Source organism: Terrabacter sp. C0L_2 (assembly GCF_036352015.1).
GTDB classification, from domain to species: domain Bacteria; phylum Actinomycetota; class Actinomycetes; order Actinomycetales; family Dermatophilaceae; genus Terrabacter; species Terrabacter tumescens.
This window is the reverse complement of sequence record NZ_CP143557.1, coordinates 1241475-1298209: the sequence shown is the minus strand read 5'-3', so window position 1 is coordinate 1298209 and position 56735 is coordinate 1241475. Positions and strand designations below refer to the sequence as shown.

Genomic DNA, 56735 nt, shown 5'->3' with positions numbered 1-56735 from the left:
CCTCAACGCGCCGCGCCACCCGCTCGGCAAGTCCGGCACGTTCAGCGCCACGCAGCGCTCGCACATCCGCTCGATCCTCAACTCCTGCAACGGAGTCGTGCGCTGGGGCGGCGACTACTCGGGGCGCAAGGACGAGATGCACTTCGAGATCAACGTGCGCCCGGGTGACGCCCGGCTCGCGGCCCTCGCCAAGCGCATCGGCGGCGGCGGTGGCACTCCGGCGCCGGCCCCGATCGCCTGGACCACGGTCAAGCGCGGCGCGAGCGGCTTCAGGGTCACGGCGATCCAGCACCTGCTGCGCCAGCGCGGCTACAGCCTCACGGTGGACGGGTCGTTCGGCCCGACGACGCAGAGCCGGGTCATCTCCTTCCAGCGCGCCAAGGGCCTGGCCGCGGACGGCATCGTCGGCGCCAAGACGTGGTCGGCCCTCGTCGTCAGCCTCAAGCGTGGCTCGAACGGCCAGGCGGTGGTCGCGGCCCAGAAGCTGCTGACCCACCGCGGCTACTCCCTCACCGCCGACGGGGTCTTCGGAGCCATGACGGCGACGAAGACGCAGGCCTTCCAGCAGTCCCGCGGCCTGACGGCCGACGGCATCGTGGGCACCCGGACCTGGGCCAAGCTCACCGCCTGACCGGGAGCCCCACGAGGCGACCCTCGAGTGCCAGGACTGCCACTCCGTCCAGGCGCACCCCGACCGAGTCGGGCAGAGGAGTGCCCACCGCCGTCGACACGGCACCGGCGACGAGCTGCTCGTCGACGGTGCCGTGTCGCTCGAAGACCGTCTGGTAGTGCGAACGGAAAGGCACGTCGCCCTCGAACGTGAGGTCCTTGTCGCGCCAGGTCCGGTCGGCCGGGGTGGCAGCGCGCACGGAACCGTCATCGAGTCGCACGGCAGTCGCGGCGCCTCCCGTGGCAGCCACGGCGAATCCCCGACCCACGCCGATGTCCGGCCTCTCCCACGTCGTCATGGACGGCTTGCCGACGTCGGCACTCCAGCGGGTCCGCCCGGTCCGCGGGTCGATCCGCTCGAGGGCATACGCCGCATCCTTCACCGGTGGCTTGGGCGTCTCGACCGTCGCCGTGCCAGCCGTCCAGCGACAGGCGACGAGCGGGTCCCCGGGCCGTCCGGTGAAGTCCCGGTCGCAGAACAGGTCGATCCCAGATCGCCTCCAGACCACCGTCCCCGACGACCGCCGGATCGCGACAGACAGAACGGATTTCCCAAGGGCGAGCTGGTCACCGAGCTCGACGTCGGGGCCGACGGACCCGATGAACGTGTCCGACGCGGGGTCATGCTCGAACGTCCACCCACCGCCCGTCGTGTAGTCGGTGCCGAAGAGGTCCGCCTCGGAACGCGACCACAGCAGATCGGCGCCGCGGACGACACCGATGCGATTGCCTCTTCCACCGAGGGGGATGTAGCGGACGAGCCCGTCAGGTCCGATGGACTCGAGATGGGTGGCCTTGATGTGAGTGACCTGCTCCAGGCGCTTCATCCCGGGACGGAACCGGAAGGTGGCCGCCAGCGAGTCGGACTCTGCGTCGGCACAGACGTACGTGTCGTCCTCGCATGACCGGGGGTAGGAGAGGAAGCGGAACTCGTCGGACCGGGCGACGACCCGCCCCGATCCGCGCGGATCGACGACGACGAGGCGTGCAAAGCCGGGCAGCGATCCCGGCTCGAGCCATGCGACATGCCGGCCAGCAAGCACCGTGAAGTCCACGGAGATGCCTGGGACGACAGCCGACGGCGTCGCAGGCCGGCTCCAGAGTGTCGTTCCACTCACAGGGTCCACTGCCGTCACCGACAGAGCAGCTTCGTTTCGCGTCATGACGACCGCGACCCCGTTCGCTGCCTTGACGCGCGAGACGGGGATGAGGTCTGCACGTCCCCAGACCGGCGTCACGCCACCTGGCCCGGGTGACCCGGGCGCCGACGATGTCGCGGGTGCGTTGGCATTCGTCGTCGTAGCAGGACTCCCCACCGGAGACGCGGTGGAGCAACCAGCCAGGAGCAGGGCGGCGACGAGGCCGGCGACGACCTTGGGGCGGAGAGGCATTGCGCCACGCTAGCCATGGCGCCGATGTGACGATTCCGTTCATCCACAGGCGCGCGTGCCTGTGGAGTCCCTGAACTTCGCGTCGCACCCCTTCTCATGGACGGCGTGCGGGTTTAGCGTCGCTCGTGTTCCAGCCAATCAACGAAGAGGGGCACGGCACATGGCAGAAGACTGGGCAGCAGACGTCAAGAAGTACTCCCCCGACGCCGACGACGCAGCGATCAAGGGCATCGTCCGGCACTGCGGCATCGCCTTGCAGAAGCGCGACTCGGCACTCGTGTCGTTCAGCGACAAGAGCGAGACCGACCGCGTGCGTGACGGATTCATGAAGAAGAAGCTCGGCCTCACCGACTCCGACGCCGAGCTCGACGCCTCGCTGGCCGAGGTCGGCCAGACGCTCAAGGGTGACCGCACGAAGAACCGCGTCACCGTCTACTACTTGCTCGCCGAGAAGCACGGCAAGCTCGACCTCTTCCGCTGACCCCGTCCCGTCGGGACGCGAGAGCACGTATGCCGCCGGGCCCAGCCCGGCGGCATACGTGCACGGGGCGGCCCGCCGGGCCGCGACCCTCGACAACGCCCGAGCGCCCCTTCCGAGGACGGCAGTCGTGTGCGCAGGATGGGGAATGGACACTCACACGCCCAGCCCCCATCCCCGACCACAGCCCCACCCCACCCGCCGTGCCGTGCTGACGACAGCAGCGGCCGGCGCCCTCGTCGCCCTCACCGCCCCGGCGGTGTCTGCCACCCCGGGTCGGCGCTCGCCGGCGCCCGAGACGGTGGCCCTGCCCGACGGCATACGCCCCGAGGGCATCGCGTCCGGTCCCGGGACGACCTACTACGTCGGGTCGCTCGCCGACGGCCGCATCGTCACCGGTGACCTGCTCGCGGGCACCGTCGCCACCCTGCTGCCGGGGGCCGCCGGTCGCGCCCTCCGCGGCCTCTTCCACGACGACCACTGCGGCGTCGTCTGGGCGGTCGGTGGCGTCACGACCGGCTCGGTCACCGAGGGCCACGTGTGGTGCGTCGACGCGACGACCGGCGCGGTCATGCACGACGTCGTCGTCCCCGGAGCGGGCTTCCTCAACGACCTCGTCGTCACCGAGTCGGCCGTCTGGGTGACGGACTCGCGGGTCGACCGGCTGACCGTCATCACGCACGACCACGCGACCATGTCGGTGAGCGGACCGAGCTTCGTGCCGCTGAGCGGCGCGTGGCCCGCCGGTGACGGAGTCGCCAACAACGCCAACGGGATCCGACTGCTGCCCGACGGCGACATCGTCCTCAACAACAGTCGCGTCGGCGGGCTCTGGCAGGTCACGCCGGCCACGGGCGCGACCCGCGAGATCCCCGTGCGCGGAGGCCCCGGCATCATCGGTGGCGACGGCCTCGAGACGGACGGCTCGGTGCTCTACAACGTGCGCGGCAGCGGGCAGTACGAGGTCTCGGTGCTGCGCCTCGCGCCGACGGCCACCGGGTGGTCGGCGAAGTGGACCGGCGCCCGCACCGACGACACCCTCGACATCCCGTCGACGGCGACGCTCGCCGGTGGCTGGCTGTGGGCCGTGAACGCCCGCTTCGGCGTGGCCTCACCGGGCACGGCGAGCTACTGGATCACGCGCCTGGCGGCCGTCTGACGAGGGCGTATGCCGTCACGTCCCTCCCCGACGTCGACCCACGTCGAGCGTGGGCTGACGTAGGGCGAGATCAGCTCGACGAGCACCGGATCTGCCTCTCCCGCAAGGACGTGCGAGGCGACCCGCCGTGCGGCGCCGGCCAGGAAGTCGGCCAGCTGCACGCGCGGGTCGTCCTGCGAGTCGACGAAGCTGATGCCCTCGAGGGAGTCGGACCACCCGTCGGCGCTCGACCCGACGGCGGTGCGGATGGCGGCATCGGTGAGAGTCGCCTGCACGTCGTGCACGACCCAGAGCGGCCGGCCCGAGCCTCCCCAGTGGCGCAGGACCTCGGCGAGCGCCGGCACGATCGGGTCGAGCGCACCGCGTCCGCGTGCCACGAGGGCGAGCAGGCCCTCCGGGTCGTCGGGAAGGGCCGCGACCACGGATCGCACGAGCTCGCACGAGTTCGCCGGGAGGCCGGGCACGTCCGCCAGACCGACGAGGCCACGACGCAGCGCCGACGCGCTCGCCGCCGCGTCGTCGAGCGAACGCGCCCGCACGACGTCGTTGAAGTCCGCCAGCACCGCCTCCCACCCCGCCGGGCCGAGGCGTCGCACCGCCGATCGGTGCAGCAGCTCCACCCGGCGGGCGACGTCCCGGTCCGACGCGGCCCCGTCGCTGCCCTCCCCGCCGCCGAGCAGCGCCACGAGACGGCCGGTGAGGTGCAGCGCCTTGTCGGTCAGGTGCACGTGGGCACGACCGAGCAGCGGGCCGTCCTCACCGAGGAGCCACTCGAGCAGCCTCCGGTTCTGCGGTCGCAGGACGACGCTCGCCTTGACCTCCGTCGCGGGCGAGCGCGCCTCGACGCGCACGCGCTCGATCGTCGCGAGGGCGGCGCCGGTCGTGACGTCGACGCTCGCGTGGGCGAAGGTGTCGGTGCTGCCCCGGACGAGCTTCTCGCCCTCCGAGCCGGACTCGTCGCACGCCACCTCGAGGAGGACGGCGGTGCGCGAGGGCGCGGCGGACGGCATACCTCATCCTGTGCCGCGGGCGACGGCTCGCCAACCGACTTTGCCCGGAAGGGCACGATTCGGTCACGACCGTGGGCAGATCGGCTCGAACGGGTACGACGCGTCAGTTCTGACCCCGGACCTCGCGGTCCCCGACCCGCGGAGAGGAGCCCGACCATGACCACGTCACCCGCGCCGACTCCCGACGACTGGCGGGACGCCCTCCAGCGCACGCTCGAGGCGTTCGACGAGGCCGGCGGGCACCGCGTCCTCAGCCAGGTCTTCGAGCAGCTCGGTGTCGAGGACGCCCTCTCACTCGTCGTGCTCCCCTACCTCCATGACGTCGGGGAGCGGTGGTCCGCCGGGTCGATCGGCGTGGCCCAGGAGCACTTCGCGAGCAACGTCCTGCGCTCGCGACTCTCCGTCCTCATGGGCGCCGACGAGCGTCCCCACGGTCCGATGGCGGTGCTCGCGTGCATGCCCGGGGAGCACCACGAGTTCGGTCTCATGGCGACCTCCATCGTGCTGTCCCGACTCGGCTGGCGCACCAGCTACCTCGGCGCCAACACCCCGACGGCCGAGCTCGCCCTGGCGGCGCGGACGCTCCAGCCGGAGGCCGTCGTCGTCGCCGCGCACCGCCCCACGGCGTTCGCGGCCCACGCGCCGGCGCTGCGCCGGGTGGCACGGTCGACGACGGTCCACCTCGCGGCCCAGGGCGCCACCGACGAGGTCGCCACCCTCTGCGACGCGGCCCGACTGGACGGTGACCCGGTCTGGGCGGCCCGCGCCCTGCACGAGGCGTTCGGGGACATGGGGACGCCGGATCTCGCCGAGGACACCCCCGCCTGAGACGCGACATCCCGGACCCTGCCGGGCCACCGCCCGCGCTGCGTGACCCCTGCGGCGATAGGCTCGTTTGCCGTGCCCACGCACCGTGATCCGCAGGACCCGACCGATGGAGCCCTCATGACCGCAGGACCGACCGGACACCCGGACCGCATCGAGCAGGTCGAGCCCGTCGAGCAGGTCGAGCAGGTCGAGCCCGTCGAGTCCGTCGAGTCCGCGGACCAGGTCGAGCCGCTCGGCTCGGGGCTCATGGAGGGCAGCGGGCGCAAGCGGCGCGACGCGCGCCTCGGCCTCGTCATCGCGGGCATCGCCGGCGCGGCGCTGCTCGTCGGTGGCCTCATCGCCCTCGTCATCACGATGGCCGGCTGAGCGCCGCCAGCGCGACCGACCGGCCCGAGCGGGCCACGAACTCCTCGAAGGCCGCCACCGTCGGGTCGTGGGCGGGGTTGCGCACCATGGCGCCGATGGTCCGCAGCGCCTGCGAGTGGTCGAGCCCGACCGGGACGACGTCACCCTCCGGCGCGAAGGACGGCAGGATGGCCACGCCCAACCCTGCGCCGACGAGTCCCCTTGCGGTGTGGACGTCCTCGGCCTCGAAGCCGACGCGCAGCGGCACTCCCGCGTCGGCATAGATCTCCTCGACGCGGCCGCGCAGCCCGAAGCCGGTCTTGAGCACGATGAGCTCGTCCCGCGCGACGGCGGCGAGCCGCTCGACCGAGACCGAGCCGGAGCCCGCGACGGGGTGCGAGCGGTGGACGGCCACGACGAGGGGCTCGTCGTAGAGCACGGTCGTCGAGGCTCCGGCGACCTCCGGCGGGGAGGCGACGAGCGCGACGGTGCAGCGGCCGGCCTCGAAGTCGTCGAGCGCCTTCTGCCGCGAGCCCTGCGCGAGCTCGAACCGCACGCCCGGGAACCGGTCGCGGAACCGCCGGATCAGGGCCGGGACGACGGTCTCGCCGAGCAGGGTCTGGAACGACAGGCTCACGGTGCCGTGCCCGACGACGCTCGAGCGCGTCACGACGTCTACCCCGCGCTCGAGGGCGCCGACACCCTCTTGGGCGAAGGGCAGCAGGGCGCGGCCGGCCGCCGTCAGCGCGATCCCGCGCCCGTCGCGCTCGACGACGGGCGTGCCGAGGAGCTCCCCGAGCCGGGCGAGGGCCCGACTGACGGTGGGCTGCGGCATGCCGAGCACCGCGGCGGCCGTCGTCACCTGGCCGACCTCGGCGACGACGACGAAGACCGGCAGCAGCCGCACGACGGCCCGGAACTCCGTAGGTCTCATGCCTCGATCGTATGAGTCGTGGCCGTGACATGCATTGGTGCGATGCATCGCGCCGACCTAGCGTCGAGCGCATGACCTGGGCCGGACACCTCCCCGCGAGCCGCGAGTACCGCCGCATACTCGTCGGGCTCGGGGCGGCCGGCGTCGCGACCTTCGCCCAGCTCTACTCGCCACAGGGCCTGCTCCCGACGCTCGCGCGCGGCCTCGACGTGAGCCCCGCCGACGCGGCCCTGTCCGTCTCGCTCGCGACCCTCGGCGTCGCGCTCGCCGTGCTGCCCTGGTCGTGGGTCGCCGACCGGGTCGGCCGCCTGCGCGCCATGCAGGTCGCCACCATCGCCTCGACCGTGCTCGGTGTCCTCGTCGCCCTCGCCCCCGGCATCGAGGCGCTCCTCGCGCTGCGGCTCGTCGAGGGCATGGCGCTCGGCGGCCTGCCCGCCCTCGCGGTCACCTACCTGCATGACGAGGTCCACGCGCGGCACACGGCTGCGGCCGCCGCGGCCTACATCTCGGGCACGACGATCGGCGGCGCCGCCGGTCGGCTCATCGCCGGACCGCTCGCCGGCCTCGTCGGCTGGCGTCCCGCGCTGCTCACCGTCGCCGCCGTCTGCGCGATCGCCTCGGTCGTCTTCCTGCGCCTCATGCCCCGTCCGCGTGGCTACCGACCGACGACCGCGGCGACCGTGCGCACGGTCGCGGACGGCATACGCACCAGCCTGCGCGACCCCGCGCTGCTCGCGCTCTATGCCCAGGGCGCGCTGCTCATGGGCGGCTTCGTCGGGGTCTACAACTACCTCGCCTTCCGCCTCGAGGGGCCGGAGTTCGGGCTGCCCGCGACGGTCGGTTCGCTGATCTTCGCCGCGTATGCCGCGGGCACCGTCAGCTCGCGGCTGACCGGCCGCTGGGTGCCACGCCTCGGACGGCGGCGCGTGCTCGTCGCGGGCACGGCGACCATGGCCGCGGGAGCCCTGCTCACCCTCTCGAGCGCGCTGCCCGTGGTCGTGGGCGGCCTGCTCGTGCTCACGGCCGGCTTCTTCGCGGCGCACGCGACGGCCTCGGCGTGGGTGGGCGCGCGCGCCACGACCGGGCGCGCGCAGGCGACGGCGCTCTACAACGTCTGCTACTACAGCGGATCCGCGCTCGTCGGGTGGCTGCTCGGCTACGCGTGGTCAGGCCCGGGCTGGGGTGCCGTGGTCGGAGCGGTCGTCGCGCTCGCGGTCCTCGCTGCCGGGCTCGCCTTCACGGTGCTGCCCGCCCGCTCCCCCGCTCGTGCCGCCGTTACGCCTCCGACGGGACCCGGCGCGGTGCATGCTGTCCCGCATGACCGACGGTCCGGTGGGGGGACCACGTAGGGCGGACATCCAGGGCCTGCGGGCCGTGGCCGTGCTCGCCGTCATCGCCTTCCACGTCTTCGGCTGGCCCGGCGGCGGCTACCTCGGGGTCGACGCCTTCTTCGTCGTGTCCGGCTTCGTCATCACCGGGGTGCTCGTGCGCGAGCGGGACCGGACGGGCCGGATCTCCTTGCGCGCCTTCTGGATCCGACGGGCACGGCGCATCCTGCCGCTCGCGCTCGTCGTCATCGCCGCCGTCGTCGTGGTCGCGCCGTGGGCCTGGGCGGGGGCCAAGGTCGCGTCCGTCCGCGCAGACGCGCTCTGGGCGACGCTCTTCGCCGCGAACTGGCACTACGCCGCGCGTGCCGACAGCTACTTCGACACCGGGTCGGCGCCGTCGCCCCTGCTGCACTACTGGTCGCTCGGCGTCGAGGAGCAGTTCTACCTCGCGTGGCCGCTCCTCGTCGTGCTGGCCGTCGCCGTCGCCGGTGGCGTGCGCCGACACCGGGCCGCGGTCGCCGTCCTCGCCGGTTGTGTCGGTGCCGCCTCCCTCGTCTGGGCCGCGCTCCAGAGCACGTCGGACCCGACGACCGCCTACTTCTCGACGCTGACGCGCGCGTGGGAGCTCGCGCTCGGGGCGGCCCTCGCCACCCTGCCTGCTCATGCCGTTCGGCTGCGCTCCGCAGCCCGCGCCACGCTGTCGTGGGCGGGGCTCGGGACGCTCGTGACGGCATACGTCCTCGTCTCCCCGGACACGGGCAGCCCGTGGCCGGCGGCGCTCTGGGCGGCGGCGGGGACGGCCCTGGTGCTCGTCGCCGGCATCGGCGCGCCCGTCCCGGGAGCGGTGGTGCTGACGAACCGGGTGAGCGGCTACGTCGGCGACATCTCCTACGGGCTCTACCTGTGGCACTTCCCGCTCGTCGTGCTCGCGCCGGTGGTGCTCGCGACGACGGGCGCCGCCACCACGGGGGTCGTGCTCGTCGGCACCCTGGTGCTCGCCGCCATCTCGCACCACCTCGTCGAGCGCCCGGTCCTCGACGCGCCACGCGTGCGACGGCGCGGCATGCTCGCCGCGGCCATGGCGCTCGTGCTGCTCATCGCCGGCATCGGAGGCGCGGCGGCCGCGCGGCCCGACCTCTTCTCGGGCGGGACGGTCGTGGCGGTCGCGGAGCCCGACGGCGCGGTGCCGCCACCGGTCGGCGAGACCCCCGAGACGACTGAGGCGCCGGCCACGCCCGAGGCGACGCGCACCTCGTCAGCGCCCAGCCCGTCCGCGACACCCACGCCGACACCGACGCCGACGCCGACCGGATGGACCCCGATCCCCCTGGGCGCCACGGGCACCCGCATCCAGGACGGGCTGCGCGGCGCGCTCGCCTCCAGCTCGTGGCCCGCCGACCTCAACCCGTCACCGGACCAGTGGCAGACGACCGCAGACCAGCGGGCCGCGATGAGCGCGTGCACCGCGACCGATGCCGCGGACCCCGAGTCGTGCACGTTCGGCAACCGCGCCGGGCCCGAGATCATCGTCTACGGCGACTCGATCGGCTTCCCGCTCCTCGCGACGGTCGAGAAGGCGTACGGCGCGCGCTACAAGGTGCGCGGGATGACGAAGATCGCGTGCGCCGTCAACGGCGTCGACGCGAACTACGGCAAGGACGAGTGGGCGGTCCCGTGCGTCAACCACCGGAAGATGGTCCTGGACTACGTGCGGCGGGTGAGGCCGAAGGTGCTCATCATGACCGAGACCTACTCGTGGGCGGTGCGGCTCAAGTCCGGCGCCAAGGGGGCCGCGTCGGCGAGGGAGTGGCTCGCCGCCGACCAGAGGTTCGTCGACTCGGTGCGCGGCAGCGTGGGCACCGTCGTCATCGTCGCGCCGTCGATGCCGGGCGTCGCGTTCCTCGACTGCTACCGACCGGGCGGCTCGCCGGGACGTTGCGTCACCGGCATACCGACGTGGTGGGCGCGCACCCGCGACGTCGAGAAGAAGGTGCAGCACGCGGTCTTCGTCGACACGACGCACTGGTACTGCGTCGACGGCCGCTGCCCGATCTTCACGACGACGACCGGCACGGTGCTCAAGGGCGACTACCTCCACACGTCGGTGCAGTACGCGCGGCAGCTCGCGCCCGACCTCACCTATCTGCTGCGGGCCTCCGGCGTCAGGCTGTGAAGGCCGTCGACGGCAGGTCGCGCTCGTCGTCGGCGAGGGCCCGCACGACGCGCTCGGCGACGGCCTCGGGGTCGAGGCCCCGCGGCAGCCGGGGCGCCTCGCCGGCGACCGGACGGGTCGCGAGCCCGGTCTCGGTGTGCGGCGGGCGCACGTCGAGCACGCGGATGCGGCGGCGGCGCAGCTCCGTCGCGAGCGCCGCGTCGAAGGCCGTGAGTCCCGCCTTGGCGGCGCTGTAGGCGGCCATGCCCGGCATCGCCTTCTCGGCGACGACGGCGCTGACCTGGGCGAGGAAGCCACCCTCCGGGATGATGCCGAGCGCGGCGCGGGCCAGGCGGATCGGCGCGACGAGGTCGAGGAGCAGCACCTCGTCGAGCGCGTCGTCGTCGAGGTCCTCGACGGCACCGAACGCGACGACGCCGGCCGCGTTGACGACACCCGTGAGCGGCGCGGCCTCGGTGGCGGCGCTCACGACCGAGGCGGGTCCGTCGGGCTTCGTCAGGTCGATGACCACCGTCGTGACGACGGCACTGCCGAGCTCGTCGGCGAGCGCCGCCAGCCGCGACTCGTCCCGGCCGGAGAGCGTCACCCGGGCGCCCGAGGCGACGAGCCGTCTGGCGATCGCTCCCCCGAGTCCACCTGTCGCGCCGAGGACGAGGACATGGGCTGCAGCGAGATCGGTCACCGGGCCATCATCACCCGGGCCCCGGCTCCTCGGAAGGCGCGCTCGAAATCTGCGAGGGGCTTCGGGCTCTACGGCGGGGGAAGGTGGGTCAGACTGGTGCGAGAGCGTCAAGGGGGCGCGGATTCTCGGGGGAGAACACGATGGCAAGGACGCAGTCGTCGACGCAGGGACACGACCCTGATCTCATGGCGCCGCACGAGGTCGCCGAGATCTTCCGGGTGTCGCCCGCGACCATCACCCGCTGGGCTCGCGTCGGCCTGCTGCCGTGCACGCGGACGCCGGGTGGCCACCGGCGGTTCGAGCGGAGCTACGTCATCGACCACGTGGAGCGCCTGCTGCACGAGACCGAGGACTGAGCGGACCGAAGGCACCTGCGGACCGGGCGACACGGCATACGCCCGTCCGGCCCCCGTTGTGGGAGGCGTCGGCCATGATGTGCGAGTCATGACGCGATGGACTGCCCAGCAGGTGGCCGGACTGGCCCCCGACGCATCGTCGCTGACGGCTGCCCGCAGGCTCGCGCGGCCGGGCCCGTGGTCCGACACCGGGTCGACGCCTACCCTGCTGTGGGGCAAGTGCCAGGGCTCCGGCAAGACGCCGTACCAGGTGAGCATCGACCTCGTCGGCCCGGCGTTCCGCTGCTCGTGCCCGAGCCGCAAGTTCCCGTGCAAGCACGGGCTCGCGCTGCTGCTCCTCTGGGTCGACGGGTCGGGCTCGGTGGCCGACGCCGACGAAGCGGCCGGCTTCGCGCAGGAGTGGGCGGCAGAGCGCTCGGCCCGCGCCGAGGCGAAGGCCGCGGGTGACGCGGCCAAGCCGACGCGGGCCCCCGACCCCGCCGCGGCCGCCAAGCGGCTCAAGGAGCGGCTCGCCCTCATGGACGGCGGCATGGACGACTTCGCCCGCTGGCTCACCGACCTCGCGCGCAGCGGCACGGCCTCCGCGCGGCAGCAGTCCTATGCGTGGTGGGACGGCACAGCGGCTCGCCTCGTCGACGCGCAGCTGCCCGGGCTCGCCGACGACGTTCGCTCGGTCGGCGGTGCGGTGAGTGGTCGACCCGACTGGGCCGAGCGGCTGCTCGTGGCGCTCGGCCGCTGGTGGACGGCGGCGCGCGCGTGGTCTGCCCGGGAGTCGCTCGGCGAGGACCAGCTCGGCGACCTGCGCGCCTACCTCGGCTGGTCGACGAGCACCGAGTCGGTGCGCCGGGCCGACGCCGTGACCGACCGGTGGCTCGTCCTCGGCGCGCACCGCAGCGACGACGGACGCCTCCAGCAGCAACGGACCTGGTTGCGCGGCGACGCCTCCGGCGAGATCGTGCAGGTCCTCGACTTCGCCGCGGGCGGTCAGGTGCTGCCCGTCGCGCGCGTCGTCGGGTCGAGCCTCGACGCGACCCTCGCCCGCTACCCCGGCGCCGCCGTGCGCCGTGCCCTCTTCGTCGACGAGCCGGCTGTCGCCGACGACCGAGGGCGTATGCCGTCCGGCGCGTCCCTCGAAGACGCGCGGTCCGCGGCGGCACAGGCGTGGGGGCGCAACCCGTGGGCGCGCCGGGTGCCCGTCGTCCTCGCCGACGTGCGTGTCGGTGTCGACCGGGTCGTCGACGCCGATGGCGCGAGCGTGCGGCTCACCGACGATGCCGACGTCTGGCCGCTGCTCGCCCTGACCGGTGGCCGGCCGGCGCGTGTCTTCGGCGAGCTCGAGGAGTCGCGGCTGCGGCCGCTCACCGTCATCGTGCACGGTGACGACGGCGACGGCGAGGTCGTGGGCCTGTGAGCGACCTCGACACGTGGTGGCGTGACGTCGGCAACGCGGCGGTCGTCGGCACGGCCCGGCGGCCGGTGCCGCCGCTGCCCGACCTCGGGCCGTCAGGAGTGCAGGCCCGTCCGGCGGGTCAGCCGCGCGAGGAGGCCCTCCTCGACGCCGCCGCCCTCGGCGGGGCCGCGCTGCGCGCCGGACGCAGGCTCGACCACGCCGAGCCTCCGGAGGCCGCACCCGACGACCAGCGGCCCGAGGCCCCGAGGCGGGCAGTCCAGCTGCTCGAGCTCGTCCTCACCCAGCCGCCCGCCGGAGCCGCGCAGCGCACCGGCCTGCTCGCCCACTGGCTGCGCGCCGGCGACGACGCGGGCTGCCGCGTGCCGCACGTGCTCCTCCCGACCCTGCTCACCCTCGCCACGGCGTCGCGCGAGCTGCGGCGCCCGACGGCTGCCGTGCTCGACGAGCGCGGCCGGTGGCTCGCGGGACTGCGGGAGGACTGGTCGTGGGTGACCGACGCCTCAGCGGGCGCCGAGGCGCGCAGGGCGTCACGCGCCGCCAGCATCGCGCCCCCGGCCGACGAGTGGGGGCGGCTGCCCTCGACCGACCGGGTCGCCGTGCTCTCCTCCCTCCGCGCCCACGACCCGGGCGCAGCACGCGAGCTCGTCCTCTCGTCGTGGGCGAGCGACTCGGCACGCGACCGCCGCTCGCACCTCGAGACACTGCACATCGGCCTGGGCCCGGATGACGAGACGCTGCTCGAGGCGGCACTCGACGACCGCGCCGGCACCGTCCGCGAGATCTCGACAGAGCTGCTCGACGGCCTGCCCGGCTCGGCGCGCGCCGCGCGGATGGCCGAGCGCCTGCGCCCTCTCGTCCGACGCACCGGACTGCTCGGCCGTGGCGTGGAGGTCACCTTGCCCGACGAGCCCGACCCGGCCGGCGTCCGCGACGGCCTCGGCAAGCCCCCGCCGCGTCGCTCGGCCCGCGGCTGGTGGCTCGAGCAGCTCTGCGCCGGCGCGCCCCTCGAGGTCTGGGCCGAGCTGACCGGCGCCGACCCGTCCGCGACGGTCAAGAGGCTCACCGACGCGCAGGCGACGGACGCGCTGGCCGGCATACGCCGTGCGGTGCGGGCCCGGCGCGACCCCGAGTGGGCGGCGGCGCTGCTCGAGCGGGGCTGGGACGCCACACTCGTGCCCGCGCTGCCCCGGGAGCGCCGCGAGCGCGTCGTGCTCCAGCGGGTCGACGCCACGACCGAACGGGTGCACGAGATCGGCTCCGTCGTCGGCTCGGTCGACGCGCCGTGGTCGCCGGACTTCAGCGTCGCGCTCGTCTCCCGGCTGCGGGCGTCCAGGTTCGGCTCCGCCATGGTGATGGCCTCGATGCCGCACCTGCTCGCCGGGCTGCACCCGGCGGCCCTCGACCCCCTCGAGCGCTGGATCGAGTCCACCGGCGCCGACCAGACCCTGACGACCAACCTGCGCAACCTGCTCCAGTTCCACTCCGTCAAGCGATCGATCACCGAGGCCTTCAGATGAGCGAATCACCCTCTGCCACCACGGTCCTACGCGCCCACGCCGAGGACGCGTATGCCGCCGAGCTGGCCGCGCTCGCGGCCAGCGACGACCGACCGCGTCCACCACGCTGGCGGATGTCGCCCTGGGCGGTCACGACCTACCTCCTCGGCGGCACGCTCGACGACGGCACCGAGATCACGCCGAAGTACCTCGGCTCGCGCCGGCTCATGGAGGTCGCCGTCGCCTCGCTCGCCACCGACCGGGCTCTGCTGCTGCTCGGAGTGCCCGGCACGGCCAAGACGTGGGTCAGCGAGCACCTCGCGGCCGCCGTCAGCGGCTCGTCGACCCTCGTCGTCCAGGGCACGGCCGGCACGCCCGAGGAGTCGCTGCGCTACGGCTGGAACTACGCGCGGCTGCTCGCCGAGGGGCCGACGCGGGGCGCTCTCGTGCCGAGCCCGGTCATGCGCGCCATGGAGACCGGCTCGCTCGTGCGCATCGAGGAGCTGACGCGCATCCCGGCCGACGTGCAGGACGCCCTCATCACGGTGCTGTCGGAGAAGCACCTGCCGATCCCCGAGCTCGACTCCGAGGTGCAGGCGCAGCAGGGCTTCAACGTCATCGCTACGGCCAACAACCGCGACAAGGGCGTCAACGACCTGTCGTCGGCGCTCAAGCGCCGCTTCAACACCCTCGTGCTGCCGCTGCCCGACTCCCTGGAGCAGGAGGTCGAGATCGTGCGCACCCGCGTCGACTCGCTCGGCCGCTCGCTCGAGCTGCCGCCAGGGCTCGAATCGCTCGCGGAGATCGAGCGTGTCGTCACGATCTTCCGCGAGCTGCGGTCGGGCGTCACGGCCGACCAGCGCACGACGGTGAAGTCGCCGTCGGCCACCCTCTCGACGGCCGAGGCCATCTCGGTCATGACCAACGGCCTGTCGCTCGCAGCCCACTTCGGCGACGGCGTGGTCCGGGCCGACGACGTCGCGGCCGGCCTCGTCGGGGCGGTCGTCAAGGACCCGGTCCAGGACCGGATCGTCTGGCAGGAGTACCTCGAGACCGTCGTCAAGGACCGCACCGAGTGGACCGACCTCTACCGCGCGTGCCGCGAGCTGGGCTGACATGACGCAGGTGGAGGTGCTGGGGGTCCGGCACCACGGCCCGGGGTCCGCGCGGTCGGTCGCGCGCGCTCTCGACGAGCTGCAGCCCGACGTCGTCGTCATCGAGGGGCCGCCCGAGCTCGACGCCCTCGTCCCGCTCGCGGCCGACCCCGACCTCGTGCCGCCGGTGGCCGGGCTCGTCTATGCGGTCGACGAGCCGCGGCGCGCCGCCTTCTACCCGTTCGCGGTCTTCTCCCCCGAGTGGGTCGCCCTGCGGTGGGCGCTCGACCACGGCGTCGACGTCCGCTTCGCCGACCTGCCCGCGACGCACCACCTCGCCGACAGCGACACCGAGGAGGCGCCTCGCCGCCCGGGTCGCCGGGTCGACCCGATCACCGCCCTCGCCTCGGCCGCCGGCTACGACGACCCCGAGCGCTGGTGGGAGGACGCCGTCGAGCACCGCCGCACGTCCTCGCTGACGCACTTCGCACACCTGCGCGAGGCGATGCTGGGCGTCCGCGGAGACCTTGAGGTCGACGACGACGCCCGACGAGAAGCGTTCATGCGCAAGGTGATCCGCGCCGAGATGCGCGCCGGTCGCGAGCGCGTCGCCGTCGTATGCGGCGCCTACCACGCGCCGGCCCTCGACCCGGCCTCGTTCCCGCCGGTGAGCCGCGACAACGCCCTGACGAGCAAGCTGCCGAGGATCAAGGTCGCCGCGACGTGGGCGCCGTGGAGCTCCGAACGGCTGTCGTATGCCAGTGGCTACGGCGCCGGGGTCCGCTCGCCGGGGTGGTACCACCACCTCTTCGTCACCCCCGACGACGACGTCGTGCCGTCGTGGTTCGTCCGGGTCGCCCGCACCCTGCGCAGCGAGAACCTCGACGCGTCGACGGCGTCGGTCGTCGAGGCGACCCGGCTGGCGGGTGCGCTCGCAGCGGTGCGCGGTCGTCCGTCCGTCGGCCTGGCCGAGCTGACCGACGCCGCCCGTGCCGTGCTCACCGAGGGCGCCGACCTCCCGCTGCGGCTCGTCGACCGCACCCTCGTCATCGGCGAGGAGCTCGGCCGGGTCCCGGAGTCCACCCCCATGGTGCCGCTCGCCGGTGACCTGGCCCGGCAGCAGAAGTCGTTGCGGCTCAAGGCCTCCGCGACCTCGACCGTCGTCCAGCTCGACCTGCGCCGCGAGTCCCAGCTCGCCCGCTCGGTGCTGCTGCACCGCCTCGCCGTGCTCGACGTGCCGTGGGGCACGCAGGTCGAGGCCGGCCGCACCATGGGCACCTTCAAGGAGGCGTGGGAGCTCGAGTGGACGCCCGAGCTCGCCGTCGCCGTCATCGAGGCGAGCCTCTACGGCACGACGGTCCGCACCGCGGCCGAGTCCCGCATCGCCGAGGAGGCCCGTGAGGCAGCCGACCTCGGCGTGCTGGGCCGGCTCATCGAGGAGTGCCTGCTCGCAGACCTGCCCGAGGGCCTGCGCGCCGTCGTCGCCGCCCTCGCCGAGCGCACGGCCAAGCAGCACGACACCCGGGCCCTGCTCGAGACCGTCGAGCCGCTCGCCCGCACCTGCCGCTACGGCGACGTGCGCGGCGTCGACGTCGCCGACGTGACCCACGTGCTGCAGACCGTCGTCGTGCGCGCCTCCGTCGGGCTCCGGGCCGCCTGCTCCAGCCTGGACGACGACAGTGCCGCCGCGATGCGCACCGCGGTCGAGGCGGCCCACCGCGGGGTGGCCCTCGTCGACCGCGACGACCTGCGGGAGCCCTGGTCCGAGGCGCTCGTGACGGTCGGCCGCGACGAGGTCATCCACGGCGCCGTCGCCGGACGCGTCAACCGGCTCCTGCTCGACGGTGGCCTGCTCACCCACGACGAGGCGGCCGCGCGCCTGAGCCGCCGCCTCTCCCCCGGCACGCCCGCCCCCGCAGCAGCCGCCTGGCTCGACGGCTTCCTCACGGGCGAGGCGCTGCTGCTCATCCACGGCGACGACCTGCTCTCGATCATCGACGAGTGGCTCGTCGGCGCCACCGAGGAGTCGTTCGAGGACCTCCTGCCGCTCGTGCGCCGCACCTTCTCGCGCTACCAGCCCGCCGAACGCCGCCTCCTCGGGACGCACCTGCGCGACCTGGCCACCGGACGGCATTCCGGCGCAGAGCGCCGGCTCCAGCCATCACCCACCACGGACTCGCTCGACCTCGACCGCGCCGCCCCGGCCATCGCGGCCGTCGCGCGCCTGCTCGGGATGGAGGTGGCGTCATGACCGACCGCGACCGGCTGACCCGGTGGCGGCTCGTCCTCGGCGGCGAGCAGTCCGACGGCATCGGCGAGGCGGCCACGCTCGAGGCCGACGACCTCAAGCGCGACGAGGCCCTGCGCGAGCTCTACGACGGCGAGCGCCGCAGCGGCCTCGGGGCCTCGGCGCCACGGGTCGCCCGGTGGCTGGGCGACATCCGCGGCTACTTCCCGTCGTCGGTCGTGCAGGTCATGCAGCACGACGCGATGGATCGCCTCGGCCTGACCCAGCTGCTCCTCGAGCCCGAGCTCATGGAGGCCGTGCAACCCGACGTGGGCCTCGTCGCGACGCTCGTCGGGCTGAACCGCGTCATCCCCGAGCGGTCGCGGGCCACGGCCCGGGCCGTCGTGCGGGTCGTCACCGACGAGCTCGAGGAGCGCCTACGCGCCGAGACGGTCCAGGCCGTCACGGGCGCCCTCAACCGGGCCTCCCGGACCCGCCGCCCCAAGGCCTCCGACATCGACTGGAACCGCACCATCGCGGCCAACCTCAAGCACTACCAGCCCGAGCACGGCACCGTCGTGCCCGAGCGGCTCGTCGGCCACGCCCGGCGCGCGCACCGCGTCGAGCGGCGGATCATCCTCTGCATCGACCAGTCCGGCTCGATGGCCGAGTCGGTCGTCTACTCCAGCGTCTTCGGCGCCGTGCTCGCCTCGCTGCGGTCGGTCGAGACGAAGCTCGTCGTCTTCGACACGGCCGTCGTCGACCTGACCGACGAGCTCGACGACCCCGTCGACGTGCTCTTCGGGGTGCAGCTCGGTGGCGGCACCGACATCAACCAGGCGCTCGCCTACTGCGAGGGCCTCATCGAGCAGCCCGGTGAGACGGTCCTCGTGCTCATCAGCGACCTCTACGAGGGCGGCATCGCCGAGGAGATGGTGCGCCGGGCCTCCTCGATCGTGGCGTCCGGAGCGACGATGGTTGCGCTGCTGGCGCTCAGCGACTCGGGCCGGCCGAGCTTCGACGCGGGCCACGCCGCGGCGCTCGCGGCCGTCGGGGTGCCGGCCTTCGCGTGCACGCCCGACCGCTTCCCCGACCTCATGGCCACCGCCATCGAGAAGCGCGACATCACCGCCTGGGCCGCGGCCAACGACATCGTCACCACCCACGAGCCCGAGCCGACGACGTGAGCCGCGCCGGACGGCATACTCACGCCATGCGACTGCACCCCGAGGAGACCGAGGCCGGGCCCTGGCGCCGCGTCGACGACGACGAGCTCGCCGCGCTCCTCGCGAGGCTGCTGCCGGACGGACGTGGGGTGCTGCTCGTCGACGGCCGGTCGGGCACCGGCAAGTCCACCGTCGCCGCGCGGATCGCGGACCTGCTCGACGGGGCAGTCGTGCACAGCGACGACCTCGCCTGGCACCACGACGCCTTCGCGTGGGACGACCTCGCGACCACCCACGTCATCGAGCCGTGGCGCCGCGGCGAGCGCATCGACTACACCCCGCCCGGCTGGGTCGCGCAGGGCCGCGAGGGCTCGGTGACGGTGCCCGATGGCGTACGCGTGCTCCTCCTCGAGGGGGTCGGCGCGGGCCGCGCGTCGCTGGCCGAGCACGCCGACGCCGTCGTCTGGGTGCAGTCGGACCGTGACGAGGCGCGCGAGCGCGGGCTGCGTCGCGACGTCGAGCTGGGCCGCACACCGGCCGAGGCGGAGCGCTTCTGGGACGAGTGGATGGCGGCCGAGGAGCCGTTCCTCGCGCAGGACCGACCGTGGGAGCGCGCCGACCTCGTCGTGTGCGCGCTCGAGTCGGAGTGGGCGCCCGGACGCACGACCGTGGCGCGCGGGTGAGGCCGGGCCGAAGGCCCGACGCCCGCCCCGCACGCCACGGTGGTCACGTCGTCGATCAGGACGCGGTGCGGTAGATCCCCCGCCCGTACGTCGCGACGTAGAGGTTGCCGTCCGGTCCCTCCAGCGCCTGGGTGGCGATGGTGACCGGGATGGCGTCACGCGACCACTGGGGAGCGCCGGTGCGCAACGACGTCATAGTCGTCTCGACGACCCCGAGGTCGGTGGCCATGACGACCCGTCCCGTCGAGGTGAGCAGGAGGTTGTCGCCGGGGATGTCCGGCAGGTTGCCGCTCACGTCGGTCCAGGTCGCCGCGGCCTGACCATTCGAGTCGGTGACACCGGTCAGCGTCACCTTCCACAGGTGGCCCGAGCCCGCCAGGTCGCTGCCGGGTCCGTCGACCCAGTTGCGGGAGTAGCCGCCCAAGAGCACGTAGGAGGTGCGCGGGTCGGCAGGGTCGGGCGTCACACCGGTGACCATCCGCAGGGGGACGCCGGCGGTGGTGGCCACCTGCTGGTAGCTGCCGTTGGCGTTGGTCATCAGCCCACGGGCGAAGCTCGCGCCGGGGTTGCACGAGCCGCACCAGCCGGCCCACACCACGTGGTTGCGGCTGGCGAGCGCCGTGATGGAGTGGCCCGCGCCGGTGTCGGCGGCCTTGGTCCAGTCCGCGCCGCTCGTGCTGGCCCACGTCTTGGTGTTGGTCCAGACGTACTCGCCGCCGGCCACCCATGTGTTCGGTTCGGTCTGGTCGGCGCTGAACGGGGCGATGAAGCGGGGCAGCGGGTCGGCCGGCGCGATGGTGACGATGGAGCTGTCCGAGGCCGCGCTGCCGTCTGCGACACCGCAGTTCGTCGTCATCTGCAGCGTCAGGTCGACGTACTCGCCGACCGTGCGGCAGCCGTTGCCGGGGTCGACGAGCTGCTGGCCGCCGTCGCCGCCGTAGGGCGAGACCATGACGCCCTTGTTGGCCGGGTCGAGCAGCGAGACGCCGTTGTCCTGCAGCCCGCCCCACACCTGGACCTTGCCGGGGTGCGCGACGTCCTTGCCGACACCGACCGAGTAGTACTGCAGCAGGTCGAGCTGGCCCGACGCGGACAGCGACCGCCAGGACGACGCCGTGGGTGAGACCGCCCGCTGGTAGAGGCCGCCGTCGTTGCCGACGTAGACCTGGCCGGCGCTCGACCCCGAGCCGAAGGCGATGGTGTGCTGGTCGGAGTGCAGGACGTTGCCGTCACAGGTGTTGTCGGCATCGATGTTGGACCAGCAGGAGAAGCCGAAGTCCCAGTAGCGTCCGATGGTCTTCCAGCTCGCGCCGCCGTCCCACGACTCGTAGACCTCCTCGAGACCCACGTAGACGTGCTTGGCGTTGGCCGGGTCGACCCCGACGAACTGGTTGTACCAGGCCTGCACGCCGGGCGCGTAGCCCTTGCCGATCCGCTGCTTGCGCTCGGCCGAGCCGCTCTGCGCGAGGGTGCTCGGGTTGGCGATCTGGTTGTACGGGCCTGCGGCTGCACCGGTGTTGGACACGTAGACACCGGCGAGCGCGCTCGCCGCCCCCGAGTTCAGGGCCGTCGGCGACTCGAGGACCACGTACAGCTTCGACCCGTCCGCGGAGTACTGCATGGTGGCGTTGCCGACGTCCTTGAGGTTGATGGCCCCGGAGGGGTTGACCTTTGCCCACGTGGTGCCGCCGTCACGGCTGAGGTAGAAGCCGTTGTAGGCCGCGCCGCTGCGCCACGCGACGTTGGCGAGGATGACCTGGCCGCCGGTCCCGGGCTGCACGGCGACGTCGTTGGCGATGTCGCGGTAGCTGGCGTTGACGTCGGTGCACGAGAGCATCCCCTGCGCGCAGGGCGCGAGGGACTGCGTCCACGCGGTGGACGACGACCCCGTGAGGGAGTGCACGTAGAGGCCGCGCGACGCGGCGACGAAGACGCGACCGTTGGCCGCGTCGACGAGGATGCGACGGATGACCTGGCTGTCGAGCTCCGTGCCGCCGACCCTGGAGGCGGCTGTGAAGGTGGCGGTGTCCGGCGAGGCAAGCCGGAAGACGCCGGCACCGACGTACGTGGCGGACCCGGTCGTGCCGTCGCCCGTGGCCACCCACAGGGCGCCGTCCGGGGCGATCGACATGCTGCCGATCGACTGGGTCGGTAGGGCGTCCGCGATCGGCGTCCACGTGGCGCCGTTGTCGCACGAGCGCTTGATGCCACCGGCCGCGCCGCCGGCGAAGAGACAGTGGGCGTCCACGGCGAGGGCCTGCACGCGACCGGTCACGTAGCCGGCGCCGCCGCTGCTGTTCGAGGCGCTCGGGTCGCGGTAGCGGGGGTCGTCCGAGTTGTAGGGGACGTCCGTGATCGAGCTCCACGTCGACGGGGCCGCGGGCAGGGCGGAGAGCTGACCGTAAGCCGCGGCGTACGCCCCGGGCGCGACGAGTCCGGTGGGTGCGGAGCGCGCCTGGGCGAACTCCGTCTGTGAGGCCATCAGCTCGGCCGCCTCGTCCCCTGCGTCGTGGTAGCGACCGCCACCGCCGTCGTGGGGAGTGCTGCTGGCATAGCTGGGGAGCGCCAAGGGGGTGACCGCGAGAGCAGCGCCGGCCACGACGCAGAGCGCCGCGCGGCGCAGGCCGCGTCCCCTTCCACTCGTGGAGACCTTCGGAGCGAGCGTCATTCGTTGAACCCTCCCTGCCCGGGCGCCTGGGTCGGCGCGCACGTCGTCGCAGTCTTCTGAACATGCGACTCCCGTGGCGGTCGACCCCGTTCGGCACGCGGCGCGGGAATGACTGGCAATGTAGACCCGGGACGACCCTCGGGAACCTGCGCGAAGATGTGAGTTCCCTGAGAGCGCAAGGGAGCACGACGCGCGAGAGAGGCTGGTCGGGCCGTTCGCGCGTTGACGATCAGGTAGGCCGCGGCGGCCAGCCACGGTCCGACCCCCGGCGACACAGCCGAACCAGAAGGGTGTCCACCAAGCGCGTTGCCCGCGGACCGGCTGCCCGTCCTTGCCGTGCATCAGACCGTTGTTGGACATCTCCATCAGCCATCCGAACAAGATCATCGAGACGTTGGCGATGCCGAGCCCGATGAGTGCCGCGATGTCCGAAATTCCCAGCACCAAGCTGATGAGGACGACCATCAGCGTCGAGGAGAGGCTGTACTCCACCCAACGGAAACGGTTGCGGCCCTTCGACAGCTCGTTGACGTAGCGCGTGAAGCCCCACGGCGAGGCGATCAGGAAGTGGGAACGCCGACAGGAACAGGAACGAAGCCGTTGCGGGTCCCAGCGGCAGGTCGAAGACGAGGTTCGTGACGCCCTCAGAGAGCGGCGAGCCCGGCGGGCCGTTCAGCGCAAAGGTGGACACCGGCAGCGTGAAGTCGTTGCTGAGCGCCACCATGGCCAATCCGGACACCAGATGCAAGGCCCCCATGACCGCGTTGAGGACCCTCAGGCGCTTCGCGGTGTCGCTGCCCACGTGGACGGACCGGGTCTGAAGCGCCGAGGGATAGGTGCTCATGCCGCAGTGCTGCACCCTTGGCAGGAACGTCATCCTCGCGGACCTCTACGTGCTCGGTGGAGGCGTGCACGTCGAGCAGTCGCCTGCGGTCCTTCGGCGACCGCCGTCATAGACTGCGGCGCGTGAGCAACCCTCCGCGGTACCCCACGATGGAGGATGTCATCGGCGACACCCCGCTGGTGCGTCTACAACGCCTTCCGGGGCCGGAGAACGAACGCCGCGGCAACGTGCTGCTCGCCAAGCTCGAGGGGAACAACCCGGCCGGCTCGGTGAAGGACCGGCCGGCGATCAGCATGATCCGCGGCGCCGAGGAGCGGGGGGAGATCTCCCCCGGCGACACCCTGCTGGAAGCCACGTCCGGCAACACCGGGATCGGCCTGGCGATGGCGGCGGCGATCAGCGGCTACCCACTGGTCATCGTGATGCCCGAAGACGCCTCCACCGAGCGCATCCAGACGATGCGGGCGTACGGAGCCGACCTGGTCCTCACCCCGGCGCGCGGCGGCATGGAAGAGGCCCGCGACGTCGTCGCGCGGATGGAGCGAGAGGGCCGCGGCCGGGTCCTGGACCAGTTCGGCAACCCGGACAACCCTCGTGCCCACGAGCAAGGGACGGGCCCGGAGCTGTGGCGCCAGACCGACGGACGGATCACACACTTCGTGTCCGCGATGGGCACCACCGGCACGATCACCGGGGTCTCGCGGTTCCTGAAGTCACGCAACCCCGGTGTCCAGATCGTCGGGGCACAGCCCGCGGAGGGCTCGAAGATTCCCGGGATCCGCGCCTGGCCACAGGAGTACGTGCCGAAGATCTTCGACCCCTCGGCGGTGGACCGGACCGTGGAGGTCACGCAGGCCGACGCTGAGGAGACGGCCCGCCAGCTGGCCCGCCAAGAGGGCATCTTCGGAGGTGTCTCGGCGGCCGGCGCCTGCTGGACCGCTCTGCAGGTGGCCCAGGAGGTCGAGGAGGCGACGATCGTCTTCGTGGTCTGCGACCGCGGCGACCGGTACCTCTCCAGCGGCGTGTTCCCCGCCTGAGGTTCGGCCCCCATCAGGCACGCATTCGCCATCGCGGCTTGAAGGGCTTCCGCCTCAGGTGCGGGCGGGGCGGACGAAGCAGGAGCGGCAGCGCGCCTCATAGGTGAAGGTGCCGTCGTCGGGCAGCGCCTCGGACCCGCCGAGGTGGTCGAGGAACGGTTCACCCGAGCGCAGCACCTGCGTGTGGGTGGCGCTGAAGTCGCGGCACTGGTCGCAGACGGCGCGCCGGTAGGTCACCGTGTCGGGTCCCAGCTCGAGCAGGGCTCGCACGGGCGCGAAGAGCTCACCGCGGTGGTCGAGGTCGATACCGGCCACGACGACCCGGGTGCCGCGGCGCAGCAGCCGTTCGACGACGGCCACGTCGTCGAGGTCGAACATGTGCACCTCGTCGACGGCCACGACGTCGAGCTGCTCGTCGAGCGCCTCGTGCAGGGTGCTGACCTTCGTCGTCGCGAGCTCGCCGCCGCTGCGCGACGTGACGCCGGAGTCACGGACGTGCCGCTCCGACTGGTAGACGCGGTGGCGGACCCGCGTGAACTGCAGCGGCGAGAGCAGCGAGATGAGCGCGAGGCTCTTGCCCGACTTCATCGGCCCGAGGACGACGTCGAGCGACACCTCGGATGCGGTGCGGTCGGCCTGCCTGACGTCGTCGATCGTGGTCACGGGCGAGAACGCTATCGGCCACCGGTGTCAGTCCCGAAAACCCCTCGCCGTGGACCGCGTGCCCGCCTAGCGTGACCGCAGTGCCGATGCCGATGCACGAGGACGAGGTCCGCGCGACGCCCGACCTGGTCGAGCGACTCGTCCGCGAGCAGTGCCCCCAGTGGGCGGACCTGAGCGTGACCGCGCTGCCCGACGAGCTCGAGGGCACCGACAACGTGCTGTTCCGGCTGGGCGACGAGCTCGTGGTGCGCCTGCCGAAGATCGACTGGGCGCATGAGCAGGCCGAGTCCGATGCCCGCTGGCTGCCCCGGCTCGCGCCGCACCTGCCCGCCGCCGTGCCGGTGCCCGTCCACGTCGGCCGGCCCTCGGGCGGCTATCCGTGGGTGTGGTCGGTGGTGCCCTGGGTCGCCGGGTCCACACCGCCGCGCCTCGGCGTCGACGACGTCCGGCTCGCCCAGGACCTCGCGGCGTTCGCCCTGTCCCTGCGTGGGATCGACGCCACGGGCGGGCCCGCCAAGCCGCCTGGGTCGCGCGGCACCCCGCTCGTGCACTCCGACGCCGGCGCCCGAGCCGGCCTCGAGCGCCTGCGCGCCCACGACGACGGCATCGACCTCGCAGCCGCCGAGCGTGCCTGGGACCTCTGCGTCTCCGCGCCCGACTGGGGCGGCGACCCGGTGTGGATCCACGGCGACCTCCAGCCCGGCAACCTCGTCGTCGACGACGGCCGGCTCGTCGCGGTCATCGACTGGGGCGCCCTCGGGGTCGGCGACCCGGCGCCCGACGTCGCTGCCGCACTCTGGACGTTCACGGGCGAGGCCCGGGACGCCTACCGCGAGGCCGTGTGCCCCGACGACGCCACGTGGCTCCGGGCCTGCGGGTGGGCGCTGGCGCCGTCGCTCACGGGCATCGACTACTACCGGCACACCTTCCCCCGCATGGCCGAGCACGGGCGCCAGATGGTGCGCGCCGTCATCGCCGAGCTGACCTGAGCCCACCTGACCCCTCCCGTGACGGCAAGGTGGCAGGAGCGTGGGGGGACCGTGGGGGTGGCGTGGACCTGCTGTGGCTGGGACCGCGTGCGTGGCCGGTCGACGCTTGAGAGGACCGCACGTCCTCGTCGAAAGGCACCACCGTGAGCACCACGACCTTCAGCACCACGCCGACCACCGACCGCCCGTGGGTCCACGAGATGGTCATCATCCACCGCGCCTTCCGCCGCGAGACGCGCCTGCTGCCGGGACTCGTCCGCGAGGTCGACGACGGCGACGTGGCGCGAGCCGGGGCCCTCGCCGAGGTGCTGCGCCTCGTCCTCGCCGGCCTCGAGATGCACCACACCGGCGAGGACGCCGTGCTGTGGCCGGCGCTGCTCGAACGGGCCGCGCCGTCCACCGGTCTCGTCGAGACGATGCAGGCCCAGCACCACGGGATCGAGGACCACCTCGAGCGCGTCGCGCACCTGCTGCCCGTCTGGGAGGCCGCACCGACCCGAGAGCGCGGCGCCGGGCTGGCCGACGTCCTCGACCGGTTCGCCGCGGACCTCGCCGAGCACCTCGACCTCGAGGAGCGCGAGATCCTGCCGCTGTGCCTGCGCTACGTCACCGTCGCCGAGTGGGACAGCCTCGGCCAGCACGGGATGGAGGCGATGACCCGCTCGCAGCTCCCGTTGCTCTTCGGTGCGCTGCTCGAGGAGTGCTCACCCGAGGAGCGTCGGGCGATGCTCGCGAAGCTGCCCCTGCCGGCCCGGGTGCTCGTGCGCACGCTCGGCGCCCGGCAGTACCGCCGCTTCGTCAGCCGCGTCCGCGAAGGCTGAGGTCCGCGCTGCCCGGGGAGGCGATGTCGGCGACGACGGCGGCCGCGAAGCCGGCGACCTCCTCCTGCGTCGCCGTCCGACCTGCGTCCCACGCGGCGGTGAACTCGTCGGACTCCAGTCGCGTCCGGGCGACGGCAAGCCCGGCGTCCGCGCCGGCACGCGAGGGCGGGTAGTGCGGGTCCACCGCGGTCGTGTCGCCGAGGGTCGCCGCAGCGCCGAAGAGGTATGCCGCGCCCTCGGGGCGACCTGACCGCGCCGCCACCCCGGCGAGCTCGGGCAGGGCGTAGCCGAGCGTCCAGCCGAGCCGTAGCGGGAACGACACCGCCAGGGACTCGCCGAGCAGGGCCGCGGCAGTGGCGTCGTCGCCGGCGACCTGGCGTGCCGTCGCGAGGGTGTTGAGCGCGGTGGCGAGGCCGAACTCGTTGCCCAGCGTCCTCGCCGCCGTGGCCGCCTCCTCGAGCAGTCGCGTCGCACCCTCGGCATCACCTGCGAGCAGGCGCGCCTGTCCGCGTCCCACCTGCACGTGCAGCCGAGCCCACCGGAGGGGGTCGCCCTCGCCGGCGTCCTCGGCGCCGAGGTCCTCCGCCCGCGCCTCGGCCGACGCCAGGAGCCGCTCCCCCGCGGCCAGGTCGCCGGCGAAGAGCGCTCCGAGCCCGCCGAGCAGAGCGGCCTCGACCATGAGGAGCGCGTCGCCGGACCGCTCCGACAGTCGGATCGCCAGGTCAGCGAGCAGGCGCATGCCACCCACCTCACCGACGACGAGCATCAGCCCCATGCGGCCGACCGCCGCCCACGCCACGGCCGTCGTGGTGCCGGTGCCGTTGACGCGCTCGAGCCACTCGTGTCCCTCTCTTACACGTCCGCGAATGGCGAAGTACGGCCAGAGTCCTCCGACGAGCTCGGCGGCCTCTGACACCCGGCCGAGCTCGAGGAGCCGGAGCAGTCCCGACCTCAGGTTGCCCCGCTCGGCCTCGACGCGGTCGAGCACCGGCCCGATGCCGGCCGACCACAGCCGTCGGTGCGCATCCACAGCCATCAGCCGGGCGTATGCCGCGTGGGCGTCGGCCGCAGGCAGCGCGAGGCCCGCGGCGTGGGCCTGCGTGATCGCGTGCTGCCGCACCGGCTCCAGGAGGCGGAAACGAGGGATGCCGTCCGGCGAGGGCCCCGGCAGCACGAGCGCCTGCTCGACGAGGGCGGCGATCCGGGGCAGCACGTCGTCGGCAGGGACCGTCGGGGGCCGCTTCACCGCGGGCTCCACCGCCCGCTCCACGGCGGCGAGCCAGTCGAGCGAGAAGCCTCCGGAGAACACGGCCGTGCGCAGGAACAGGTCGCGCTGCCGGGGCTCGAGCAGCCCGATGCTGCCGTCGAGCACGGTCGCCATGCTGCGCTGCCGCTCGGGCAGGTCGCGCGGGCCGGCGACGCCCACGTCGGTGCTGCCCGCCTCCAGCCGTGCCAGCAGCGCCTCGGGCGGAAGGACGCGCGCCGCAGCCGCGGCCAGCTCGATGGCGAGCGGGAGACCGTCGAGGCGTCGGGCGATCGCGGCGATCGTGGCGGCCTCGGCTGCGCCGTCGTGCACACCGGCCGCCGCGGCGCGGTCGAGGAACATCGCGACGGCGGGAGACGCGGCGACGGCGTCCAGGTCGGTCAGGTCGGTCAGGTCGGTCAGGGCGTCGGGCCCGTCATCGGGAGCCGGCAGGGCCAAGGGCGCCACCGGCACCTCCTGCTCGGCGCGGACCCGCAGCGGAGCGCGACTCGTGGCGAGCACCGTGAGCCCCTGCGCGAGCCCGAGCAGCTCGGCCAGGCGAGGCCCGCACGCGACGACCTGCTCGAGGTTGTCGAGGACGAGCAGCACCCGACGGTCCGCGAGGTGGCCCGCGACCCGCTCCACGAGGTGCACGGTCCCGGTCGGTTCCTCGACCACCCCCAGCGTGGCCGCGACCTGTGGCAGCACCTCGTCCGGCTCGCGTACGGCCGCGAGGTCGAGCAGCCGGACGCCGCCCGGGAAGGAGTCGCCGACCCGCGCCGCGACCTCCGTCGCGAGACGCGTCTTCCCGACGCCGCCGGGCCCGGTGAGCGTGAGGAACCGCGCGCCCCGCGTGGTCAGGAGGTCCACGAGGCGCGTCAGGTCCGCGTCGCGGCCGAAGAGCGGAGCCAGTGACGCCCCCGCGACGGCGCCACCCGCTGCTGCCGACCAGCCCGCAGGTCCGGAAGGTCCGGACGGCTCGGACGGCTCGGACGGCCCGGACGGCCCGGACGGCCCGGACGGCCCGGACTGCACGGGCTCTCCGCCCCGTCGTGGCACGGATGCCACGAGCGCAGCGCGGTCCGCGTCGTCGAGCAGGAGCGCGTCGGCCAGGGCCCGGACGGTGTGCGGGTGCGGGCGCCGCCGCTCGCCGCGCTCGAGGGCGCCGATCGCCTTGACGCTGAGGCCGGAGCGCTCCGACAGCTCCTCCTGCGTCAGCGACCTGGCCTCGCGCAGGGCGCGGAGCCGCGCACCGAACGCGCCGACGCCCGAGGTCCCCACCACGAGCCGACGGTAGCGCGCCGGGCCGCCCCCCAAGGGTGAACGGCTGGCCTGTCTACTCGCCGGTCACCGGGATGGCGTGGAAGGCTGCAGGGTGCGACACCACCCCCGTCCTGAAGGAGCACGCATGATCTCGCGCATCGCCATCGTGAACCGCGGCGAGGCCGCCATGCGGCTCATCCACGCGGTGCGGGACCTCAACGCGGCGGCCGGTCGCGACGGGCACCGCATCGAGACGATCGCCCTGCACACCGAGGGCGAGCGGCGGGCCATGTTCGTGCGCGAGGCCGACGAGGCATACGACCTCGGTCCGGCCTCGGCCCGTCCCTACCTCGACTACGCGGTCCTCGAGCGCGCCCTGCGCGAGACGAAGGCCGACGCGGCGTGGGTCGGCTGGGGCTTCGTGGCCGAGCACCCGGCGTTCGCCGAGCTGTGCGACCGCATCGGCGTCACCTTCATCGGCCCGAGCGCCGACGCGATGGTCAAGCTGGGCGACAAGATCGGCAGCAAGCTCATCGCCGAGGAGGTCGGCGTGCCCGTCGCGCCGTGGAGCCGCGGCGGTGTCGACACCCTCGAGGACGCCAAGGCCGCGGCGGCTCGCATCGGCTACCCGCTCATGCTCAAGGCGACCGCCGGTGGTGGCGGCCGCGGCATCCGCCGCGTCGACTCCGACGCCGACCTCACCGACGCCTACGAGCGCACCCGCGACGAGGCCGAGCGCGCCTTCGGCTCCGGCGTCGTCTTCCTCGAGAAGCTCGTCACCGGCGCGCGCCACATCGAGGTCCAGGTCATCGCCGACGGACAGGGCTCCGCGTGGGCCGTCGGCGTGCGCGACTGCTCGGTGCAGCGCCGCAACCAGAAGGTCATCGAGGAGTCCGCCTCGCCCGTGCTCACCCGCGAGCAGGAGGACGAGGTGCGCACGAGCGCCGAGCGCCTCGCGATCGCCGTGGGCTATGCCGGTGCCGGCACCGTCGAGTTCCTCTACCACCCGGGCGAGCGGTTCTTCGCCTTCCTCGAGGTCAACACCCGCCTGCAGGTCGAGCACCCGATCACCGAGGTCGTGACCGACACCGACCTCGTCAAGCTCCAGATCCACGTTGCCAACGGCGGCCGCCTCGACGAGCTGCCGGACGGCCGTCCCACGCAGCGCGGCCACGCCGTCGAGGCCCGGCTCAACGCCGAGGACCCCGACCGCGACTTCGCGCCGAGCCCCGGCCGCATCAGCCTGCTCCAGTTCCCCGCCGGACCCGGCATCCGCGTCGACACCGGTGTGGGAGAAGGCGACTCGATCCCCGCCGACTTCGACTCGATGATCGCCAAGATCATCGCCCACGGCCGCGACCGTGACGAGGCCCTCGCCCGCCTGCGCCGCGCCATGGCCGAGACGACCGTCGTCATCGACGGCGGCTCGACCAACAAGAGCTTCATCCTCGACCTGCTCGACCAGCCCGAGATCATCGACGGCTCGGCCGACACCGGCTGGATCGACCGCGTCCGCGCCGAGGGTCGTCTCGTCTCGCACCGCCACTCCGGCGTCGCCCTCGTGGCCGCCGGCATCGAGGCCTACGAGGACGCCGAGGCCATCGAGCGCGCCCGACTGCTCGAGTCGGCGCGCGGTGGCCGTCCCCAGGTGCAGCACGCCGTCGGCCGCGCCATCGACCTCAAGCTGCGCGGCACGGCATACAAGGTCATGGTGCTGCGCACCGCGTCGCACCGCTACCGCGTCAGCATCACCAACGGAGGCGACGAGCACGTCGTCGACGCGACGCTCGACCGGATCGACGAGTATGCCGGCCGCATCGTCGTCGAGGGACGTGCGCACCGCCTCGTCACCGCCACCCACGGTCCCGTGCACCTCGTCGAGGTCGACGGTGTGACCCACCGCGTCTCCCGCGACGAGGGCGGCGTCGTGCGCTCGCCCGCGCCCGCGCTCGTCGTCGCGACCCCGGCCGCCGTGGGCGACGAGGTCGCTGCCGGCGCGCCCGTGCTCGTGCTCGAGTCGATGAAGATGGAGACGGTGCTGCCGGCCCCCTTCGCGGCCCGCGTGCGCGAGCTGCTCGTGTCGGTCGGCAGCCAGGTCGAGACCGGCGCGCCGCTCGTGCGGCTCGAACCGACCGGCGACGAGGAGGAGGTCGCCGAGGCGGCGGCCACCGAGGGCGTCGACCTCGACCTGCCCGACTCGAGCGCCGGCACCGCGAGCGTGCGCGAGCGCGTCGACCGCGGCATCGAGGACCTCTCGGCGAGCGTCCTCGGCTTCGACGGCGACCCGAGCGGCGACCGCCGGATGCTCGAGGGCTACCTCGCAGCGCGCGACGAGCTCGCCGCCGGCGGCACGATCCCGCTCGACGAGGAGATCGCGGTCCTCGAGCTGTTCACCGACTTCGCCGAGCTGAGCCGCAACCGCCCGGCGGCCGAGGAGCGCCACACCGAGCTGCTCGTGCACAGCCCGCGCGAGCACTTCCACTCCTACCTCCAGAGCCTCGACGTCGACCGCGCCGGACTGTCGGCCGACTTCCGCGACAAGCTCGCCCGCGTGCTGCGGCACTACGGCGTCACCGACTTCGAGCGCACGCCGGACCTCGAGGAGGCGGTGTTCCGGATCTTCCTCGCCCAGCAGCGCTCCGCGCCCGAGGTGCAGCTCGCGACCTCGATCCTCCAGCGCTGGCTCGCCGAGCCGATCCCGCAGCCGCCCCTCGACGCGGCAGCCCGTGAAGCGCTCGACCGCCTCGTCGTCGCGACCCAGCTGCGCTTCCCCGTCATCGGCGACCTCGCCCGCAGCGTGCGCTTCCGCTGGTTCGACCAGCCGCTCGTCGACGAGGAGCGCGAGAGCGTGCTCGCCGGCGTCCGCGACAAGCTGGCCTCCCTGGCCGCCGAGCCCGACGCCCCCGACCACACGGCCCGCATCGACGAGCTCGCGGCCATCCCCGAGCAGATCGTCCGCTTCCTCACCGAGCGCCTGCACGAGGAGGCGCCCGAGCGGCTGCCCGAGCACGAGCCGATGCTCGAGGTGCTCATCAAGCGGCACTACCGCGAGCACGAGCTGCACGGCCTGCGCACCTTCTCCGAGGGTGGCCGGCCCTTCGCCGTCGCCGACTACACGCTCGACGACCGCCCGACGCACCTCACGTCGACGATCGGCGGTGTCGACGAGCTCGTCCCGGGCAGCCTGCTCGACGCGGCCGTGTCCAACGACGTGTGGTCGCGCGCGACCGGCCTGCACTCCGTCGTCGACCTCTACCTGCGCTGGCCGCAGGAGCCGGACTCCCCCGACGCCGCGAGCGAGCAGCTCGCCGCGCTGCTGCAGCAGCTGCCCTTCGCCCAGGACGTCCGCCGCGTCGCCGTCGCCGTGAGCGCCGGACAGGGCCGTCCCGTCGGCTACTTCACCTTCCGCCCGGTCGACGGCACGCTCGTCGAGGACCGCCTCGTGCGGGGTGTGCACCCGATGGTGGGACGCCGGCTCAACCTGTGGCGCCTCACGTCGTTCGACGTCACCCGCCTCGAGGCCCCCGAGGACGTCCTGCTCTACGAGTGCGTCGCCAAGGACAACCCCGACGACCACCGCCTCGTCGCCCTGGCGCAGGTGCGCCAGGTCGTCGTCGTGCGCGACGAGTCCGGCCAGGTCACGGGCCTGCCGCACGTCGAGCGGGCCATCGCCAACTGCCTCGAGGCGATCCGCCGCGTGCGGGCGAGCCGCGGTGCCAAGGGATCCCGTCTCGACATGAACCACGTCTGGGTGCAGATCTGGCCCACGATCGAGGCCGACCCGGGCCAGCTGACGGCGCTCCAGAGCAAGATCGCCCCCGTCACCGCCGGTGCCGGCATCGAGGAGGTGCTCGTCCAGGCGAACGTCACGGTGTCGCCGGGCGAGGCACCGGTGCCGATCGCGGGCCGCTTCTTCTACCAGCCGGGCTCGGGTGTCACGGGCACCCTTGGCGCCCCACCCACCGAGCCGCTCAAGCCGCTCGACGACTACGCCTCCAAGGTCGTCCGGGCCCGCCGCCGCGGTCTGGTCTACCCCTACGAGCTGCAGTCGATGATCGCCGGCGAGGGCGGCACCGTCGTCGAGCACGACCTCGACGACACCGGCTCGCTCGTGCCCGTCGACCGCCCGGTCGGGCTCAACAAGGCCGGCATCATCGTCGCCGTCGTCAGCACGCCGACGGCGCGCCACCCCGAGGGTGTCACCCGGGTCGTGCTCTCGGGCGACCCGCTGCGCTCGCTCGGCTCGGTGGCCGAGGCCGAGTGCGCCCGCGTCATCGCGGCGATCGACCTCGCCGAGCAGATGCGGGTGCCGCTCGAGTGGTACTCCCTGTCGGCCGGCGCGCGCATCTCGATGGACTCCGGCACCGAGAACATGGACTGGGTGGCCCGCGCCCTCAAGCGGATCATCGAGTTCACCCAGGCGGGCGGCGAGATCAACATCGTCGTGGCAGGCATCAACGTCGGCGCCCAGCCCTACTGGAACGCCGAGGCGACGATGCTCATGCACACCAAGGGCATCCTCGTCATGACGCCCGACAGCGCCATGGTGCTCACCGGCAAGCAGTCGCTCGACTTCTCCGGTGGCGTCTCGGCCGAGGACAACTTCGGCATCGGCGGCTACGACCGCGTCATGGGCCCCAACGGCCAGGCGCAGTATTGGGCCAAGGACCTCGCGGGCGCCCGGGCCATCCTCATGGCGCACTACGACCACGCCTACGTCAGCCCGGGTGAGTCGGGACCGCGTCGGGTCGCGACGAGCGACCCGACGCACCGCGACGTGACGCTCTACCCGCACGACGCGCCGGGCTCGGACTTCAGGACGGTCGGCGAGATCTTCAGCTCGCTGACCAACCCGGACCGCAAGAAGCCCTTCGACATCCGCACCCTGATGCGCGCGGTCAGCGACCAGGACCACGAGCCGCTCGAGCGCTGGGCCGGCATGGCCGACGCCGAGACGGCCGTCGTGCAGGACGCCCACGTCGGTGGCATCCCGGTCACGCTCATCGGCATCGAGAGCAAGTCCGTTGCCCGGCGGGGCTTCCCGCCCACCGACGGCCCCGACACCTACACGGCCGGCACGCTCTTCCCCCGGTCGAGCAAGAAGGTGGCGCGCGCCATCAACGCGGCGAGCGGCAACCGGCCGGTCGTCGTCCTCGCCAACCTGTCCGGCTTCGACGGCTCACCCGAGTCGATGCGCAGCCTGCAGCTCGAGTACGGCGCCGAGATCGGCCGGGCCATCGTCAACTTCGACGGCCCGATCGTCTTCACCGTCGTCTCCCGCTACCACGGTGGCGCGTTCGTCGTCTTCTCCAAGACGCTCAACCCGCGCATGACAGTGCTCGCGATCGAGGGCTCCTTCGCGTCGGTGCTCGGTGGGGCCCCGGCGGCGGCCGTGGTCTTCTCGCGCGACGTCGACGCCCGCACGGCGTCCGACCCGCGCGTCGCCGAGCTCGAGGGTGCGCTCGCGCAGGCCTCCGGCGTCGAGCGGGCCCGGCTCGCAACGGAGCTCGCCGAGCTGCGCACGTCGGTGCGCGCCGAGAAGCTCGGTCAGGTTGCCTCGGAGTTCGACACGGTGCACAGCATCCACCGGGCCGTCTCGGTCGGCTCGGTCGACGCCGTCATCGAGGCGCACGACCTGCGCCCGCGCATCATCGCCGCCGTCGAGGCCGGCCTGCAGGACTGACCACCCCGCTGGCGCGGAAGAGGGCGTATGCCGTGAGCCGAGGCTCGCGGCATACGCCCTCTCTCGTCGGGGTGCGTCAGGTCAGGGGCGACCGGCCGGGTGCGACGACGGCGTCACGGGAGGCGTCGCGGTGGGGGTCGGCAGGACCGTCGGCTTGCCCGCGGGCTGCGTCGTGGGGCGCCCTGTCGGAACGGTGGTGGGCTTGCCGGTCGGAACCGTCGCCGGCTTGCCGGTGGGCACGGTGGCGGGCTTGCCCTTGCTGCTCGGCTTGCCGGTCGCGTGGTCCCCGGAGGCGCCGGGAGCCGTCACGGTGGCGCACCAGGACGCGATCTTGTCCGCGCCACCCGCCGCCTTGGCGAGGTTGGTGAACGCGACCGAGTCCATCGCCTTGCCCCCGTTGCCGTTGCCGTTGGCGGCCACGGCCTTCCGCGCGGTGCACAGCCCGTGGGCGGCGGAGCCGGTGGCGTCGGGCCCGACGGCGGTGCCCTGCGGCGTGGGCGTGCCCGTACGAGCGCCGGACGTCCCGGAGCCGCCGGACGTCCCGGACGTTCCCGAGGCGCCGGACGACGCGGGCGTCGCGGTCGCGCTGGCGTGGCTGTCCGGTGTGTGCGCGACGTTCGAGGACACGTAGACGACAGTGGCGGCGCCTCCGAGTCCGACTGCGATCCCGGCGATCGTGGCGCCGAGCTTGGCGCCGGCGAGGGTTGCGAGCATGGATGGTCTCCGGCGTGATGGGGATGGGGCAGGGGTGACCTGAGCCGCCCGCAGGGCCGACAGCGTCGACGCATAGCCGTCCAGCTCGCGTGCGGAGGGGGGCGCGGTCAGCGCCGCCAGCACGGGAGCGAGGGCGGGGTCGTCGACGGAGGAGGAGGCGTCGGGCCGTGGATCGGTCATGTCACCCCCCGAAGCGTCCCCGGACCCTCTGGCGTTACACCTGTCGGGTCGACCATCTTCTTCAGCGCCTGCAGACCCCGGTGAGCGGCCACGCGGACGGCCCCGGGGCTGCGGCCCACGAGCTCCGCCACCTCGCTCACCGACAGCTCCGCGACGACCCGGAGCAGGACCACCTCGGCCTGCAGCGGCGGCAGGCGTCGCACGAGGGAGATCGCCTCCTCGGTGGAGAGGGCGTCGACGACCTCGTCCGCACAGTCGGCGACCACCGGCTCGACCCACGACGACCGCCAGGACAGCCGGGATGAGCGGGTGCGCTTGCGCCCGGCGTCCACGGCCCGACGGCGTGCGGTCGTGAAGACCCAAGCACGCCAAGCCATCTCGTCACCCCGGAAGGTGGCCAATCCCCTGACGACGGTGAGCCACGTCTCCGCGGCCACCTCGTCAGCGGCGTCTCCCCCGAGACTCAGGTAGCGCAGGAGCGGTGGGTTGAGGTCGCGCCACAACCGGGCGAACGCGGCCTCGTCACCGTTCTGTGCGCCGGCGAGGACGGACTCGAACTCCGCGCCGATCACCGGGTCAGTGTGGACCAACGAGGCCGGCCGTGCGACCCGGAGCGGCCGGGACGTCCCCGTTATAGTCGCCGGACCGCGGTCCGAGCGGGACCCCCGCCAGGGCCGGCTCGACCGACCACGACACCGACACACCACAGGGGAACCGATGCACGATGCACACGAGCTGATGGTCCGCGTCCGTGACGGGGCGAAGGGCACTCCCTACATCGTCGTCGAGCAGCCGTACGGCTTCGACGTCACGGTCGACCTCGCCGACGGACGATGGCTGACCCTCACGGCGGCGCACGGGCTGACCAAGGTCTTCACGCACGAGGTCCACGTCAAGAAGCCCGGCCGCTACGGCATCACCGACGTCGAGCACACCGTGAGCTACGGCGCCGGCGGCGCATCGCTCACGGCCGCCCGCTCGGTCAAGCGCGGACGGGTCTACAGCTACCAGCGCCGGGTCGAGGTCGGGGTGGACGCCGACACCGGCCACGTGGGCAAGGTCGTCGACTACACGTTCCGGGCCGGCGAGGGCAGGCAGCTCATCCGGCGCGCGGCGACCGACCTCGGCTGGCGCGAGCAGATGAACGGCGAGCAGCTCGGTGCGCTGTGGTTCGCCGGCATCACCCTCGTCCTCATGGTCATCGCCTTCGGGGCGGTCGGCATCCACGCCCTGCTGACCTGACCCGACAGCACGTCGAGTGCCCAGTGCCCGACGATGGGAAGTGAGCACTCGACGGGACGGGGGACCCACCCCACTCGAGTGCCCAGTTCCCGACGGACTCGGATCAGCCCAGTGCAGCGGGGACCCGCAGCGACGTGACGCCGCCGAGGTCGAGCCACACGGCGTCGGGGGTGCGCACGACCCGGAGCAGCACGTCGTCGCACCCCGGACACCGGCCGACGAGGCCCGGGTCGGGCCCGTAGACCCGCAGGGTGGCGACCTCGGCGGACGCGCCGCAGCCGCGGCACCGGACGACGGCTGCCGTGACGTCGAGCGCGAAGAGCTCGGAGAGCGGGCCGGCCATGAGGTTGCCGTCCCAGTCGGGCATCTCATCACTCGTCATGGTGGAGCCTCCTCACGGGCCGCTGGGCCCGAATCTCTCTGTCCTGACGTGGTCGGCCGCGTGGCCGAGGCCGACGAGCAGGTCTGCCGCGGTCTCGACGAACCCGGTCGTGCCGCAGACGTAGCAGGTGGGCGCGTCGGCGGCGCCCCACCCGGGGGCGACGAGGTCGTCCTCGCGCAGCCGACCGGCCGCGCGCGGGTCGTCGTCGGGCGCCCGACGCGTGTGCACGAGGAGCACCTCAGCCCCTGGCGTCGAGCCGAGCGCCGCGAGCTCGTCGCGGTAGATGACGTCCTCGGGCTCCCGCACCGAGTAGACGAGGCGGAACGGTGGCGAGTCCGGCTCACGGGCCCGGAGCATCGCCATGAGCGGCACGACACCGGACCCACCCGCGACGAGCAGCACCGGACCGGGCTGGACCGTGCGCCAGACGAACCAGCCGCCGACCGGTCCGCGCAGGCGCACCGTGTCGCCGACAGCGAGCCCGTCGGCGAGGAACGTCGACACCTCACCGTCGGGGACCCGCTGCACCGTGAGCTCGACGAGGCTGCCGCGCTCGGGCGCCGAGACGGAGTAGCTCCGGGTCGCGGTGTAGCCGTCGGGCGCCGTCAGCCGGACGTCGACGTGCTGTCCCGGCAGGTGGCCGGGCCACCCGTCGACGTCGAGGACGAGCGTCACCGCGCTGTCGGTCTCGGGACGGCGCTCGACGAGCGTGGCCTCCCGCCACGCGCGCCGGGCGCTCAGTCCCCCTGGTACCGCTGCTCGCGCCATGGGTCGCCGTAGTCGTGGTAGCCGATCGCCTCCCAGAAGCCGGGCGAGTCCTCGACCATGAGCTCGATGCCGCGCACCCACTTGGCCGACTTCCAGAAGTAGAGGTGCGGCACGAGCAGCCTTGCGGGACCGCCGTGCTCGGGCCGGAGGTCGTCGCCGTCGAACTCGAAGGCGACCCACGCCCGCCCGTCGAGGAGGTCCTCGAGCGGCAGGTTCGTCGTGTAGCCGCCGTAGCTGTGCACCATCGCGTAGTCCGCGCCGGTCTCGACGTCGGCGAGGAGCGTGTCGAGCGAGACGCCCCGCCACTCGGTGTCGAGCTTGGACCAGCTCGTGACGCAGTGGATGTCGACGGTCACCGTCTCGGCCGGCAGCGCCATGAGGTCGGTCCACGACCACGTCTGCCGGGTGCCGTCCTCCGTCGCGACCCAGAGCTCCCACTCGTCGTGCTCGATCCCGGGCGTCGGCCCGGCGGACAGCACCGGGAAGTCACCGGTGAGGTACTGCCCCGGGGGCAGCCGGTCGTCGCGGCCGCGCGGTCGGCCCTGGAAGCCTCGCGTGACGAAGTCCATGCCCCCTGACTGTAGGGGCCGGCGCGTCCGGGCGGAACCGTCCACGACGTGAGCGGTCCCGGCACGGTCCTCCCCATCCGCGCACCGGCGGGGCAGGATGAGTCCCGTGACGACGACGCTGCCGCAGCTGTCGCTGTCGGGCGGCGTGGCCACGATCCGGCTCGCGCGTCCCGACGCCGGCAATGCCGTCGACCTGCCGACCGCGCTGGCGTTGCGCGACGTGGTCGCCGAGATCGCGAGCGCCGCCCCGTCCGTGCACGTCGTCGTGCTCCGGGCCGACGGCCGCCTCTTCTGCGCCGGTGGTGACGTGCGCGCCATGGCCGCTGCACCCGACCGGCCCGCCTTCGTCGCCGAGCTCGCGGGCGTGCTCCACGAGACGCTCGAGGCCCTGCGCGCGCTCCCCGTCCCCGTCGTCGCGGTCGTCCAGGGCCCCGCTGCGGGCGCGGGCGTGGGGCTCGTCCTCGCGGCCGACGTGGTGCTGGCCGCCGACCACGTGACGTTCGTGGCCGCGTACCCCTCGGTGGGCCTGTCGCCGGACTGCGGCGTCAGTGCGCTGCTGCCCGGCGTGGTCGGCGCCCGTCGGGCCGCGCTCTTCCTCCTGACGGGCGCGCCCGTCGACGCCGCGACGGCGCTCGACTGGGGGCTCGTCAGCGAGGTCTGCCCGGCCGAGACCCTCGATGCCCGCGCGGGCGAGGTCGTCGCCGCGATCGCCGCCCTCCCGCGCCAGGCCGTGGGCGAGGCGGCCCGGCTGCTGCGCCGCTCCGGCGAGAGGTCGTATGCCGCGTCGCTCGCCGACGAGGCCGCCACCATCGCGCGCCTCTCGTCCACCGACGAGGCGGGCGCCCTGCTCGCCGCCTTCGCGTCCCCCGCCCGCCCGACCCCCGCCCGTCCGACCACCGGAGACCCCACATGAGTGTCACGACCTCGAGCACCGTCGACGACATCGTCCGCCGCAGCGCGACGCGTCACCCCGACCGGGTGGCCCTCGTCTTCGAGGACCGGACGTGGACGTATGCCGCCCTCGACGACGCCGTGTCACGCGCGGCCGCGCACCTGCTGGGACTCGGGCTGGCGGCCGGCGACCGGGTCGCGACGGTCGGGCTCAACTCCGATGCCTACCTGCTTGCCTTCCTCGGCTGCGCCCGCGCGGGGCTCGTGCACGTGCCGATCAACTACGCCCTGACCGGGCCCGAGCTGACCTACCTGCTCCGTGACTCGGGCGCGCGGGTGGCCCTCGTCGACGTGGCGCTGCGCGAGCCCGTCGAGTCGGTCCGCGCGGACACCGACCTCGAGCAGGTGCTGCTGCTCCACGGCGGCGACGACGCGCTGCTGCCGCGGTGGAGCGAGGGCGAGGTGCCCGTGCTCGACGTGGCGACCGGCGACACCGACCTCGTCCAGCTGCTCTACACCTCGGGCACGACGTCCCAGCCCAAGGGCGCGATGATGACGCACCGCGCGCTCGTCCACGAGTACGTCTCGTGCATCGTCGGGCTCGACCTGCGCGAGGACGACGCGCCCCTGCACTCGATGCCGCTCTACCACTCGGCCCAGATGCACGTCTTCCTGCTGCCCTACCTCGCGGTCGGCGCGACGAACCACCTGCTGACCCGGCCCGACGTCGCGACCATCCTCGAGCGCGTGGAGGCGCACGGCATCGGCTCGCTCTTCCTCGCGCCGACCGTCTGGGTGCCGCTGTCGAACCACCCGGCGCTCGACACCGCCGGCCTCGGCTCGCTGCGCAAGGCGTACTACGGCGCGTCGATCATGCCGGTCCCCGTGCGCGACCGGCTGCAGCAGCGGCTGCCCGGGCTCGAGTTCTGGAACTGCTTCGGCCAGTCCGAGATCGGGCCGCTCGCCACGGTCCTGCGGCCCGAGGAGCACGCCGAGCGACCCGAGGCCTGCGGGCGCACGGTGCTCTTCGTCGAGGCGCGGGTCGTCGACCCCGAAGGCAGCGACGTCCCGGCCGGCGAGCCGGGCGAGCTGCTCTACCGCTCGCCCCAGCTGTGCACCGGCTACTGGAACAAGCCCGCCGCGACGAGCGAGGCGTTCCGCGACAGCTGGTTCCACTCCGGCGACCTCGTGACCCGTGACGAGGAGGGCTACCTCACCGTCGTCGACCGCATCAAGGACGTCATCAACACCGGCGGCGTCATGGTCGCCTCGCGCGAGGTCGAGGACGCGCTCTACACGCACCCCGCCGTCGCCGAGGTCGCCGTCATCGCGACGCCGCACGAGCGGTGGGTCGAGGCGGTCACGGCTGTCGTCGTGCTGCGTCCGGGGCAGACCACGACCGAGACCGAGCTCGTCGACCACGCCCGCGCGACGCTCGCGCCGTTCAAGCTGCCCAAGGCGATCCACTTCGTCGACGAGCTGCCCCGCAACCAGAGCGGCAAGCTGCTCAAGCGCGTCCTGCGCGACGACCTCGCGCAGCACCCCGCCACGTCCTGACCGGGCGGGAGCGCTCAGCCGCGCGGGACGGCATACGCGAAGAAGAAGGCGGTGCCGGCGATCCACACGCCGAGGCCGGCGAGGTTGATCCGCGGGTGCAGCGTCAGCGCCGCGAGGTACTCGCGCAGGAACGCGCTCGGCAGGAAATACCACGCCGTCGGCGCGCCCGTGACGTCCGCGTCGAGGTCGAGCCGGCGGGTCAGCAGGGCGGCCCGGCCGACGTGGTAGCTGCTCGTCACGACGCGCAGGTGACCGGTGTCGTCGATCCCCCGCGCGCGCAGGATCTCGCGCGAGAGCAGCAGGTTCTCCTCGGTCGTCGTCGAGCGGTCCTCGATGGCGAGCGCCTCGCGCGGCATGCCGTGGGCGACGAGGTAGGCCGTCATGGCCACTCCCTCGGCCATCGGCTCGTCGTCGCCCTGGCCGCCGCTCGGGACGACGAGCGGGTCGTGGCCGAGGGCGCGCTCGTCACGCCAGGCCTTTCCCGTGGCGTCGAGGCGGTTGGCGAGCAGCGTCGGCACCGTGCCGTTCACGAGCCCCGACCCGAGGGCGATGATCGCCGCCGGCTCCGGCCGCGCGCGCCGCCGCAGGTAGGCGAGGCAGTAGAGGGCGTAGGAGAGCAGCACGAGCCCGGGATAGCCCGGGAGCAGGAGGACGACGAGACCGAGGACGGCGCCTCGGCTCGTGTTCGTGCCTGGGCTCGCTTGGAGGAGGACGACCGCGAGGACGGTCGCGGCGAGCATCGCGAGGCCGAGCACGAGAGCGACCGCGTTGGCCTGGTTGCGGCTCGCCGGGCGCACCATCCGCACGCCGTTGCCGACGAAGAGCAGCCCGAGCACGGTCGCTCCCACCCAGGGCAGCACGAGGGGCGAGGCCCCCGCCGCGGTCGTCGCCGCCCACAGAGCCCCGGCGAGCAGGACACCCGCCAGCCAGCGCCGCGGCTCGACCCGCACGGTCAGCAGGAACAGGACGAGGAACGCCGCCACGAGGACGAGGTCGACGAGCGGGCGCATGCGACGAGCATGCCTTCCCTGACCCCCTGTCACGAAACCGGCTGGTGGGCAGGGCCGTCCGGGGTGTCGAATCAAGGCATGACCGGCATCGACGCGGACGGGATCCGCAGCGCGTTCATCGACCACCTGGCCGGCCGCGGTCACGCGGTCATCCCGCGCGCCTCGCTCGTGCCGGACGACGACCCAACGACGCTCTTCACCGGCAGCGGCATGCAGCCGCTCGTGCCCTACCTGCTCGGGGCGGACCACCCCGCCGGCGCGCGGCTCGTCGACAGCCAGACCTGCCTGCGCGTCCAGGACATCGAGGAGGTCGGCGACAACCGGCACACGACGTTCTTCGAGATGCTCGGAAGCTGGAGCCTCGGTGACTACTTCAAGGACGTCCAGCTCCGGCAGTTCTGGGAGTTCCTCACCGCCACGGTCGGGTTGGACCCCGCCCGGATCCATGTGTCGTGCTTCATCGGGGACGAGCCACACGGCATACCGAAGGACGAGGAGTCGGCCGCGCTGTGGACCGAGCTCTTCACGGCAGCCGGCGTCGACGCGGGACAGGTCGACCTCGACACCGAGGAGCACGCCGCGCAGGTCGGCACCGGCGACGCGCGGATCGTCTTCTACGGCGCGAAGAACTGGTGGTGCCGCGAGGGCGCGGCGGAGCGTATGCCGGTCGGCGAGCCGGGCGGCCCCGACACGGAGGTCTTCTACCTCTTCCCGCATGTCAAGCACGACCCTGCCTACGGGTTGCACTGCCACCCGAACTGCGACTGCGGGCGGTTCATCGAGCTCGGCAACTCGGTGTTCATGGAGTACCGCCGCACCGAGACCGGGTTCGAGCCGCTGCCGCGCCGCAACGTCGACTACGGCGGGGGCCTCGAGCGCATCGCCGCCGCGGCGATCGACAGCCCCGACGTCTTCCGGATCAGCCTGCTGTGGCCGATCGTCGAGCGGCTCGAGGACCTGTCCGGGCGCACCTACGAGGATGAGACGCTCGCGATGCGGGTCATCGCCGACCACCTCCGGGGCGCGACGTTCCTCGCCGTCGACGGCGTGCGACCGAGCAACAAGGCGCAGGGCTACGTCCTGCGACGGCTCGTGCGCCGCGCCGTCCGTTTCGCCGTCGACCTCGGGATCGAGGACAACTTCTTCCCCCACGTCGTACCGACCGTCGCCGCGACCTATGCCTCCGCCTACCCCGAGGTGGCGGCGGCTGCGGACGACGTCGTCGACGTGCTCGCGCGCGAGGAGCAGGTCTTCCGCCGCACCCTGCGGCGCGGCCTCGAGCGGCTCGAGAGCCACCGCGGCTCGGTGGTGACCGGCGCCGACCTCTTCGTGCTCCACGACACCTACGGCTTCCCCGTCGAGCTGTCGACCGAGGTGGCCGGCGCCGAGGGCATCGCCGTCAGCGACACCTGGCGCGCCGAGTTCGACGACCACATGGCCGCGCAACGGGCGCGCTCGCGTGCTGCCACGCGGGAATCCGGCTGACCGAGCTGACGTGGGGGGGAAGCTCGGTCACTTCGCCCCAACTTCGGCGTTCGTTCCCGTAGCGTGTCCTACTGGAAGGGCCGGGATTGACTGCCACTCCACCCCTCCCTCACGGCTTGGCAGTCAGGTGGGGTCCGGCCCTTCCGCCATCCCCGGCACGCACACGAGGTCGTATGCGGCTCAGCGCGGATCAGTGCGTCACGGCTCAGCGTGTCACGGCGCAGCCGGCGAGGATGCGGGCGATCTGCGCGCCCTCTGCTGGAGTGACCCACAGGTGGTAGCGCTGCTTGACGCCGACCTGGCGGGCGACGTAGGCGCAGCGGTACGCCTTGTTGGGCGGCAGCCAGGACGCGGCGTCGGAGTCGCGCTTGGCGCTGTTGGTCGGTCCGTCCACGGCGAGCAGGTTGAGCGGGTCGTTGGCGAGCGTCGTGCGCTGCTTGGCGGTCAGCTGCTGGGCGCCGGTGACCCAGGCGTCGCCGAGCGCCACGACGTGGTCGATCTGCACCCGTGACGACGTGGACCGGCCGCGGGTGAAGGTGATGGTCCGCGCCGTGTAGGGGTCGGCCAGCACGCCCGAGAGCACGACGCAGCCACGGGTGCCGGGCTTGAGGCGCTCCCCCGTGAGGTCCCGGCGGAGGATGTCGTTGCGGGTGTCGCAGCCGTTGTGCCCGAGGCTGACGTCGACGTCGTCGGTCCAGGCCTGCCCGAAGGCCGCCCGGTCGTAGCCGGTCTTGGGTGCGCGGCCCTTGACCGGGAGGTGGGCGAGCGCCGCGATCGCGTCCGACACCTGCTCACGGGTCAGGGGCGGGACGGCCGTGGCGCTCGTCGTGGCCGTCGTGGTCTTGGTGCCCGACGGGCTGGCGCCACCCTCGACGCGCGTCGAGGCGTGGGGGCCGCCGGCGTCGTGCCCGGCTCCCGGGGACGCGAGCGGCAGCCCGCAGCCCGCGAGCAGTCCGGCCGCGGCGAGCGCGGTGAGGTACCGAGCCAGCTGCGTCCGCACCGGCCGGGATGACGTCTGGGTGGTTCGAGGCACGACGGGAGAGACTGCCACACAATGGAATTGAGGGGACGCGGCGCGCCGGTGGGGTGCGTGAGGGAGCACAAGGCATACGACTCCCCGGCGTCGGTGGCACGAACCGCGCGGACTAGAGTCTCCCGTCGTGAGAGGGGTGGTCGGCGGTGCTCGGTAGGACGCATGCCCTGTCGGGGGCGGTCGCCGTGCTGGCGCTGACGCCGGTGCTCAGATCCCACGGCGTGACGGTCGATGCGTGGGCCGTCCCGGTCGCCGCCGTCACGGCTGCAGGCGCCGCGATCCTGCCCGACGTCGACCACGCGCACGCCACACCGGCGCGCTCCCTCGGACCCATCTCGGCCGGACTCGCTTGGTGCGTGGGCCTGCTCAGCGGTGGCCACCGCAACGGCACGCACTCGTTCGTCGGGCTCGCGGCCTTCACCGGGCTGGCCGCCTGGCTGACCCACCTCGGCGGCCTGCCGCTCGGGCTGTTCCTCTCGTTCCTCTTCGCGATCGCCGCGGCGGCACTGCGCGTCAACATGGTCCGCGCGACCGTCGGTCACACGCTCCTGTGCCTGCTCATGGGGGCGATGCTGACGCGTGGGGCGGTGCTCGACTCGTTCCCCGTCGAGGTCGTGCCGTGGGCGGTGGCCACGGGAGTGACGGTGCACCTGCTCGGCGACATGGCCACGGTGCAGGGGTGCCCGCTGTTCTGGCCGGTGCACCGGCACCGCTACAACTACCTGGCGCTCAGCACCGACCACGCCGTCGAGCGCTACGTCGTCGGGCCGGCCCTCATGCTGGCGGCTGCGTGGCTCGTGGTGACGGTGGCCGGTGGTGTCGATGTCATCGGCCCGGCGCTGCGCACGTCGTGGTGGACCGTGCGGTCACTCGTCCCGGGCTGAGCTCGCCTCCGGGTCAGACGTTGACGTCGAAACCGAGGTCGTAGCGCTTGGCCTCGAGGCTGCGTCCCGTGAAGCAGTCGATGGTGACGCGCGTGTAGGCGTCGGCCTGTCCCGCCGCGAGTCCGTTGACCATGCGGCGCGGCTCGAAGACGGCGAGCCTGATGTAGCGGTCCTGCTGCGGGATCTTGAAGGCGGCCACGAGGGCGTCGTGCACCGCGTCGATGATGGCGACCTCCTGCTCGGGCGAGTAGGACCTGCGGACCTCGATCAGGGTGCTCGGCATGTGCCATGGATATCAGTTGCCCCGCTCCGGTGGGGTTGCGAGCACTTCCGCCGACGATGGTGGTCACCGAGGGGTGGGCCCCGAACGCCGAGCGTGCGCGCCGGCTGCTGGGCCCGCGCGGGGTGCAGGTCGTCGACACCGACGGGCGGTCCGCTCCCGTTCGCCGACGGCACGTTCGAGCTCGTCACGGCGCGTCATCCCGTGCGGCTCGACTGGGCCGAGATCCGCAGGGTCCTGCAGCCGGGCGGACGCTACGTGGCGCAGCACGTCGGGCCGGCCTCGGCCTTCGAGCTGATCGAGCACTTCCTGGGACCCCTCATCGAGGAGCGCAGGGGCCACGACCCCGAGCGGGAGGTCGCCGCGGCCGAGCAGCACGGGCTGGCGGTCGAGAGACTGGAACGGGCCCGGGCCGGATGGAGTTCCACGACATCGGAGCCGTCGTGTGGATCCTGCGCAAGTGCGTGTGGTGGGTTCCCGACTTCTCCGTCGCGAGGTTCGAGGACCGGCTGCGCGAGCTCGACGCCCACCTGCGCGGCGGACACCCGTTCGTCGCGCATTCGACCCGGCACCTCATCGAGGCCAGAGTCCGCCTTGATGCGGGGGCATCCCGTCGCCGCGGTCTGGCAGCATGACGCGATGCTCCACCACCGCCTGTCGCGGTGGGGTCACCGCGCTACTTGTAGGTGAACGTGTACGAGTTGGCGACGGCATCGACCGCGGCCTCGTCGAGCTCCGGATGGTTCTCGGTCAGCCATCGTTCGACGTTGCGCCCCATCTCCTGCAGGCTGGCCGTGTTCCACAGGGGAGGGCTCACCGCGTCGAGGTCGGCCAGCATCGCCCGGATGCGGGGCACGACGTCGTAGGCGCGATCACCCAGCAGGTCCACGACCCGGAGCTCGGGATCCCGCGCGTTCAGCACTCCGGGAGAGCCCAGGTACGTCACCAGGGCCCGGCTCAGCTCGACGTCGACCACCTGCCCAGTCTGCCCGTCCTGTTTCCTCAGCGTGCCGAAACCCGGACGCGTGGCGAGCAGCGCCGGGTCGACTCGGCTGACGCGACGGCATACTGACGTGCGTGAAGGTCACCCGACAGGACGTGCATGCCGCGGCGAACCGCATCGCCGGTCGGGTCAGGCGCACGCCACTGTTGCCACCGTCCGACGCCGATGCCGTGTGGATCAAGTGCGAGTTCCTGCAGCACTGCGGCGTGTTCAAGACGCGCGGGGCCTTCAACCGCCAGCTCGCGGCGCTCGAGGCCGGTGAGGTGGGCAGGTCGGGCATCGTCGTGGCCTCGGGAGGCAACGCCGGCCTGGCTCAGGCCTACGTGGCACGCGAGCTCGGCATCACGGCCACCGTCTTCGTGCCTGAGGGCGCACCGGAGGTGAAGGTGAGTCGCATCCGCGGCTACGGCGCTGACGTACGTCACGTTGGACTCGAGTACGCCGACGCCTACCGCGCGGCAACGGAGTTCGCCGACCAGAGCGGCGCGGTCTTCGCCCACGCGTACGACCAGCTGGAGGTGGCCGCGGGGGCGGGAACCATCGGCGAGGAGATCCTCGAGGACGAGCCCTCGATCGACACGATCGTCCTGGCCGTCGGTGGGGGCGGTCTGTACGCCGGGGTGGCCGCTGCCGCGTTCGGCCGGGCTCGCGTCGTGGCGGTGGAGCCCGAGCGCTGCGCCACGCTGCACCAGGCCATGGCCGCCGGTAGACCCGTGAACGTCGAGGTCTCAGGCGTCGCAGCAGACTCGCTCGGGGCGCGACGCGTGGGCGAGGCGGCGTTCGCAGCGCAGGCTGCAGAGCCACCCGTGTCGGTCCTCGTCACGGACGACGACATCATCAGCGCCCGCAGCGCCCTGTGGAACGACTACCGCATCGCCGCTGAGTACGGGGCTGCGGCCGCATACGCGGCGTTGCTGTCGGGGCACTACGTCCCGGAGGACGGGGAGCGGGTGGCCGTGGTGATCTGCGGCGCGAACACCGACCCGGCCACCCTCCCCTAGGCCTCAGCGCCGGGACAGCGACTACGGTCCCTCCGGATCGAACACGGTCTGCGAGTGGCCAATCTTCCTGAGCGTGAACGAGAAGTCGTCGGAGCGCCTCCCTCCGAGACTCACCGCGGACACAAGTCGCCCCTCGGCGACCAGCCTCTCGACCTCGGCCCGTGAGAGCCGGAGACCTTCAACGATGAGGCGCACCGGCCGGGCGGGGATCCGCGGGGCAAAGCGGACCACGACGTCGATCGGCAGGATCTCCGAGTCCCCGCCGACGTCCACGCCGTCACGATCGCGGCGCGGCGAGCCGGTGTCGAGACGCCAGGCATTCGCCCAGTTGAGCCGGATGTGGTTGCGCCGGCGCACGCCCGGATCCTGCAGCAGTTCGGCCACCAGTCCGATGTCGTTGTGGTGCAAGCGATCCAGCAGCTCGGGCTGGACGGCGCGGACTTTCGTCCGCTCGAACAGGGTGAGCTTGGTGGTGTCTCCGCAGACGGCGCAGAGAGCGAGGAGCCAGGCGTCGAGGAGCTTGTGATTGGCGTTGACGCGGAACTTGCCGTTCGCGTGGAAGCGGTCGGAGGCGCACGCGTGACAGCGCCGGACGATGGTGGGCAGGCAGATGGCACGACGGCCCAGTTCGTGGGCACAGAGAAGCACCGGTTTCCCGTGAGAAGTTCGACAGCGAAAGGTGCGCGGCGCGCGGGGCGCGACGCGTGACGAATCAGCGCTCGAGAGGTCTCACAGGATGTGCATCGGCAGGTCCTCGGCTACGGCGACAAGGTGCGACGGCACCGTAGCAACGCGCACGAGCGCGCTTCCATGAGTTTTCGTGTGCCGTGAAGACCCGAAAGACCTTGCTGCGCATCGGCACACGTGGCCGGCCGATGGTCGACAATCCAGCCATGAGACGCGTCCTTCTGGACCAGGTCATCTCGACCGACTTCGGTCAGCTCGACCTGGGTTGGGCCGACAGCTTCGGCTTCGACGGCCACTTCGACCGCTTCTACGGCGGCCAGGTCAACGGTCTCGTCGGGGCTTCCGACCCGCGAGGGGTGCACGTCAATCTCGCTCGCCGCTCAGGAGGCTCGAAGGTGCGGATCGAGCTGTGCGATCACGTGCCCGATCTCCCCGAGCCCGCATGGGAGGACGTCGTGGAGGTGTCGGTGGCGATCCCGGCCGGCGCGCAACCGCGATGGGCGACGTGGGCCGGGGAGCACGGCGGACCTCTGCCTGTCCCCACCGGCTCGTACCGCCTGAGGGTGTGCGCGAACGGCCGGGATGCTGGTCGCGACTCTGAGTTCGCAGAGAGGGTCGTGGACTTCTACCTGCTCCAGCTCTGGCCCGGTCTCTTCGAGCAGGACGCCGTGATCCGGGTGGGCAGTCAGGACGCGGCCTATTGGCACCGTGAGGTCGGCAGCCGACGCTGAACCGCTCTGCGTGCGAGCCGGAGCGTCGGCAGGTCCGAGTCGGGGACGGACCCGTGCGCCGCCGAGGACGTGGTACGGATTCCAGCGACGGATGCTGAGACCTTACGTGGCCGAGCCGGGCCGCCGCGGCAACGGTAGATGCTTCACTCTCGTGCGATGAGCGCGCATGGGCGTCGAGGCCGACACCGGAGCACTGGACGGGCAGTTGGGTTGCGCCTCCGCGGCCGGCTGCGCCGGCCGGTGGTGCCGGAGGCCACGGCCGGCATCCCGCTGGTCGGTCACGTCAATGAGCGCCACGAAGGCCACGCTCTGTCACCACCAGTAGGGCTTTGGACCCTGCCTCCCGTGGAGGTTGTCCTTCTACTGGTTCAACGTGTTCACGGACTACATCCCCAACAGGATCATACGGACAGGTCCTCCAGCGGACTGGAAGGGACTTGGAGCTACGCTTTCGAGCCGGACGGTACTGGCACGAGGGTCACCGTGAAAAACGAGATGTCGCGTTTGTGGCGGCTGCCTATCTTGGAGCACCTGCTCGACCGCGTCACGGCCAGGACTCACGGGCCTCGGTTCGCCAGGGCGAAGGCGATGCTCGAGTCCGAGGACGACCCCATCCGTGCGCCTCGCAGCCCGTGACGGCGAGGGACGCGAGGCGCCGCCCCGACTCCCACTCATGAGACATCGGCCGTGTTCCGCACCTACCGGCGCGGCCTGATCTTCACGCGTCCTGGCGCCCGATCTGTCACGCTCTGAACCATGGTCCAGTCCGGTAGCTCAGCCGAGTACCTCCAGCCCCCAGGGTGGCGGCGGCGCGGCGGTCGCCGCTCATGGCTCAGGACTGCGAGGCTGAACGTCGTCGGATGGTCGGCGCTGCTGGGCGCGTGCCTCGTTGTCGCCGCACTGGGAATCGCGACGACGACCGCTCTTGGCTGGCCCCGCGCACTTGGCGCAGCCGGCGCAGTCATCCCCGTGGTGGCGGTCGTCTTCGCCGATCGAAGACGCTGGGCTCGGATGGAGACGAGCGTCGACTGGGGCGGCTCAGTGGAGGAGGTTGCTCGAATCGCGGACGAGCTTGCGGCAGAGGAGGTACACGCACGTGTCCGTCCGGACGTCCCCGGGCCGCCATGGCGAGTCAGAGCGGATCCTTTTCACGACAAGGCGGAAGCCAGAACCGCAGCCCTCGAGTACCGCAACGGGGACGTCGATGTGGTGAGGAAGAAGCTACGCGAGCACAACGTCCGTCCACCGGCTCTTCCGTGAACCCACCCTGGCCAGACCGCATCGCATCGTGCTGTCGTGCTGCGTTGCGCGAAGGCACTCCTTGGGTCGATCACCCTTGACGCACTGGAGCGCCCCCGACAGTGGGGCCGTCAGGACTGGGTGCGGAGGTAGCGCCCGAAGTGCGGCACCGTGAAGGCGATGAGGCCGCGCTCGCCGGAGTAGATGAGCCCCTTCTTGATGAGGGCGTCGCGGGCGGGCGACAGCGACTGCGGCTTGCGCCCGAGCACGTCCGCCACGGCCGAGGTCGGGACAGCTTCGCGCTCGGTCACGCCGTCGCGAACGTATGCCGCGACGTCACCTTCCGCTGCACCCTCACCTTCCGAGTCCCCCTCCTGCACAGGCGAGTTCACGAGGGCGGCGTCGGCCATCGCCCGGAGGTACTCGCGCTCCGCCGGCGTCGCGCGCTCGAAGCGCGAGCCGAAGAAGCCGACGGCCAGCTCGGACTCGGCCTCGGGCACGGCGACGCGGATGTCCTGCGCCGTGACGGGCGAGCTGGGCGCGACGTCCCAGACGACCTTGCCGTAGGCCTGGATGAAGTAGGGGTAGCCGGCGGTGACGGCATACATCTCGTCGAGGGCCTCGGGGGTGAACTCGCACCCCTCCTCGGAAGCCGGCCCCACGAGGGCACGGTCGGCCGAGTCACGGGGCAGCCGATCGATGCGCGAGTAGCGAAACAGCCTCTCGGAGTATGACTTCGACGCGGACAGCACGGCCGGCAGGTGCGGCAGTCCGGCACCGACGACGATGACGGGCAGCCCCGACTGCGAGATCTCGTGGCAGGCCGCACAGAGGGCCGACACGTCCTCGGGGTCGAGGTCCTGCATCTCGTCGATGAAGAAGGCGACGCCCTTGCCGACGTCGGCCGCGAGACCGCCGATGTCAGTGAGCAGCTCGACGAGGTCGATCTCGATGTCGCCGGAGTCGGCGCGGCCGGTGACGGCCGGCACGTCGATCCCGGGCTGCCACCGGTCGCGCAGCCTGGCGCCGGTCGGGGCGTCACGCAGGGCGAAGGCCTTGATGATGCCGAGCACCTGGTCGATGTCCTCGCCGCGCGGGTGGCCGAGCTCGCGCACGGCCTGGTGGGCCGCAGCAGCGAGCGGCCGGCGCAGCCGCTGGTCGGGGCGCGCCTCGAACTTGCCTGTGCCCCAGTCGGCCCGGACGGCGGACGAGCGAAGCGCGTTGAGCAGCACGGTCTTTCCGACTCCGCGCAGCCCGGTCAGCACGATCGAGCGCTCGGCGCGCCCGCGAGCGATCCGCTCGAGCACGACGTCGAAGGTGCGCAGCTGCTCGTCGCGGCCGGCGAGCTCGGGCGGGCGCTGGCCCGCGCCCGGAGCGTACGGGTTCGTGATCGGGTCCACGCTCGGAGGGTATATGCGTCTCTACGACAAACCTGAGACATCCGCAGAGAGCGGCATCGGCGCGTCGCGCCATCCCTGTCCTACACACCATCTGCATGGAATCCGAAGCCCCTTGATTCGGATTCCACCGAATCAGGGCATGAAAAAGCGCCGTTCCGCACGGTCAGGGGTGGTCATGCGGAACGGCGCGTTGCGACTATAACGCGCTTCTGGGCGAAACGGTCAAGTGATCGGAGAGATTTCAAAAACTTCGTCAGGAGAGGCGATCGCGTCCTGCTCCTGGACGAGCAGCATCTCGTCCGAGCCACTGGCGTGGGTGCGCTCCAGCACGGCATACATCGTCGCCGCGGTGCGGCTGAGGCCGACCTGCGGACCGTCGGTCAGGTAGTGGGCGAGGAAGATCGCGGCCGTCACGTCGCCACCCCCGCGCACCGTCATCGGCAGCAGCGGCGTCGTCACGACCCACGCGTCGTCGGCGGTGACGCAGGCCATCTGGATCGTGCCCTCGGGGGTGTCCGACGTCAGCGCGCTCGTGACGAGCACGACCGACGGACCCTGCGCGACGAGCTCGCGCGCGGCGGCGACGAGGTCGGCCTGCGTCCCGACCTCACGGCCGACGAGGAACTCGAGCTCGAACTGGTTGGGCGTCACGATGTCGGCCCGGGGCACGACGTGGTCGCGCATGTACTCGGGGATGCCCTCGCGCACGAAGAAGCCGCGGCCGACGTCGCCCATGACCGGGTCGCAGCAGTAGATCGCGGCGGGGTTGGCGGCCTTGACGCGCGCGACGGCGTCGAGCACGACCTCGCCGACCGCCTCGGCGCCCTGGTAGCCCGAGAGCACGGCATCGATCGACGGGAAGGCCCCGCGCTCCTCGACGCCGTCGATGACGGCGCGGACGTCGGTCGGTGCGATGAGCGGGCCGCGCGTCGAGCCGTAGCCGGTGTGGTTGCTGAAGGTCACCGTGAGCACGGGATAGACCTCGTGCCCGAGCCGCTGGAGCGGGAAGACCGCGGCCGAGTTGCCGGCGTGGCCGTAGGCGACGTGGGACTGGATCGACAGGATCTTCACGCGCCCACCATAGTCGTTTGCAAATACTGACTAGTTCTAGTCATACTAGAACTATGTTGTGGCAGGTCGACCCCACCTCGAACACTCCCCTGCACGTCCAGGTCGCGGCCTGCGTGCGACGGGAGATGGCCTCCGGGCGCCTGTCGCGCGGCGACCGACTCCCCGCCGCCAAGGAGGTCGCCGCCGTCCTCGACGTCAATCTCCACACGGTGCTGCGGGCCTACCAGTCCCTGCGCGACGAGGGCCTCATCGACCTCCGCCGCGGACGCGGCGCGGTCGTCAGCGCGACCGACCCCGGCGGGGACGCCCGACTGCGCACCCTCGTCACCGAGCTCGTCGCCGAGGCCCGTCTCCTCGGCGCCACCCCGACCGACCTGACCCGACTCATCGAGAGCGAGTTCCAGCGATGACCACCGACCGCCGCCCCACCCAAGCCCTCGTCGCGAGCGCCGTCCTCGCTCCCGTCGTGGCCGCCTCCGGCACGGCGATGGCGTATGCCGTCCGCGACCGTCTGCCCGACGAGCTGGCCGTGCACTGGGGCATCGACGGCGCGCCCGACCGCTTCACCTCCTTCGCCGGCGCGGTGACGACCGCGGCGGTGATCACGACGGTGGTCCCGCTCGCGCTCGTCGGTCTCGGCACCCTGATGCACCGGTCGGCCCGCGGCCCCGTGGCCGCCATCGTCGGTGCTCTCGCCGTCTTCCTCGGCGGCCTGCTCTTCGGCGGACTCGTCGCGCAGCGACCGGGTCAGGCCGCCCAGGCCTTCCCGCCCCAGTGGGTGGTGCCCACCCTCGTGCTCACCGCGCTCGTCGCCCTCGGCCTGTGGCGCTGGGGACGCACGACGCCTCCCGAGACCACCGGCCACGGCGAGCCGCTGCCGGTCGACGCCGCCCGTCTCGACGTGCCCGCCTCGACCCGGCTCGGATGGACCGGTCGGGCGAGCCTGCCGGTGCGTCCGACGATGGTCCTCGCCGTCGTCGTCGCCCTGCCGCTCGTCTGGGTCGCGCTGGCCGGGCACCCGTGGGTGTGGGTCCTCGCGATCGGCCTCGGCGCCCTGCTCGCCGTGACCCTGTCGGCGCGCGTCACCGTTGACGCCGCGGGCCTGCGCGTCTCGAGCGCCGGCTTCACGTGGTCGAAGGTGCCGCTCGAGCGGGTCGCCTCCGCCGACACCACCACCGTCCGACCGATGCGCGACTTCGGCGGCTGGGGCTGGCGCATCGGGATGGACGGCCGGCGCGGCTACGTGACCCGCGGCGGCGAGGCCCTCGTCGTCCGCCGGCTCGGCGAGGCCGACGTCCTCGTGACCGTCGACGACGCCGACGAGGCGGCCGCCGTGCTCAACACGCTCGTCGCCCGCGCGTCCTGACCGACCCGGCCACCGTGTCACGATGGAGCACATGAGCATCCCCACGACCACCGTGTCCGAGCTGCCCGACGACGCCGTCCTCGTCGACGTCCGCGAGGCCGACGAGTGGGCCGCCGGGCACGCCCCGAACGCCATCCACATCCCGCTCGGCGAGCTGCCGTCCCGCATCGACGAGCTGCCGGACACCGACGACACCGTCGCCATCGTGTGCCGCATGGGCGGCCGGTCCGCGCGCGCCGTGCAGTGGCTCGTGCAGCAGGGCTACGACGTCGCCAACGTCGAGGGCGGCATGGTCGAGTGGCAGCGGGCCGGCAAGCAGCTCGCGGCGGACGGCGACCCCAGCATCATCTGACGGGTCGATTCGTCCGGTTAGCGGACGGGCCGCCCCTGCGCATGGAACGCTGTCGCTCCTGACGGGTCTCACCAGTGACCCACCCATGGCACGTTCGAGCCAGGAGCACCCGGAGCATGGACGACCGACGACCCGACCCCACGCAGGACACCTGGTCCCAGTGGCTGCCCGACCTCGAGTCGCCGCAGTCCACAGCGGCCACTCCCGCTGGGGCGCCCGCGGCGCCCGCGGCGCCCGGGTCCAAGACGCCGGTCGGGCCGGACGCTCCGCCGACGTCACCGCCCACGCCGCCGCCCGCTGCGTCGGTCCCGCTGCCGCCGCCCGCCAACCGGGTCGACCCGCTGCCGTATGCCGCCACCCCCATCGCCGAGTGGGTGGGCCCCCGCCCGGGCCAGGCACCACCGCCGTCGACCCGCCTCGGCTGGGCGATCCTCTGCACGATCTTCTGCTTCACGCCGTTCGGGATCGTCGCCATCGTCAAGTCGACGCAGGTCAGCCCGAAGTGGGCGCTGGGCGACTGGGACGGCGCCCGCGCCGCGTCGCAGTCGGTCAAGACGTGGTGCCTGCTGGCTGCCGCGACGTGGCCCGGGTCCTTCATGCTCTTCAGCTGCATGGGCATGGTGGGCGGCGGCCACGTCTCGATCCGCCTCTGACACCTCTGACGCCTCTGGGCCCTCAGGACACGGGGATCGGCGCCGGCGGCGTGCACACGAGCTCGTCCCCCTGCGGCGCCATCGAGGCGGCCTCGACGACCCCGCCACCCACCGCCGACGGACGGGACTGCGCCGCACGGTCGGCGACCTGGACGCAGAACTGCCACTGCTTCACGCCCGGGTCGACGGCGGCACGGCGGGCCACGAAGGACTCACCGGGCACGTCGAGCTTCAGGGGCGACGCGGCATACGCCTTCCCGCTGACCGAGGCGCCCGCGGGGACGACGTGGCCACCCATGACGGGGGCGGCGGCGAAACGCACGTTCGGGCTCGTCGCGAACCCCTGCTTGCTGATGCGCAGCACGCCGGACTGCTCGTAGACCCAGGCGTGCTTGGCGTCGACGTCGGCTGCCAGCGTGGCGCTGCCGAGGTCCGCGGGCACGACGTCGTAGGCGAGGAGCGGCTTCGAGCCGGTGTTGGTCACGGTGTAGTCGACGACGAGGCCCGGCATGGCGGCGATCCCCGCCCCCGTCGTGCCGGCCGGCTTCGGACCACCCGGCGCCATCGTCGCCTCGAGTCGCACGTCGCCGACCGTCACGGTCTGGGTCGACGTGGCCTGGGCTGACGTCGAGGACGACGTGCCACCACTCCCCCCGCCGGCGGGCGTGGCCACCCCCGGCGACGGCGTCGCCTGACCGCAGGCACTCGTCACGAGCACCGCTGCGAGGGTGGCGAGCACGGCCGGGGTCCTGGGCGTCATCGGCTTCATGATGGGGAAGACAACCACGGACCGGGAATCGTTGCAGCCCGAGCCGATCTCGCCCGGCCGATGGCTCGAGATGGGTTTGCCGACGTCCAACCTGTGCTTTTGCTGGGAGTTCGCTGACAGGATGGCCAAGCGCTGGCGCATTTCGGGCAAACACTCCTTAAGGGACGGCGTCCGGGCCTCCCGCCTGGCCTGCGGCCGGGGCTAGCGTGAGCGACGCGGGCCGGCAACGCGCCTCGGCGCACCCGCCCAGGCCGACCGCAGACCGTCGGAGGAGACCCATGAAACGTCCGGTCCGTCTCGCGCTCGCAGGGCTCGGCGCCGCCGCCCTCGTCACGCCGGTCATCGCCGCCGCCGACACTGCCGCCGACGCCGCCGTGGTCCACCACGAGCCCGGCTCCTGGGCCTCGCCCTCTCACCGGACGTCGACCCCGATCAAGCACGTCGTCGTGATCTTCGGCGAGAACGTGTCGTTCGACCACTACTTCGCGACCTATCCGCGTGCCGCGAACCTCCCGGGCGAGACCCTCCAGGGCTCGACGACGCCGGCTCCCCGCTTCACGGCTGCGGCGGGCACCCCGAGCGACATCGCCACGCTCGCCCACGACGGCCTGCTCGCGCCGGACAACCCCAACGCGTCGCAGCCGGAGCGGCTGACGCCGGGCCAGGCCGTGACGTGCGACCAGGACCACAACTACACCAACGAGCAGAAGGCCTACCACTCCGGAGCGATGGACCAGTTCGTCGAGTTCACGAGCGAGGACACGTGCTCCGCCCCGGCCTACGGCCGGCCGGGCCTGACGATGAACTACTACGACGGCAACACCGTG

At 72.8% G+C, this 56735-nt stretch carries 52 protein-coding genes and 1 pseudogene (2 of these 53 cut by a window edge); 32 read left to right on the top strand and 21 right to left on the bottom strand.

Annotation, left to right across the window (positions count from 1 at the left end; translation table 11 throughout):
* Positions 1-631 carry the 3' portion of a peptidoglycan-binding protein gene (locus tag U5C87_RS06055; RefSeq protein WP_330475721.1) on the top strand. It extends 368 nt beyond the left edge of the window, so the window shows 631 of its 999 coding nt (coding positions 369-999); its start codon lies beyond the left edge, outside the window; its stop codon occupies positions 629-631.
* Here the strand turns inward: U5C87_RS06055 and U5C87_RS06050 are convergent.
* Positions 621-1724 carry a hypothetical protein gene (locus tag U5C87_RS06050; RefSeq protein WP_330475720.1) on the bottom strand — a complete coding sequence of 368 codons (1104 nt, stop codon included), beginning with the start codon at positions 1722-1724 and terminating at the stop codon, positions 621-623. The genes U5C87_RS06055 and U5C87_RS06050 overlap by 11 nt on opposite strands.
* 496 nt (positions 1725-2220) lie before the next feature.
* Here U5C87_RS06050 and U5C87_RS06045 point away from each other — a divergent pair, with 496 nt between their 5' ends.
* Positions 2221-2541 (top strand): DUF2853 family protein, encoded by a 321-nt coding sequence (locus tag U5C87_RS06045; protein WP_330475719.1) that lies wholly within the window; start codon positions 2221-2223, stop codon positions 2539-2541.
* 205 nt (positions 2542-2746) lie between these two features.
* Complete coding sequence (locus U5C87_RS06040) at positions 2747-3697, top strand: hypothetical protein (RefSeq protein ID WP_330475718.1); 951 nt, start codon at positions 2747-2749, stop codon at positions 3695-3697.
* Here U5C87_RS06040 and U5C87_RS06035 read toward each other — a convergent pair.
* Positions 3667-4707, bottom strand: coding sequence for a hypothetical protein (locus U5C87_RS06035; protein ID WP_330475717.1), 1041 nt, complete (start codon positions 4705-4707; stop codon positions 3667-3669). The two genes, U5C87_RS06040 and U5C87_RS06035, sit on opposite strands and share 31 nt — an antisense overlap.
* Before the next feature lie 156 nt (positions 4708-4863).
* On the opposite strand from U5C87_RS06035, the gene U5C87_RS06030 reads away from it, so the two are divergent.
* A complete protein-coding gene (locus U5C87_RS06030; RefSeq protein ID WP_330475716.1) occupies positions 4864-5535 on the top strand; it encodes a cobalamin B12-binding domain-containing protein in 672 nt (223 codons plus the stop codon).
* A 117-nt stretch (positions 5536-5652) separates the two neighbouring features.
* Entirely contained in the window at positions 5653-5901 is a 249-nt protein-coding gene (locus U5C87_RS06025; protein WP_330475715.1) for a hypothetical protein, read from the top strand.
* On the opposite strand, the gene U5C87_RS06020 is transcribed toward U5C87_RS06025, so the two are convergent.
* Positions 5885-6814: a LysR family transcriptional regulator gene (locus U5C87_RS06020; protein ID WP_330475714.1), complete on the bottom strand. Its 930-nt coding sequence runs from the start codon at positions 6812-6814 to the stop codon at positions 5885-5887. The two genes, U5C87_RS06025 and U5C87_RS06020, sit on opposite strands and share 17 nt — an antisense overlap.
* Before the next feature lie 71 nt (positions 6815-6885).
* Between U5C87_RS06020 and U5C87_RS06015 the strand changes: the two genes are divergently transcribed.
* The gene (locus U5C87_RS06015) at positions 6886-8163 is read left to right on the top strand and encodes an MFS transporter (protein WP_330475713.1); all 1278 of its coding nucleotides are present in this window, start codon (positions 6886-6888) and stop codon (positions 8161-8163) included.
* Positions 8132-10315: an acyltransferase family protein gene (locus tag U5C87_RS06010; protein ID WP_330475712.1), complete on the top strand. Its 2184-nt coding sequence runs from the start codon at positions 8132-8134 to the stop codon at positions 10313-10315. Before U5C87_RS06015 ends, U5C87_RS06010 begins: the two co-directional genes overlap by 32 nt.
* Here U5C87_RS06010 and U5C87_RS06005 read toward each other — a convergent pair.
* Positions 10305-10997, bottom strand: coding sequence for an SDR family NAD(P)-dependent oxidoreductase (locus U5C87_RS06005; RefSeq protein ID WP_330475711.1), 693 nt, complete (start codon positions 10995-10997; stop codon positions 10305-10307). The genes U5C87_RS06010 and U5C87_RS06005 overlap by 11 nt on opposite strands.
* A 140-nt stretch (positions 10998-11137) precedes the next feature.
* On the opposite strand from U5C87_RS06005, the gene U5C87_RS06000 reads away from it, so the two are divergent.
* The 7 genes from U5C87_RS06000 to U5C87_RS05970 all read left to right on the top strand — a co-directional run bounded on the left by U5C87_RS06000 (position 11138) and on the right by U5C87_RS05970 (position 19430).
* Positions 11138-11353, top strand: a complete 216-nt coding sequence (locus U5C87_RS06000) for a MerR family DNA-binding transcriptional regulator (protein WP_330475710.1) — start codon at positions 11138-11140, stop codon at positions 11351-11353.
* Between the two features lie 88 nt (positions 11354-11441).
* Positions 11442-12764, top strand: coding sequence for an SWIM zinc finger family protein (locus U5C87_RS05995; RefSeq protein ID WP_330475709.1), 1323 nt, complete (start codon positions 11442-11444; stop codon positions 12762-12764).
* Complete coding sequence (locus U5C87_RS05990) at positions 12761-14281, top strand: DUF5691 domain-containing protein (protein WP_330475708.1); 1521 nt, start codon at positions 12761-12763, stop codon at positions 14279-14281. The genes U5C87_RS05995 and U5C87_RS05990 overlap by 4 nt, the downstream gene beginning before the upstream one ends.
* Positions 14278-15375, top strand: coding sequence for an ATP-binding protein (locus U5C87_RS05985; RefSeq protein ID WP_330475707.1), 1098 nt, complete (start codon positions 14278-14280; stop codon positions 15373-15375). The genes U5C87_RS05990 and U5C87_RS05985 overlap by 4 nt, the downstream gene beginning before the upstream one ends.
* Before the next feature lies 1 nt (position 15376).
* Positions 15377-17605 (top strand): DUF5682 family protein, encoded by a 2229-nt coding sequence (locus U5C87_RS05980; protein WP_330475706.1) that lies wholly within the window; start codon positions 15377-15379, stop codon positions 17603-17605.
* Complete coding sequence (locus U5C87_RS05975; protein ID WP_330475705.1) at positions 17602-18768, top strand: VWA domain-containing protein; 1167 nt, start codon at positions 17602-17604, stop codon at positions 18766-18768. Before U5C87_RS05980 ends, U5C87_RS05975 begins: the two co-directional genes overlap by 4 nt.
* Positions 18769-18794: 26 nt before the next feature.
* Complete coding sequence (locus U5C87_RS05970) at positions 18795-19430, top strand: uridine kinase family protein (protein ID WP_330475704.1); 636 nt, start codon at positions 18795-18797, stop codon at positions 19428-19430.
* A 55-nt stretch (positions 19431-19485) separates the two neighbouring features.
* Here U5C87_RS05970 and U5C87_RS05965 read toward each other — a convergent pair whose 3' ends face one another.
* Positions 19486-22098, bottom strand: coding sequence for a WD40/YVTN/BNR-like repeat-containing protein (locus tag U5C87_RS05965; RefSeq protein ID WP_330475703.1), 2613 nt, complete (start codon positions 22096-22098; stop codon positions 19486-19488).
* 324 nt (positions 22099-22422) lie between these two features.
* Positions 22423-22822: pseudogene (gene heR / locus U5C87_RS05960) on the bottom strand (heliorhodopsin HeR); the annotation flags it as partial.
* Between the two features lie 242 nt (positions 22823-23064).
* Here heR and cysM point away from each other — a divergent pair.
* Positions 23065-23979, top strand: a complete 915-nt coding sequence (gene cysM, locus U5C87_RS05955; protein WP_330475701.1) for a cysteine synthase CysM — start codon at positions 23065-23067, stop codon at positions 23977-23979.
* Positions 23980-24033: 54 nt separating this feature from the next.
* Here the strand turns inward: cysM and U5C87_RS05950 are convergent, their stop codons facing one another.
* Complete coding sequence (locus U5C87_RS05950) at positions 24034-24642, bottom strand: thymidine kinase (protein WP_330475700.1); 609 nt, start codon at positions 24640-24642, stop codon at positions 24034-24036.
* Between the two features lie 86 nt (positions 24643-24728).
* Between U5C87_RS05950 and U5C87_RS05945 the strand changes: the two genes are divergently transcribed.
* Together U5C87_RS05945 and U5C87_RS05940 are read left to right on the top strand one after the other, a co-directional pair.
* Positions 24729-25631 carry an aminoglycoside phosphotransferase family protein gene (locus U5C87_RS05945; RefSeq protein WP_330476661.1) on the top strand — a complete coding sequence of 301 codons (903 nt, stop codon included), beginning with the start codon at positions 24729-24731 and terminating at the stop codon, positions 25629-25631.
* Positions 25632-25774: 143 nt separating this feature from the next.
* On the top strand, positions 25775-26452 hold the full coding sequence (locus tag U5C87_RS05940; RefSeq protein WP_330475699.1) for a hemerythrin domain-containing protein: 678 nt from the start codon (positions 25775-25777) through the stop codon (positions 26450-26452).
* Here the strand turns inward: U5C87_RS05940 and U5C87_RS05935 are convergent.
* Positions 26430-28979 (bottom strand): ATP-binding protein, encoded by a 2550-nt coding sequence (locus U5C87_RS05935; RefSeq protein WP_330475698.1) that lies wholly within the window; start codon positions 28977-28979, stop codon positions 26430-26432. The genes U5C87_RS05940 and U5C87_RS05935 overlap by 23 nt on opposite strands.
* Positions 28980-29103: 124 nt before the next feature.
* On the opposite strand from U5C87_RS05935, the gene U5C87_RS05930 reads away from it, so the two are divergent.
* Positions 29104-34641 (top strand): ATP-binding protein, encoded by a 5538-nt coding sequence (locus U5C87_RS05930; protein WP_330475697.1) that lies wholly within the window; start codon positions 29104-29106, stop codon positions 34639-34641.
* A gap of 81 nt (positions 34642-34722) precedes the next feature.
* On the opposite strand, the gene U5C87_RS05925 is transcribed toward U5C87_RS05930, so the two are convergent.
* Both U5C87_RS05925 and U5C87_RS05920 read right to left on the bottom strand, forming a co-directional pair.
* Positions 34723-35355, bottom strand: coding sequence for a hypothetical protein (locus U5C87_RS05925; protein WP_330475696.1), 633 nt, complete (start codon positions 35353-35355; stop codon positions 34723-34725).
* Positions 35356-35531: 176 nt separating this feature from the next.
* The gene (locus tag U5C87_RS05920) at positions 35532-36107 is read right to left on the bottom strand and encodes an RNA polymerase sigma factor (RefSeq protein WP_330475695.1); all 576 of its coding nucleotides are present in this window, start codon (positions 36105-36107) and stop codon (positions 35532-35534) included.
* Positions 36108-36252: 145 nt separating this feature from the next.
* Here U5C87_RS05920 and U5C87_RS05915 point away from each other — a divergent pair, with 145 nt between their 5' ends.
* The gene (locus U5C87_RS05915) at positions 36253-36777 is read left to right on the top strand and encodes a hypothetical protein (RefSeq protein ID WP_330475694.1); all 525 of its coding nucleotides are present in this window, start codon (positions 36253-36255) and stop codon (positions 36775-36777) included.
* A gap of 103 nt (positions 36778-36880) precedes the next feature.
* Here U5C87_RS05915 and U5C87_RS05910 read toward each other — a convergent pair whose 3' ends face one another.
* Genes U5C87_RS05910 through U5C87_RS05900 form a run of 3 tightly spaced genes read right to left on the bottom strand, consistent with a single transcriptional unit; the run spans position 36881 to position 38496 of the window.
* Positions 36881-37159 (bottom strand): DUF6510 family protein, encoded by a 279-nt coding sequence (locus tag U5C87_RS05910; RefSeq protein WP_330475693.1) that lies wholly within the window; start codon positions 37157-37159, stop codon positions 36881-36883.
* A gap of 12 nt (positions 37160-37171) precedes the next feature.
* Positions 37172-37927 carry a ferredoxin reductase gene (locus U5C87_RS05905; RefSeq protein ID WP_330475692.1) on the bottom strand — a complete coding sequence of 252 codons (756 nt, stop codon included), beginning with the start codon at positions 37925-37927 and terminating at the stop codon, positions 37172-37174.
* Entirely contained in the window at positions 37897-38496 is a 600-nt protein-coding gene (locus U5C87_RS05900; RefSeq protein ID WP_330475691.1) for a sulfite oxidase-like oxidoreductase, read from the bottom strand. Before U5C87_RS05900 ends, U5C87_RS05905 begins: the two co-directional genes overlap by 31 nt.
* Before the next feature lie 106 nt (positions 38497-38602).
* On the opposite strand from U5C87_RS05900, the gene U5C87_RS05895 reads away from it, so the two are divergent.
* Positions 38603-39409, top strand: coding sequence for an enoyl-CoA hydratase/isomerase family protein (locus U5C87_RS05895; RefSeq protein WP_330475690.1), 807 nt, complete (start codon positions 38603-38605; stop codon positions 39407-39409).
* Positions 39406-40944: an acyl-CoA synthetase gene (locus tag U5C87_RS05890; protein ID WP_330475689.1), complete on the top strand. Its 1539-nt coding sequence runs from the start codon at positions 39406-39408 to the stop codon at positions 40942-40944. The genes U5C87_RS05895 and U5C87_RS05890 overlap by 4 nt, the downstream gene beginning before the upstream one ends.
* Positions 40945-40958: 14 nt before the next feature.
* Here U5C87_RS05890 and U5C87_RS05885 read toward each other — a convergent pair whose 3' ends face one another.
* Positions 40959-41954 carry a YdcF family protein gene (locus U5C87_RS05885; RefSeq protein WP_330475688.1) on the bottom strand — a complete coding sequence of 332 codons (996 nt, stop codon included), beginning with the start codon at positions 41952-41954 and terminating at the stop codon, positions 40959-40961.
* A gap of 78 nt (positions 41955-42032) precedes the next feature.
* Between U5C87_RS05885 and U5C87_RS05880 the strand changes: the two genes are divergently transcribed.
* Positions 42033-43439, top strand: coding sequence for an alanine--tRNA ligase-related protein (locus U5C87_RS05880; protein WP_330475687.1), 1407 nt, complete (start codon positions 42033-42035; stop codon positions 43437-43439).
* A gap of 205 nt (positions 43440-43644) precedes the next feature.
* Here the strand turns inward: U5C87_RS05880 and U5C87_RS05875 are convergent, their stop codons facing one another.
* Complete coding sequence (locus U5C87_RS05875; RefSeq protein ID WP_330475686.1) at positions 43645-44472, bottom strand: HNH endonuclease family protein; 828 nt, start codon at positions 44470-44472, stop codon at positions 43645-43647.
* A 146-nt stretch (positions 44473-44618) separates the two neighbouring features.
* Here U5C87_RS05875 and U5C87_RS05870 point away from each other — a divergent pair, with 146 nt between their 5' ends.
* Positions 44619-45356, top strand: coding sequence for a metal-dependent hydrolase (locus U5C87_RS05870; RefSeq protein ID WP_330475685.1), 738 nt, complete (start codon positions 44619-44621; stop codon positions 45354-45356).
* Positions 45357-45369: 13 nt separating this feature from the next.
* Here U5C87_RS05870 and U5C87_RS05865 read toward each other — a convergent pair whose 3' ends face one another.
* Positions 45370-45639, bottom strand: coding sequence for a tautomerase family protein (locus U5C87_RS05865; RefSeq protein WP_330475684.1), 270 nt, complete (start codon positions 45637-45639; stop codon positions 45370-45372).
* A 413-nt stretch (positions 45640-46052) separates the two neighbouring features.
* Here U5C87_RS05865 and U5C87_RS05860 point away from each other — a divergent pair, with 413 nt between their 5' ends.
* Positions 46053-46271, top strand: a complete 219-nt coding sequence (locus U5C87_RS05860) for a hypothetical protein (protein ID WP_330475683.1) — start codon at positions 46053-46055, stop codon at positions 46269-46271.
* Positions 46272-46312: 41 nt separating this feature from the next.
* Here U5C87_RS05860 and U5C87_RS05855 read toward each other — a convergent pair whose 3' ends face one another.
* Positions 46313-46612: a hypothetical protein gene (locus U5C87_RS05855; protein ID WP_330475682.1), complete on the bottom strand. Its 300-nt coding sequence runs from the start codon at positions 46610-46612 to the stop codon at positions 46313-46315.
* Between the two features lie 101 nt (positions 46613-46713).
* On the opposite strand from U5C87_RS05855, the gene U5C87_RS05850 reads away from it, so the two are divergent.
* Complete coding sequence (locus U5C87_RS05850; protein ID WP_330475681.1) at positions 46714-47640, top strand: threonine/serine dehydratase; 927 nt, start codon at positions 46714-46716, stop codon at positions 47638-47640.
* A 21-nt stretch (positions 47641-47661) separates the two neighbouring features.
* On the opposite strand, the gene U5C87_RS05845 is transcribed toward U5C87_RS05850, so the two are convergent.
* Positions 47662-48288: a DUF1062 domain-containing protein gene (locus U5C87_RS05845; protein ID WP_330475680.1), complete on the bottom strand. Its 627-nt coding sequence runs from the start codon at positions 48286-48288 to the stop codon at positions 47662-47664.
* A gap of 197 nt (positions 48289-48485) precedes the next feature.
* Here U5C87_RS05845 and U5C87_RS05840 point away from each other — a divergent pair, with 197 nt between their 5' ends.
* Both U5C87_RS05840 and U5C87_RS05835 read left to right on the top strand, forming a co-directional pair.
* Positions 48486-49058 carry a hypothetical protein gene (locus tag U5C87_RS05840; RefSeq protein ID WP_330475679.1) on the top strand — a complete coding sequence of 191 codons (573 nt, stop codon included), beginning with the start codon at positions 48486-48488 and terminating at the stop codon, positions 49056-49058.
* Positions 49059-49814: 756 nt separating this feature from the next.
* A complete protein-coding gene (locus U5C87_RS05835) occupies positions 49815-50318 on the top strand; it encodes a hypothetical protein (RefSeq protein WP_330475678.1) in 504 nt (167 codons plus the stop codon).
* Positions 50319-50428: 110 nt separating this feature from the next.
* Here the strand turns inward: U5C87_RS05835 and U5C87_RS05830 are convergent, their stop codons facing one another.
* Together U5C87_RS05830 and pdxY are read right to left on the bottom strand one after the other, a co-directional pair.
* Positions 50429-51697 (bottom strand): ATP-binding protein, encoded by a 1269-nt coding sequence (locus U5C87_RS05830; RefSeq protein WP_330475677.1) that lies wholly within the window; start codon positions 51695-51697, stop codon positions 50429-50431.
* Positions 51698-51919: 222 nt separating this feature from the next.
* On the bottom strand, positions 51920-52768 hold the full coding sequence (gene pdxY / locus U5C87_RS05825) for a pyridoxal kinase PdxY (protein ID WP_330475676.1): 849 nt from the start codon (positions 52766-52768) through the stop codon (positions 51920-51922).
* 53 nt (positions 52769-52821) lie between these two features.
* Between pdxY and U5C87_RS05820 the strand changes: the two genes are divergently transcribed.
* The 4 genes from U5C87_RS05820 (at position 52822) to U5C87_RS05805 (ending at position 55139) form a co-directional block, all read left to right on the top strand.
* Positions 52822-53178, top strand: a complete 357-nt coding sequence (locus U5C87_RS05820; RefSeq protein ID WP_330475675.1) for a GntR family transcriptional regulator — start codon at positions 52822-52824, stop codon at positions 53176-53178.
* Positions 53175-54134, top strand: coding sequence for a DUF1648 domain-containing protein (locus U5C87_RS05815; RefSeq protein WP_330475674.1), 960 nt, complete (start codon positions 53175-53177; stop codon positions 54132-54134). Before U5C87_RS05820 ends, U5C87_RS05815 begins: the two co-directional genes overlap by 4 nt.
* Before the next feature lie 22 nt (positions 54135-54156).
* A complete protein-coding gene (locus U5C87_RS05810; protein ID WP_043417302.1) occupies positions 54157-54486 on the top strand; it encodes a rhodanese-like domain-containing protein in 330 nt (109 codons plus the stop codon).
* A 116-nt stretch (positions 54487-54602) separates the two neighbouring features.
* Positions 54603-55139 (top strand): CD225/dispanin family protein, encoded by a 537-nt coding sequence (locus U5C87_RS05805; protein WP_330475673.1) that lies wholly within the window; start codon positions 54603-54605, stop codon positions 55137-55139.
* Between the two features lie 22 nt (positions 55140-55161).
* Here U5C87_RS05805 and U5C87_RS05800 read toward each other — a convergent pair whose 3' ends face one another.
* Positions 55162-55899: a hypothetical protein gene (locus U5C87_RS05800; protein ID WP_330475672.1), complete on the bottom strand. Its 738-nt coding sequence runs from the start codon at positions 55897-55899 to the stop codon at positions 55162-55164.
* Positions 55900-56186: 287 nt separating this feature from the next.
* Here U5C87_RS05800 and U5C87_RS05795 point away from each other — a divergent pair, with 287 nt between their 5' ends.
* A protein-coding gene (locus tag U5C87_RS05795; RefSeq protein WP_330475671.1) for a phospholipase C crosses the window boundary here: on the top strand, positions 56187-56735 show its 5' end (the start). 1134 nt of this gene lie beyond the right edge of the window; the window shows 549 of its 1683 coding nt (coding positions 1-549); it begins with the start codon at positions 56187-56189; its stop codon lies off the right edge, out of view.

Coding starts and splice junctions, on each gene's coding strand:
- U5C87_RS06045 (WP_330475719.1), top strand. CDS start 2,221: ATGGCAGAAGACTGGGCAGCAGACGTCAAGAAGTACTCCCCCGACGCC.
- U5C87_RS06035 (WP_330475717.1), bottom strand. CDS start 4,707: ATGCCGTCCGCCGCGCCCTCGCGCACCGCCGTCCTCCTCGAGGTGGCG.
- U5C87_RS06030 (WP_330475716.1), top strand. CDS start 4,864: ATGACCACGTCACCCGCGCCGACTCCCGACGACTGGCGGGACGCCCTC.
- U5C87_RS06025 (WP_330475715.1), top strand. CDS start 5,653: ATGACCGCAGGACCGACCGGACACCCGGACCGCATCGAGCAGGTCGAG.
- U5C87_RS06020 (WP_330475714.1), bottom strand. CDS start 6,814: ATGAGACCTACGGAGTTCCGGGCCGTCGTGCGGCTGCTGCCGGTCTTC.
- U5C87_RS06015 (WP_330475713.1), top strand. CDS start 6,886: ATGACCTGGGCCGGACACCTCCCCGCGAGCCGCGAGTACCGCCGCATA.
- U5C87_RS06010 (WP_330475712.1), top strand. CDS start 8,132: ATGACCGACGGTCCGGTGGGGGGACCACGTAGGGCGGACATCCAGGGC.
- U5C87_RS06000 (WP_330475710.1), top strand. CDS start 11,138: ATGGCAAGGACGCAGTCGTCGACGCAGGGACACGACCCTGATCTCATG.
- U5C87_RS05995 (WP_330475709.1), top strand. CDS start 11,442: ATGACGCGATGGACTGCCCAGCAGGTGGCCGGACTGGCCCCCGACGCA.
- U5C87_RS05985 (WP_330475707.1), top strand. CDS start 14,278: ATGAGCGAATCACCCTCTGCCACCACGGTCCTACGCGCCCACGCCGAG.
- U5C87_RS05980 (WP_330475706.1), top strand. CDS start 15,377: ATGACGCAGGTGGAGGTGCTGGGGGTCCGGCACCACGGCCCGGGGTCC.
- U5C87_RS05975 (WP_330475705.1), top strand. CDS start 17,602: ATGACCGACCGCGACCGGCTGACCCGGTGGCGGCTCGTCCTCGGCGGC.
- U5C87_RS05970 (WP_330475704.1), top strand. CDS start 18,795: ATGCGACTGCACCCCGAGGAGACCGAGGCCGGGCCCTGGCGCCGCGTC.
- U5C87_RS05965 (WP_330475703.1), bottom strand. CDS start 22,098: ATGACGCTCGCTCCGAAGGTCTCCACGAGTGGAAGGGGACGCGGCCTG.
- U5C87_RS05945 (WP_330476661.1), top strand. CDS start 24,729: ATGCCGATGCACGAGGACGAGGTCCGCGCGACGCCCGACCTGGTCGAG.
- U5C87_RS05930 (WP_330475697.1), top strand. CDS start 29,104: ATGATCTCGCGCATCGCCATCGTGAACCGCGGCGAGGCCGCCATGCGG.
- U5C87_RS05925 (WP_330475696.1), bottom strand. CDS start 35,355: ATGCTCGCAACCCTCGCCGGCGCCAAGCTCGGCGCCACGATCGCCGGG.
- U5C87_RS05915 (WP_330475694.1), top strand. CDS start 36,253: ATGCACGATGCACACGAGCTGATGGTCCGCGTCCGTGACGGGGCGAAG.
- U5C87_RS05910 (WP_330475693.1), bottom strand. CDS start 37,159: ATGACGAGTGATGAGATGCCCGACTGGGACGGCAACCTCATGGCCGGC.
- U5C87_RS05905 (WP_330475692.1), bottom strand. CDS start 37,927: ATGGCGCGAGCAGCGGTACCAGGGGGACTGAGCGCCCGGCGCGCGTGG.
- U5C87_RS05900 (WP_330475691.1), bottom strand. CDS start 38,496: ATGGACTTCGTCACGCGAGGCTTCCAGGGCCGACCGCGCGGCCGCGAC.
- U5C87_RS05890 (WP_330475689.1), top strand. CDS start 39,406: ATGAGTGTCACGACCTCGAGCACCGTCGACGACATCGTCCGCCGCAGC.
- U5C87_RS05885 (WP_330475688.1), bottom strand. CDS start 41,954: ATGCGCCCGCTCGTCGACCTCGTCCTCGTGGCGGCGTTCCTCGTCCTG.
- U5C87_RS05880 (WP_330475687.1), top strand. CDS start 42,033: ATGACCGGCATCGACGCGGACGGGATCCGCAGCGCGTTCATCGACCAC.
- U5C87_RS05865 (WP_330475684.1), bottom strand. CDS start 45,639: ATGCCGAGCACCCTGATCGAGGTCCGCAGGTCCTACTCGCCCGAGCAG.
- U5C87_RS05860 (WP_330475683.1), top strand. CDS start 46,053: ATGGAGTTCCACGACATCGGAGCCGTCGTGTGGATCCTGCGCAAGTGC.
- U5C87_RS05835 (WP_330475678.1), top strand. CDS start 49,815: ATGGTCCAGTCCGGTAGCTCAGCCGAGTACCTCCAGCCCCCAGGGTGG.
- U5C87_RS05820 (WP_330475675.1), top strand. CDS start 52,822: ATGTTGTGGCAGGTCGACCCCACCTCGAACACTCCCCTGCACGTCCAG.
- U5C87_RS05815 (WP_330475674.1), top strand. CDS start 53,175: ATGACCACCGACCGCCGCCCCACCCAAGCCCTCGTCGCGAGCGCCGTC.
- U5C87_RS05810 (WP_043417302.1), top strand. CDS start 54,157: ATGGAGCACATGAGCATCCCCACGACCACCGTGTCCGAGCTGCCCGAC.
- U5C87_RS05805 (WP_330475673.1), top strand. CDS start 54,603: ATGGACGACCGACGACCCGACCCCACGCAGGACACCTGGTCCCAGTGG.
- U5C87_RS05800 (WP_330475672.1), bottom strand. CDS start 55,899: ATGACGCCCAGGACCCCGGCCGTGCTCGCCACCCTCGCAGCGGTGCTC.